The 55812-nt window shown below is 53.3% G+C and carries 59 protein-coding genes and 10 pseudogenes (2 of these 69 running past the window's edge); 30 read left to right on the top strand and 39 right to left on the bottom strand.

Going from position 1 to position 55812, the window contains the following annotated elements; genetic code table 11:
- On the top strand, positions 1-27 hold the final stretch of the coding sequence (locus tag CXB77_RS03635) for an ABC transporter substrate-binding protein (RefSeq protein ID WP_105072822.1). It extends 855 nt beyond the left edge of the window; 27 of the gene's 882 nt are visible here — the last part of the coding sequence; its start codon lies beyond the left edge, outside the window; it ends in the stop codon at positions 25-27.
- 9 nt (positions 28-36) lie between these two features.
- Positions 37-525 carry a peptidylprolyl isomerase gene (locus CXB77_RS03630; RefSeq protein ID WP_105072821.1) on the top strand — a complete coding sequence of 163 codons (489 nt, stop codon included), beginning with the start codon at positions 37-39 and terminating at the stop codon, positions 523-525.
- On the opposite strand, the gene waaA is transcribed toward CXB77_RS03630, so the two are convergent.
- The 4 genes from waaA to CXB77_RS03610 form a co-directional block, all read right to left on the bottom strand.
- Positions 522-1820, bottom strand: a complete 1299-nt coding sequence (gene waaA / locus CXB77_RS03625; protein ID WP_172452511.1) for a lipid IV(A) 3-deoxy-D-manno-octulosonic acid transferase — start codon at positions 1818-1820, stop codon at positions 522-524. The genes CXB77_RS03630 and waaA overlap by 4 nt on opposite strands.
- Positions 1817-2155 carry a CZB domain-containing protein gene (locus tag CXB77_RS03620; protein WP_105072820.1) on the bottom strand — a complete coding sequence of 113 codons (339 nt, stop codon included), beginning with the start codon at positions 2153-2155 and terminating at the stop codon, positions 1817-1819. Before CXB77_RS03620 ends, waaA begins: the two co-directional genes overlap by 4 nt.
- A gap of 109 nt (positions 2156-2264) precedes the next feature.
- Positions 2265-2948 (bottom strand): methyl-accepting chemotaxis protein, encoded by a 684-nt coding sequence (locus CXB77_RS03615; protein ID WP_197710983.1) that lies wholly within the window; start codon positions 2946-2948, stop codon positions 2265-2267.
- Positions 2861-3109 carry a HAMP domain-containing protein gene (locus CXB77_RS03610; RefSeq protein WP_242445442.1) on the bottom strand — a complete coding sequence of 83 codons (249 nt, stop codon included), beginning with the start codon at positions 3107-3109 and terminating at the stop codon, positions 2861-2863. The genes CXB77_RS03615 and CXB77_RS03610 overlap by 88 nt, the downstream gene beginning before the upstream one ends.
- On the opposite strand from CXB77_RS03610, the gene CXB77_RS22840 reads away from it, so the two are divergent.
- Entirely contained in the window at positions 3056-3184 is a 129-nt protein-coding gene (locus tag CXB77_RS22840) for a hypothetical protein (RefSeq protein WP_277949344.1), read from the top strand. The genes CXB77_RS03610 and CXB77_RS22840 overlap by 54 nt on opposite strands.
- Before the next feature lie 88 nt (positions 3185-3272).
- Here the strand turns inward: CXB77_RS22840 and CXB77_RS22835 are convergent, their stop codons facing one another.
- The 3 genes and pseudogenes from CXB77_RS22835 to hldE form a co-directional block, all read right to left on the bottom strand.
- Positions 3273-3404, bottom strand: a complete 132-nt coding sequence (locus tag CXB77_RS22835) for a hypothetical protein (RefSeq protein WP_277949340.1) — start codon at positions 3402-3404, stop codon at positions 3273-3275.
- 50 nt (positions 3405-3454) lie between these two features.
- Positions 3455-3772: a hypothetical protein gene (locus CXB77_RS03605; RefSeq protein WP_105072818.1), complete on the bottom strand. Its 318-nt coding sequence runs from the start codon at positions 3770-3772 to the stop codon at positions 3455-3457.
- A gap of 76 nt (positions 3773-3848) precedes the next feature.
- Positions 3849-5209: pseudogene (gene hldE / locus CXB77_RS03600) on the bottom strand (bifunctional D-glycero-beta-D-manno-heptose-7-phosphate kinase/D-glycero-beta-D-manno-heptose 1-phosphate adenylyltransferase HldE).
- 159 nt (positions 5210-5368) lie between these two features.
- Between hldE and CXB77_RS03595 the strand changes: the two are divergent.
- The 6 genes and pseudogenes from CXB77_RS03595 to dnaG all read left to right on the top strand — a co-directional run bounded on the left by CXB77_RS03595 (position 5369) and on the right by dnaG (position 11131).
- Positions 5369-6478, top strand: a pseudogene (locus tag CXB77_RS03595) (anthranilate phosphoribosyltransferase).
- Between the two features lies 1 nt (position 6479).
- Entirely contained in the window at positions 6480-6806 is a 327-nt protein-coding gene (locus tag CXB77_RS03590; protein ID WP_105072817.1) for a non-heme iron oxygenase ferredoxin subunit, read from the top strand.
- A 117-nt stretch (positions 6807-6923) separates the two neighbouring features.
- Positions 6924-8549 (top strand): methyl-accepting chemotaxis protein, encoded by a 1626-nt coding sequence (locus CXB77_RS03585; RefSeq protein WP_105072816.1) that lies wholly within the window; start codon positions 6924-6926, stop codon positions 8547-8549.
- A 134-nt stretch (positions 8550-8683) separates the two neighbouring features.
- Complete coding sequence (rpsU, locus tag CXB77_RS03580; protein WP_007041206.1) at positions 8684-8899, top strand: 30S ribosomal protein S21; 216 nt, start codon at positions 8684-8686, stop codon at positions 8897-8899.
- Between the two features lie 144 nt (positions 8900-9043).
- Complete coding sequence (locus tag CXB77_RS03575; RefSeq protein WP_105072815.1) at positions 9044-9487, top strand: GatB/YqeY domain-containing protein; 444 nt, start codon at positions 9044-9046, stop codon at positions 9485-9487.
- A 39-nt stretch (positions 9488-9526) separates the two neighbouring features.
- Positions 9527-11131, top strand: a complete 1605-nt coding sequence (dnaG, locus tag CXB77_RS03570; RefSeq protein WP_242445400.1) for a DNA primase — start codon at positions 9527-9529, stop codon at positions 11129-11131.
- A gap of 65 nt (positions 11132-11196) precedes the next feature.
- On the opposite strand, the gene CXB77_RS21010 is transcribed toward dnaG, so the two are convergent.
- From CXB77_RS21010 to CXB77_RS03550, 6 genes and pseudogenes are all read right to left on the bottom strand, one after another.
- Positions 11197-11571 (bottom strand): DNA topoisomerase family protein, encoded by a 375-nt coding sequence (locus tag CXB77_RS21010; RefSeq protein WP_242445399.1) that lies wholly within the window; start codon positions 11569-11571, stop codon positions 11197-11199.
- Complete coding sequence (locus CXB77_RS21005; RefSeq protein ID WP_242445398.1) at positions 11490-11729, bottom strand: topoisomerase DNA-binding C4 zinc finger domain-containing protein; 240 nt, start codon at positions 11727-11729, stop codon at positions 11490-11492. Before CXB77_RS21005 ends, CXB77_RS21010 begins: the two co-directional genes overlap by 82 nt.
- Positions 11630-13498, bottom strand: coding sequence for a type I DNA topoisomerase (gene topA, locus CXB77_RS03565; RefSeq protein WP_242445397.1), 1869 nt, complete (start codon positions 13496-13498; stop codon positions 11630-11632). The genes CXB77_RS21005 and topA overlap by 100 nt, the downstream gene beginning before the upstream one ends.
- 40 nt (positions 13499-13538) lie before the next feature.
- Complete coding sequence (locus tag CXB77_RS03560; protein WP_105072814.1) at positions 13539-14009, bottom strand: DUF494 domain-containing protein; 471 nt, start codon at positions 14007-14009, stop codon at positions 13539-13541.
- A 66-nt stretch (positions 14010-14075) separates the two neighbouring features.
- Positions 14076-15207, bottom strand: a pseudogene (dprA, locus tag CXB77_RS03555) (DNA-processing protein DprA).
- Positions 15207-16157, bottom strand: coding sequence for a LysM domain-containing protein (locus tag CXB77_RS03550; RefSeq protein WP_146108670.1), 951 nt, complete (start codon positions 16155-16157; stop codon positions 15207-15209). Before CXB77_RS03550 ends, dprA begins: the two are co-directional and overlap by 1 nt.
- Positions 16158-16287: 130 nt before the next feature.
- Here CXB77_RS03550 and def point away from each other — a divergent pair, with 130 nt between their 5' ends.
- From def to CXB77_RS03515, 7 genes are all read left to right on the top strand, one after another.
- Positions 16288-16821, top strand: a complete 534-nt coding sequence (gene def / locus CXB77_RS03545; RefSeq protein ID WP_105072812.1) for a peptide deformylase — start codon at positions 16288-16290, stop codon at positions 16819-16821.
- A gap of 2 nt (positions 16822-16823) precedes the next feature.
- The gene (fmt, locus tag CXB77_RS03540; RefSeq protein ID WP_172452523.1) at positions 16824-17780 is read left to right on the top strand and encodes a methionyl-tRNA formyltransferase; all 957 of its coding nucleotides are present in this window, start codon (positions 16824-16826) and stop codon (positions 17778-17780) included.
- Positions 17773-19113: a 16S rRNA (cytosine(967)-C(5))-methyltransferase RsmB gene (gene rsmB, locus CXB77_RS03535; protein WP_105072811.1), complete on the top strand. Its 1341-nt coding sequence runs from the start codon at positions 17773-17775 to the stop codon at positions 19111-19113. The genes fmt and rsmB overlap by 8 nt, the downstream gene beginning before the upstream one ends.
- Positions 19110-19691: a DUF4390 domain-containing protein gene (locus CXB77_RS03530; protein WP_105072810.1), complete on the top strand. Its 582-nt coding sequence runs from the start codon at positions 19110-19112 to the stop codon at positions 19689-19691. Before rsmB ends, CXB77_RS03530 begins: the two co-directional genes overlap by 4 nt.
- The gene (locus CXB77_RS03525; RefSeq protein WP_105072809.1) at positions 19646-21871 is read left to right on the top strand and encodes a sensor histidine kinase; all 2226 of its coding nucleotides are present in this window, start codon (positions 19646-19648) and stop codon (positions 21869-21871) included. The genes CXB77_RS03530 and CXB77_RS03525 overlap by 46 nt, the downstream gene beginning before the upstream one ends.
- A 24-nt stretch (positions 21872-21895) precedes the next feature.
- Positions 21896-23263: a sigma-54-dependent transcriptional regulator gene (locus tag CXB77_RS03520; RefSeq protein ID WP_105072808.1), complete on the top strand. Its 1368-nt coding sequence runs from the start codon at positions 21896-21898 to the stop codon at positions 23261-23263.
- A gap of 299 nt (positions 23264-23562) precedes the next feature.
- Entirely contained in the window at positions 23563-23994 is a 432-nt protein-coding gene (locus CXB77_RS03515) for an FUN14 domain-containing protein (protein WP_105072807.1), read from the top strand.
- 97 nt (positions 23995-24091) lie between these two features.
- On the opposite strand, the gene CXB77_RS03510 is transcribed toward CXB77_RS03515, so the two are convergent.
- The 6 genes and pseudogenes from CXB77_RS03510 to CXB77_RS24375 all read right to left on the bottom strand — a co-directional run bounded on the left by CXB77_RS03510 (position 24092) and on the right by CXB77_RS24375 (position 28120).
- Positions 24092-24511, bottom strand: a complete 420-nt coding sequence (locus CXB77_RS03510) for a hypothetical protein (RefSeq protein ID WP_105072806.1) — start codon at positions 24509-24511, stop codon at positions 24092-24094.
- On the bottom strand, positions 24508-25041 hold the full coding sequence (locus tag CXB77_RS03505; protein ID WP_105072805.1) for a hypothetical protein: 534 nt from the start codon (positions 25039-25041) through the stop codon (positions 24508-24510). The genes CXB77_RS03510 and CXB77_RS03505 overlap by 4 nt, the downstream gene beginning before the upstream one ends.
- Before the next feature lie 3 nt (positions 25042-25044).
- Positions 25045-25500: a hypothetical protein gene (locus tag CXB77_RS03500; RefSeq protein ID WP_105072804.1), complete on the bottom strand. Its 456-nt coding sequence runs from the start codon at positions 25498-25500 to the stop codon at positions 25045-25047.
- Between the two features lie 99 nt (positions 25501-25599).
- Entirely contained in the window at positions 25600-26673 is a 1074-nt protein-coding gene (truD, locus tag CXB77_RS03495) for a tRNA pseudouridine(13) synthase TruD (protein WP_105072803.1), read from the bottom strand.
- Positions 26670-27144 (bottom strand): annotated as a pseudogene (gene ispF, locus CXB77_RS03490) (2-C-methyl-D-erythritol 2,4-cyclodiphosphate synthase). The gene truD and the pseudogene ispF overlap by 4 nt, the downstream one beginning before the upstream one ends.
- Positions 27138-28120: pseudogene (locus tag CXB77_RS24375) on the bottom strand (lysophospholipid acyltransferase family protein). Before CXB77_RS24375 ends, ispF begins: the two co-directional pseudogenes overlap by 7 nt.
- A 94-nt stretch (positions 28121-28214) precedes the next feature.
- On the opposite strand from CXB77_RS24375, the gene CXB77_RS03480 reads away from it, so the two are divergent.
- The gene (locus tag CXB77_RS03480) at positions 28215-28643 is read left to right on the top strand and encodes a rhodanese-like domain-containing protein (RefSeq protein WP_105072802.1); all 429 of its coding nucleotides are present in this window, start codon (positions 28215-28217) and stop codon (positions 28641-28643) included.
- Positions 28644-28649: 6 nt separating this feature from the next.
- Here CXB77_RS03480 and CXB77_RS03475 read toward each other — a convergent pair whose 3' ends face one another.
- From CXB77_RS03475 to CXB77_RS24370, 4 genes and pseudogenes are all read right to left on the bottom strand, one after another.
- Complete coding sequence (locus CXB77_RS03475) at positions 28650-29129, bottom strand: Rrf2 family transcriptional regulator (protein ID WP_105072801.1); 480 nt, start codon at positions 29127-29129, stop codon at positions 28650-28652.
- 175 nt (positions 29130-29304) lie between these two features.
- Entirely contained in the window at positions 29305-29820 is a 516-nt protein-coding gene (locus CXB77_RS21000; RefSeq protein WP_242445396.1) for an RNA-guided endonuclease InsQ/TnpB family protein, read from the bottom strand.
- An 11-nt stretch (positions 29821-29831) separates the two neighbouring features.
- Complete coding sequence (locus CXB77_RS20995; RefSeq protein ID WP_242445395.1) at positions 29832-30407, bottom strand: RNA-guided endonuclease InsQ/TnpB family protein; 576 nt, start codon at positions 30405-30407, stop codon at positions 29832-29834.
- Between the two features lie 48 nt (positions 30408-30455).
- Positions 30456-30619 (bottom strand): annotated as a pseudogene (locus tag CXB77_RS24370) (IS607 family transposase); the annotation flags it as partial.
- Between the two features lie 347 nt (positions 30620-30966).
- Between CXB77_RS24370 and CXB77_RS03465 the strand changes: the two are divergent.
- The 4 genes from CXB77_RS03465 to CXB77_RS03450 all read left to right on the top strand — a co-directional run bounded on the left by CXB77_RS03465 (position 30967) and on the right by CXB77_RS03450 (position 33990).
- Complete coding sequence (locus tag CXB77_RS03465; RefSeq protein WP_105072800.1) at positions 30967-31761, top strand: hypothetical protein; 795 nt, start codon at positions 30967-30969, stop codon at positions 31759-31761.
- 45 nt (positions 31762-31806) lie between these two features.
- Complete coding sequence (locus CXB77_RS03460; protein WP_105072799.1) at positions 31807-32871, top strand: hypothetical protein; 1065 nt, start codon at positions 31807-31809, stop codon at positions 32869-32871.
- A 73-nt stretch (positions 32872-32944) separates the two neighbouring features.
- Complete coding sequence (locus CXB77_RS03455) at positions 32945-33529, top strand: hypothetical protein (RefSeq protein WP_105072798.1); 585 nt, start codon at positions 32945-32947, stop codon at positions 33527-33529.
- Positions 33508-33990 (top strand): hypothetical protein, encoded by a 483-nt coding sequence (locus CXB77_RS03450; RefSeq protein ID WP_146108669.1) that lies wholly within the window; start codon positions 33508-33510, stop codon positions 33988-33990. Before CXB77_RS03455 ends, CXB77_RS03450 begins: the two co-directional genes overlap by 22 nt.
- A 29-nt stretch (positions 33991-34019) precedes the next feature.
- Here CXB77_RS03450 and gloB read toward each other — a convergent pair whose 3' ends face one another.
- Together gloB and CXB77_RS22820 are read right to left on the bottom strand one after the other, a co-directional pair.
- Complete coding sequence (gene gloB / locus CXB77_RS03445) at positions 34020-34796, bottom strand: hydroxyacylglutathione hydrolase (protein ID WP_105072796.1); 777 nt, start codon at positions 34794-34796, stop codon at positions 34020-34022.
- Positions 34797-34831: 35 nt separating this feature from the next.
- On the bottom strand, positions 34832-36097 hold the full coding sequence (locus CXB77_RS22820) for a L,D-transpeptidase (protein WP_105072795.1): 1266 nt from the start codon (positions 36095-36097) through the stop codon (positions 34832-34834).
- A 136-nt stretch (positions 36098-36233) separates the two neighbouring features.
- On the opposite strand from CXB77_RS22820, the gene CXB77_RS03435 reads away from it, so the two are divergent.
- The 6 genes and pseudogenes from CXB77_RS03435 to dcm all read left to right on the top strand — a co-directional run.
- On the top strand, positions 36234-37505 hold the full coding sequence (locus CXB77_RS03435) for a metallophosphoesterase family protein (RefSeq protein WP_105072951.1): 1272 nt from the start codon (positions 36234-36236) through the stop codon (positions 37503-37505).
- Positions 37505-38392 carry an ATP-binding protein gene (locus tag CXB77_RS03430; RefSeq protein ID WP_105072794.1) on the top strand — a complete coding sequence of 296 codons (888 nt, stop codon included), beginning with the start codon at positions 37505-37507 and terminating at the stop codon, positions 38390-38392. Before CXB77_RS03435 ends, CXB77_RS03430 begins: the two co-directional genes overlap by 1 nt.
- Positions 38392-39639: a YhaN family protein gene (locus tag CXB77_RS03425; RefSeq protein WP_105072793.1), complete on the top strand. Its 1248-nt coding sequence runs from the start codon at positions 38392-38394 to the stop codon at positions 39637-39639. Before CXB77_RS03430 ends, CXB77_RS03425 begins: the two co-directional genes overlap by 1 nt.
- 41 nt (positions 39640-39680) lie before the next feature.
- Positions 39681-41486, top strand: a complete 1806-nt coding sequence (locus tag CXB77_RS03420; RefSeq protein ID WP_105072792.1) for a hypothetical protein — start codon at positions 39681-39683, stop codon at positions 41484-41486.
- The gene (locus CXB77_RS19525; protein ID WP_105072791.1) at positions 41393-41956 is read left to right on the top strand and encodes an ATP-binding protein; all 564 of its coding nucleotides are present in this window, start codon (positions 41393-41395) and stop codon (positions 41954-41956) included. Before CXB77_RS03420 ends, CXB77_RS19525 begins: the two co-directional genes overlap by 94 nt.
- A 67-nt stretch (positions 41957-42023) precedes the next feature.
- Positions 42024-43300: pseudogene (dcm, locus tag CXB77_RS03410) on the top strand (DNA (cytosine-5-)-methyltransferase); the annotation flags it as partial.
- A gap of 19 nt (positions 43301-43319) precedes the next feature.
- Here the strand turns inward: dcm and CXB77_RS03405 are convergent.
- The 13 genes and pseudogenes from CXB77_RS03405 to aroQ form a co-directional block, all read right to left on the bottom strand.
- On the bottom strand, positions 43320-43832 hold the full coding sequence (locus CXB77_RS03405) for a hypothetical protein (RefSeq protein WP_146108667.1): 513 nt from the start codon (positions 43830-43832) through the stop codon (positions 43320-43322).
- Positions 43787-44395, bottom strand: a complete 609-nt coding sequence (locus CXB77_RS03400) for an aminotransferase class I/II-fold pyridoxal phosphate-dependent enzyme (RefSeq protein ID WP_242445394.1) — start codon at positions 44393-44395, stop codon at positions 43787-43789. Before CXB77_RS03400 ends, CXB77_RS03405 begins: the two co-directional genes overlap by 46 nt.
- A 175-nt stretch (positions 44396-44570) precedes the next feature.
- Positions 44571-44860 (bottom strand): annotated as a pseudogene (locus CXB77_RS20985) (threonine-phosphate decarboxylase); the annotation flags it as partial.
- 90 nt (positions 44861-44950) lie between these two features.
- Positions 44951-45504 (bottom strand): annotated as a pseudogene (gene scpB / locus CXB77_RS03390) (SMC-Scp complex subunit ScpB).
- Complete coding sequence (locus tag CXB77_RS03385) at positions 45485-46321, bottom strand: segregation and condensation protein A (RefSeq protein ID WP_172452509.1); 837 nt, start codon at positions 46319-46321, stop codon at positions 45485-45487. The pseudogene scpB and the gene CXB77_RS03385 overlap by 20 nt, the downstream one beginning before the upstream one ends.
- Positions 46322-46336: 15 nt before the next feature.
- Complete coding sequence (locus tag CXB77_RS03380) at positions 46337-47554, bottom strand: tryptophan--tRNA ligase (RefSeq protein WP_105072787.1); 1218 nt, start codon at positions 47552-47554, stop codon at positions 46337-46339.
- Positions 47555-47578: 24 nt separating this feature from the next.
- On the bottom strand, positions 47579-48262 hold the full coding sequence (locus tag CXB77_RS03375) for a site-2 protease family protein (RefSeq protein WP_105072786.1): 684 nt from the start codon (positions 48260-48262) through the stop codon (positions 47579-47581).
- Between the two features lie 9 nt (positions 48263-48271).
- Positions 48272-48894, bottom strand: a pseudogene (locus CXB77_RS03370) (L-threonylcarbamoyladenylate synthase).
- A 13-nt stretch (positions 48895-48907) separates the two neighbouring features.
- Positions 48908-49798 carry a PHP domain-containing protein gene (locus CXB77_RS03365; protein WP_105072785.1) on the bottom strand — a complete coding sequence of 297 codons (891 nt, stop codon included), beginning with the start codon at positions 49796-49798 and terminating at the stop codon, positions 48908-48910.
- 171 nt (positions 49799-49969) lie between these two features.
- Complete coding sequence (gene prmA, locus CXB77_RS03360; protein WP_105072784.1) at positions 49970-50848, bottom strand: 50S ribosomal protein L11 methyltransferase; 879 nt, start codon at positions 50846-50848, stop codon at positions 49970-49972.
- Between the two features lie 9 nt (positions 50849-50857).
- Positions 50858-52198: an acetyl-CoA carboxylase biotin carboxylase subunit gene (gene accC, locus CXB77_RS03355; RefSeq protein ID WP_105072950.1), complete on the bottom strand. Its 1341-nt coding sequence runs from the start codon at positions 52196-52198 to the stop codon at positions 50858-50860.
- Between the two features lie 72 nt (positions 52199-52270).
- Positions 52271-52729, bottom strand: a complete 459-nt coding sequence (accB, locus tag CXB77_RS03350) for an acetyl-CoA carboxylase biotin carboxyl carrier protein (protein ID WP_105072783.1) — start codon at positions 52727-52729, stop codon at positions 52271-52273.
- A complete protein-coding gene (aroQ, locus tag CXB77_RS03345) occupies positions 52716-53192 on the bottom strand; it encodes a type II 3-dehydroquinate dehydratase (protein ID WP_105072949.1) in 477 nt (158 codons plus the stop codon). Before aroQ ends, accB begins: the two co-directional genes overlap by 14 nt.
- 129 nt (positions 53193-53321) lie before the next feature.
- Here aroQ and dusA point away from each other — a divergent pair, with 129 nt between their 5' ends.
- The 3 genes from dusA to fliS all read left to right on the top strand — a co-directional run bounded on the left by dusA (position 53322) and on the right by fliS (position 55223).
- The gene (dusA, locus tag CXB77_RS03340) at positions 53322-54311 is read left to right on the top strand and encodes a tRNA dihydrouridine(20/20a) synthase DusA (RefSeq protein WP_277949342.1); all 990 of its coding nucleotides are present in this window, start codon (positions 53322-53324) and stop codon (positions 54309-54311) included.
- 87 nt (positions 54312-54398) lie between these two features.
- Positions 54399-54725 carry a flagellar protein FlaG gene (locus CXB77_RS03335; RefSeq protein WP_105072781.1) on the top strand — a complete coding sequence of 109 codons (327 nt, stop codon included), beginning with the start codon at positions 54399-54401 and terminating at the stop codon, positions 54723-54725.
- Between the two features lie 69 nt (positions 54726-54794).
- Complete coding sequence (gene fliS, locus CXB77_RS03330) at positions 54795-55223, top strand: flagellar export chaperone FliS (protein ID WP_105072780.1); 429 nt, start codon at positions 54795-54797, stop codon at positions 55221-55223.
- On the opposite strand, the gene CXB77_RS03325 is transcribed toward fliS, so the two are convergent.
- A protein-coding gene (locus tag CXB77_RS03325; RefSeq protein WP_105072779.1) for a phosphoserine transaminase crosses the window boundary here: on the bottom strand, positions 55220-55812 show its 3' portion. 499 nt of this gene lie beyond the right edge of the window; the window shows 593 of its 1092 coding nt (coding positions 500-1092); its start codon lies off the right edge, out of view; the stop codon is at positions 55220-55222. The genes fliS and CXB77_RS03325 overlap by 4 nt on opposite strands.

Raw genomic sequence — 55812 nt, 5'->3', positions numbered from 1 at the left:
GCGCCGCTTCTTTTCACCCACAATTGAGATAAACCCATGATTAAACTGACTACCAATTACGGCGACATTGTGATTGAACTCGACACTGAAAAAGCGCCGTTGACCTGCGCCAATTTTGAGCAATACGTCCGCGATGGGCATTACGACGGCACGATTTTTCACCGCGTGATTGACGGTTTCATGGTGCAGGGCGGTGGGATGACGGCGGATTTCACTGAAAAGGCAACGCGCAGCCCAATTCAGAATGAAGCGAAAAATGGGCTGAAAAATCAAACTGGTACGCTGGCGATGGCGCGGACGCCCGACCCGCATTCGGCCAGCTCGCAGTTTTTCATCAACGTGGCGAACAACAGCTTTCTGGATTATCCCGGGCAGGATGGCTGGGGTTATTGCGTGTTTGGGCGCGTGGTTGAAGGCATGGATAACGTCAATACAATCAAAGGTGTGGATACCGGCAGCCGCAAAGGTCATCAGGACGTGCCCAAGCAGGATGTGGTGATTGAGAAAGCGGAAATTCTCGCTTAATTCATCAGGTTCGCGGCGGCGCATGGCGCCGTCACTGCATCCAGCACTTCCACCAACCGCGCCAGCGCCCCACGATGTTCTTCCACCACGCGCTGCCCGCGTTTGCCAATTTCCGCCCGTAACGCTGCATTTGTCAGCCACTGCTGCAACTGTTCCGCCAGCGCCGCAACGTCATTCATTTGCACTGCCGCGCCAGCACCAATCAGCCATTCCGTCATCGCCGCAAAATTAAACGTGTGCGGCCCGACAATCACCGGTACGGCAACCGCTGCAGCTTCCAGCGGATTGTGACCGCCGACTGCAACCAAACTCCCGCCGATAAACGCCACATCTCCCGCCGCCAGCAGTAACGGCAATTCGCCCATGCTGTCACCAAGAAACACCGCCGTTGCCAAATCGCAATTCCGCGCCGCACTCCGCCGCACCAGTGACCAATTCTGGCGGGCAATCAACGCGGCAACCCGTTCAAAACGTTCAGGATGACGCGGAACCAACACCAGCAGCGCGTTTGGCACTTGCGCCCGCAACTGCTGATGCACCGCCAATAACTGCACTTCCTCGCCCTCATGCGTACTCGCTGCCACCCAGACCGGACGCGCCGCGCCGCCCCAACTCTCGCGCACCGCTGCCGCTCGCTGCTGCACATCGGGCGCTGGGCGCTGCTCAAATTTGAGATTGCCCGTGACCGTCACTCGCGCTGGATTCGCGCCCAGCGCAATAAATCGCTCGGCATCGGCAGCAGTTTGCGCGGCAATTGCGGTGAAATGCGCCAGCGTGGAGCGCGTCAACTGCGGCAATCGCGCATAACCTCGCGCCGATTGTGCCGACAACCGTGCATTTGCCAGCACAGTCGGAATGCCGCGCTCGGCGCAAGCAGCGAGCAGATTCGGCCAGATTTCCGTTTCCATCACGATCAAGCATTGCGGCTGCGCCTGCGTGAGAAAACGCCCCACGATGCTCGGTAAATCAAAGGGTAAATAATGTTGCGTCACGTCGTCGCCAAACAGTTCGCGCACCCGATCCGCGCCGGTTGGCGTGGTCGTCGTCACCAAGATGCGCCGCGCTGGAATCCGCGCCAGCAGATGACGCACCAGCGGCGCGGCTGCCTGTACTTCGCCGACCGACACGGCATGAATCCAAATTTCTGCTCGCGGCGCTGGCGCTGATGACCACGCCAGCCGTTCGCCGATGCGGGCGCGATATGCCGGAGTGCGCAGACTGCGCCAATACAAACGCGCCAGCGCGAGCGGCAGCGCCAAGCGCATTAACCAAGTGTAATAACGGTGCACGCTCATCGGTCTAATTGATCCAATAGCACTTGCAACCGATCCGAAGCGTTCACCATCGCGTGATAATGCTGATCGGCTTGACGGTGCTGCTCGGCGTTATGCGCGGTAAGTGCTTGTTTTGCCAGCTCATGCACCTGTTTATGATGAACGTCGATTTCGCGGAATGGGGCGCTATTAGGGAAACATTCCAGTCCTGCGCCGTGATACCACTTGCCAAAATTGCAGGTGTGATGTGTCGGCAGCGCGTTGGGATCGGCGAGCGCAGTGCTGCGCAATTGCTGTTTGATTTTGCGAATAAACACCAGATGCGCAACCTTCGCTTTATGAATGATGCAATTCAAATCATCGTCATTTTTGAATTGACCGAGCGATGCTTGTAATGCTGAAAAGTCTCCATCATCCCGCCCACCGTCGCTTCAGTACGTTTAGATTGATCGCGGGAAACCTGCGTCACTTCACTAATGCGCAGGATGTTATTGGCAACTTCATTATTGTAGCAGCAAGCTGCTCGGCCGCAGTGGCAATTTGATCAATTTCCAAATTAACCACATTGGCGCTGCTCAAAATATCCGCCAGCGCATCGCCAGAGCGTATCGCCTCACTGGAACCCTGCTCGGCTTCAGTAACACTTTTACTCATTGAAATCACTGCTTTAGTGGTTTCCTGCTGAATACCTTGAATCATCTCGCTGATTTCGCGGGTCGCCTGATTGGTGCGTTCAGCAAGCGCCCGCACTTCGGTTGCCACCACCGCAAAACCGCGACCTTGCTCACCAGCGCGGGCAGCTTCAATCGCAGCGTTTAACGCCAACAAATTGGTTTGATTGGCAATTGCTTTAATTGCACCCACGATTGCATCAATTTGATCGGAGCGTGTACCGAGGTCTTGCACAATTTCTGATGCCGATTTCACCATCTGCGTCATGGTTTGCATGGTGGCAATGGTGCGTTGCACCACTTCTGCGCCCTGTTCGGCGAGTTTGCTGGCTTCATGCGCTTGTTCGGCAGCATGACTGCAACTTTGCGCAATGGCATCGGTAGTCGCAGTCATCTGCTCGCTGGCAGTAGCGACTGCCGCCATTTGATCGGCGGCTTGCCCGACATGTTTGAGCGTTTCTTCTGAATCAACTTCCAAATGAAAAGCGCACTCACCGCATGAGAACTGTGATGGTGCATTTGCCCAATTAAGTGCTGAATACTCTGGGTAAAATTATTAAAAACCTGTGCCATTTGCGCCAATTCGTGCCGCCCCGTAATACGCAAGCGTTGACTCAAATTACCCTCGCCTTTACTCAATTCGGTCATGGCTATGATCAATTGATTGAGCGGTTTGGTAATGGATTGCGCAATGGAAAGCAAAATGACACTTAATACAAAAATATACAGCGGAATGCTGAAATTAAGCAGCGTGGTTAAATGATCAAACTGCTGTTTTGCGTGAATAGCGGCAGACTGATAATTAAGCTCGTAAGCCGGTTAACTCGCCAAAATACTTGCGCGATTCCTGCGCTGGCGGCGTCGCATCACGTTCATAGCGTTCAAATAAAGTATGTCGCTCGGCGGCAGGTAATGCCCGCATGTCTTCAACCATTGACAATACAATACTGACAAATTCCAGCGTACTTTTGCGACTTGATTCAGCTAACCGCTGTTCTTCTGCGCTGGTGAGCGCGCAGGCAGCGCATCAAAATTGGTGCGAATGGTAGTTTCCATTGCCCGAATGTCTGCCAGATTTTTCTCAAAATCTCCGCCCAACATGATGTTACGCGACAAGCGACTCACCATATTTAATTCAGCAGTAATCGTTTGCGTGAAAATGTGTGCTTTCGCTTCATGGTCAAATACTCCCATGTTGGTTTGTTCCAATCCGCGCAGTAATAACATTAGCATTAAATAAATTGCTAAACTGGAGACAATGACAATGCCGGTGATTAAATACAGGCGGTGCGAAATTTTCATGTTATTCAGGGATTCATCAACTATTCCTCAATTGGAAACTGCTGGGGCAATGATCATAAACGGCATTGAGAACAATTCAAACGTCACGAATTGTTCCGATGATTTGGCTGGTCGAACATCCCGACACAAAATCAAGAATGCGCACCTCGCCACCCTGTGCTCGTACACAATCCGCGCCAGCAATTTGCGCGATCTGATAATCACCGCCTTTAACCAATACGTCCGGCTTCACGCGACAAATCAATTGTTCTGGCGTGTCTTCACTGAATGCGCAGAGCCAATCTACCGCCGCCAATCCCGCTAATACCGCCATGCGCTGCGCTAAACTGTTGATTGGACGCTCAATTCCTTTAAGACGCCGCACCGACGCATCATCATTGACTGCGACGACGAGCCGCTCCCCAAGCTGACGCGCCTGTTGCAAATAGGCGACATGCCCAGCGTGCAGCAGATCAAAACAACCGTTGGTCATCACCACGCGTTCACCCCGCGCCTGCGCTGCTGCAACTGCCATTTCCAGTGATTCGGCAGTGAGAATGGTTGACCATTCTGTGCTCCCCGCCGCTTGTTTCAACTCCGCTGCGCTGACAGTTGCCGTGCCCAATTTGCCGACTGCCAGCCCGCGGCGTCATTTGCCAGTGCGCAGGCATCAGCGAGCGCCACTCCTGCGGCGAGCGCAGCAGCCAGCGTCGCAATCACAGTGTCACCTGCGCCGGTGACATCGAACACTTCTCGCGCTTGCGTCGGCAGATGCAGTGGCGCTGCATCCTGCGCCAGCAGCAACATTCCGCGTTCGCCGAGCGTCACCAACAGCGCGGTTAAATTCAGTTCTTTGCGTAATCGTTGACTTTTGTCAATCAAAATCGCGTCGTCTCCACAGACACCGACAATGCACTCCAGTTCGTGCAGGTTTGGCGTGAGCAGCGTGGCGCCGCGATAACGGGTGAAATCGCGCCCTTTTGGGTCGATCAATACGGGAATGCTGCGAGCGCGAGCAGCGGCAATCAGCGGTTGTGGATCGGCGAGCGTGCCTTTGGCGTAGTCCGACAACAGCAACAAATCGGCGTCAGCGAGCAGTTGCGTGACCAACGCTGGCAACGGATCATCGCCCACGGGCGCGAGTGATTGCTCAAAATCCAGACGTAACAATTGTTGATGCTGGCTCATCACCCGCAATTTGGTGATGGTGGGCACTTCGGCGCGACGGCAGAATCGAGCAGTGATGCCAGCAGCCGTGAGCAATTCAGCCAGCCGATCTGCTGCATCATCTGCGCCAGTCACGCCGACTACCGTCGTGCGTACACCGAGCGCAGCGAGATTGCGAGCGACATTGGCCGCACCGCCGGGGCGTTCTTCAATCTGCGTGACTTGCACCACGGGCACAGGAGCTTCGGGAGAAATGCGGGTCGTTGCGCCGCTCCAATAACGATCTAGCATTAAATCGCCTGCCACTAAAACGGCAGTGCGGGTGAACTCAGGAAATGGAAACGCAGGAATTGGGCGCAACGGTAAACACTCCAAAAGTAGCTGGGTGAGCGCAAAATGTCGCATGTCGCTCAGGTCATCATTGATCACATCATTTCATCAGGAATCAGCATGAATACCACTCCTAATGCGGCGCAATTACAGATGCGTTCGATTATTCAACGCATTGCGACCGGACCGGAATTGTCAAAAGACATTTCACTGGAAGAAGCTCGCGCCGGAATGCGGGCGATTTTGGATCAACAGGTTGATCCGGTGCAGGCAGGCATTTTCTTGATTGCACTGCGGATGAAGCGCGAAACGGATGAAGAGTTTAAGGGCGTTCTCGACGCGATCCGCGATGTCACCACGCCGGTGATTGCCGCAGTCGATGACGTGGTAGACATTGCCGATCCTTACGATGGTTATAACCGCTGCCTGCCTGCTGCGCCGTTTTTAATGCCGCTGCTCGCCGAATATGGCGTGGCGTCCATCAGTCAGGGCGCAAATGCGATTGGCCCAAAATTTGGTGTCACCCATCGGCATGTGCTGGCTGCTGCGGGTGTGCCGGTGGATTTAACGCCAGCGGAAGCCGCAGCGCGATTGGCTGATCCGGCGCTGGGTTGGAGTTATGTCGATCAACGCACCTTTTGTCCGCCGCTGCATGATTTGGCAGAACTGCGTTCGACTATCGTCAAACGGCAAGCGATCACGACCGCAGAAGTGATGGCGCGTCCGATTCAGGGCGCAAACGCACCCATTTGGTCACAGGTTATGTGCATAAACCGTATTCGCGGATTTATGCGTTGCTGGCGCGTCATGCCGGATTTGATTCGGCGCTGCTGGTGCGCGGGATTGAAGGCGGCGTGATTCCGTCGCTGCGACAAAAGGGCGTTTGCTTTAATTATCAACATCATTCCGAAGAGCAGGCGTTTGACATTGATCCGCTGGATTTGAGTATTGAGCAGCAGTCGCGCCGTACCACTACCGGATGATTTACCGCAAACCACGCGCCCCGGCGATGAAATTGCCGTAGTCGTTGATGTTCATGCCGCTGCACAAGCTGCGGCCGAAGCGGGTTTAGCTGCACTGAATGGCGAAACCGGCGCGATGTATGACAGTTTAGTGTTTGGTGGCGCATTGATTTTGTGGCATCTGGGACGCGAGGCATCGCTGGCCGTCGCCGCAGATCGACTGCGCGATGTACTCGATTCGGGTCGCGCTGCCGAGCGGGTGCGCTGACATGGACGCGCCGTGGATTGCCGTCAGCACGCCGGAAGCGATTGCGCCGGGCAAATTTATTAAGGTGACGCTGGCGCAGCGGGCTTATCTCATTGCCAACGTTAATGGACAGTTTTACGCAGTGGAAGACAATTGCAGCCACGAAGATTATCCGCTGTCTTTTGGCTGTTTAGATGGTGCGCAGATTAAATGCTCGCTCCACGGCAGCCGGTTTAGTTTAGAAACTGGTGCGCCATTAGATGCGCCAGCAGAAATGCCAATTTGCATTTATCCAGTGCGAATTGCGGAAGGTCAAGTGTGGCTTGATCCAACTGCAATGATGCAGTAAAAAAGTTGGTTTGCCGTTGTGCACAAACTGTGGCAACGGCGAATCCATTGCGCCAAAGCAGAGAATATGTTGTCAATATGATTTTGATTTTTCAGATGGCTTTACGGAGCGGTCGTCATGTTTTTTAAGCAATTGAAAGTTGCAACCCGAATTCGGTTATTGATTGGTTTAATGTTGATCGGCGTATTTAGCATTGGTTTTATTGCGCTGTTTCAATTGCAAAACAACATGCTCGATGACCGCAAAGAAAAGACCAAAAACTTGGTTGAAGTGGGAATGAGCGTTCTCAGCTATTATCACCAACTTTATCAAAATGGTCAGCTTTCAGAAGCAGATGCACAGCTGGCAGCGCGAGAAAATTTGCGTCATATTCGCTATGATAAAAACAACTACTATTTTATCTTTGATACCAATTACATTTACATCCTCTATCCATCAAAACCGGAATTTGAAGGACAAAATAAACGTGATTTACAAGACCCCAACGGTAAATTCTTAGTACAAGAATTGGTGAAAGCCGGACAACGCGGTGGTGATTTTGTAGATTATTGGTTTCCGCGTCCCGGGCTAACACAAAATGAACCTAAACTTTCTTATGCCGCATTGTTTACGCCGTGGAATTGGGTGATTGGTACTGGCGTTTATATTGATGATGTAAGTCGAGCATATTGGTCAGCTGCACTATTATTCGGAAGTATTGCCGGCGTGTTATTGGTGGGGCTGATTTTTGCGGGTTGGCTGCTGGGCAATAGTATTTTGGCACAATTGGGTGGTGAGTTAGCGCCAGCGCAATTAACCATGCAGCAGATCGCTAAAGGCAATTTAACCGTCGCATTTGGCGAGCCACCGCCAGATAGTTTGTTGCAGTCATTGCGCACCATGATTGATGCGCTGCGTAATTTAATTTTGTCGATCAATGGCGAAGCGGATTCATTGGTGGATGATGCCGAGGAAATTAAATTGGCATTTAATGAAGTTTCTAGTGCAGCGAATCAGCAGGCGCAGGCGACTGCGGCGATGGCGGCGGCAATTGATCAACTCACCATCAGTTCTAGTCAAATCTCTGAAAATGCCCGCGAAACTGAAAGCAATTCGAGTGATGCGCTGGTGCTGGCGAGTCAAGGACGCGAACGCGCCGATCAAGCCAGTCGTGCTATTCAAAAAATTGCAGTGACCATGACCGATGCGTCGATGCAAATGCGGGCGTTAGAGGAGCGCACCAAGCAAATTTCCAGTATTGCCAATGTCATCAAGGGCATCGCCGGACAAACCAATTTGCTGGCGCTGAACGCAGCGATTGAAGCGGCTCGCGCCGGTGAGCAGGGACGCGGGTTTGCGGTGGTGGCTGATGAAGTGCGCAAATTAGCGAGCAGCACGGCGACTGCGACGACGGAAATTGAGCAAATGATTTTGGGAATTCAACACGATACTGGTGTTGCGGTGGAAGCAATGAATCGGGCGCTGCCGGAATTGGAAATTGGCGTCACGCTCGCCAATTCAGCATCGGAATCGCTGCGGGCAATTGAGGAAAACACCGATCAAACGCTGGCGCGAATTCATGCCGTCGCCGATACCACGCACGAGCAGGCTGGCGCGTCCACCGCCATCGCGCAACACATTGATAAAATTGAGCGCATGGTTTCTGACACTACGTCAACGATTCAGATGGCGGCAGCGACGGCGCAGCGTTTGGAAACGATGGCGCTGAATCTCAAACAACAGATTGGGCGTTTTCGGGTGTGACGGTGTGCTGCGCGAGTGGAGCGATTTGGAGTGCTAAATGATTCAAGTTTTTGCAATTAAAGACTGCTTTCCGTTAAGATCAACGATCTTTTTTACCCCAACTCTCTCATTTGGAGACCTTTTAAGGACTATCTATGCCCAGCGTCCGCGTCAAAGAAAATGAACCATTTGAAGTCGCTATGCGGCGTTTTAAGCGTTCCTGCGAGAAAGCAGGAGTGCTTGCTGAAGTCCGCCGTCGTGAGTTTTATGAAAAGCCCACTTCCGAGCGGAAGCGCAAAAAGGCAGCTGCCGTCAAGCGTCACCAGAAAAAGCTGCAACGCGAGTCCCGGCGCTGGGAACGTCCTTATTGAATGGTCGGCAGGTCAACGTTCGGCACTGCGCCGAATGTGCACCCGGTGATTGAAGTCCAATTGCTGTATTCAAATCCAATCGCCATGACTGACGATTGGATTTTTCATTTGTTCTCCATGCTTTGATTGAGACCTACCGCCAACATGCTCAAACAACAAATTCAAGACGACATGAAAACCGCAATGAAAGCGGGCGACAAAGTTCGACTTGGCGTGATTCGGCTGATTTTGGCGGCGGTCAAACAGCGCGAAGTGGACGAACGCATCGAACTTGATGACGCGCAGGTGCTCGTGGTACTCGATAAGATGTTGAAGCAGCGCCGCGATTCGATTACGCAATACGCCGCTGCTAGGCGCGAAGACCTCGCCGATGTAGAGCGTTTTGAAGTCACAGTGATTCAGCATTATTTGCCGACGGCGTTGACTGAGGCGGAATTAACCGCGTTGCTGGATGCTGCAATTGCCAGCACTGGCGCGACGGCGATGAACGACATGGGCAAGGTGATGGCGATTTTGCGTCCGCAGGTTCAGGGTCGCGCCGACATGGGCGCAGTCAGTACCCTTATTAAACAACGACTTGCCAGTTAATCCTCGCGCCATGTTGCGCCCCCACTGCCTGTTAAACCCATGGCTGGCAGAATCCCTCCAGAATTCATCGACCAACTTCTAGCGCGAACTGACATCGTTGAACTGATTGGTTCGCGCTTGCAGTTGCGTAAAGCGGGCAAGGAATATCAAGCCCGTTGTCCATTTCACGACGAAAAAACCCCTTCGTTTACGGTCAGTCCAGAAAAGCAGTTTTATCACTGCTTCGGTTGCGGTGCGCACGGAACAGCAATTGGTTTTCTCATGGAATACAATCGCCTATCGTTTGTGGAGGCGATTGAGGAACTGGCAACTCGCGCTGGATTGGAGCTGCCGAGTGACGGCGAAACGACACCAGCCTTGCCCGATGTCAATCCGCTGCTGCACCTGCTCGAACGCGCCAATGATGCTTATCGCCAGCAGTTGCGCCAGCATCCTGAAGCGCATCACGCCGTGAGTTATCTCAAACAGCGCGGACTCACCGGCGAGATTGCTGCGCGTTATCAACTGGGTTTTGCGCCGCCAGCGACTGATTTCATTCTCACGCACTTGGGCAGCACTGCGGTTGAGCGCGACCGACTGCGCATTTGCGGTCTGATTGCCGAGCGCGATGGACAACGTTATGACCGGTTTCGCAATCGGATTGTGTTTCCGATCCGCAATCGACGTGGGCGCGTCATCGGTTTTGGTGGACGGGCACTCGGCGATGCCAAACCGAAATATCTCAATTCACCGGAAACGCCGGTGTTTCACAAGGGGCGCGAGCTGTACGGATTGTTTGAAGCGCAGCAGGCGAATCGGCACTTAAACGCGCTGCTGATCGTGGAAGGTTATTTGGATGTTATCGCGCTGGCGCAGTTCGGCATCACCAACGCAGTCGCCACGCTCGGCACTGCGACCACGTCGGAACAACTGCAACTACTGCTGCGCACTGCGCCGGAGCTGATTTTTTGTTTTGACGGCGACCGCGCCGGACGCGCTGCGGCGTGGAAAGCATTAGAAACTGCGTTGCCGCTGCTGACCGGTCAGCAATCGCTGCAATTTCTGTTTTTGCCTGAAGGCGACGATCCCGACACGTTGATTCGCCGCGAGGGCGCAGATGGTTTGACGGCACGATTGGCGCAGGCGCTGCCGTTATCAACGTTTTTATTGACGCAGTTGCAAACGCAGGTGAGGGAAATTGCCAGTGCTGAAGGACGCGCCCGCTTGGCAACACTCGCCCAACCGTTGATTGAAAAAGTGCCAATTGGTGTTTATCGCAACTTGCTGGCGCAGGAATTGGCGGACATCGTGAAATTGCCGCAGCTTGCACCGCCACCACGCCCCCAGCAACGCCGGCAATCCATGCCGCAACCCGGGCGGCTCACGTTAATTGCGCGAACCATCGGGCTGCTGCTTGCCAATCCTGAATTGGCTGCGGTTGCGAAACCGTTAGCGACCGATTGGCAGCGTTCATCAACGCGGGGCGTGGACATCCTGAAGCAATTGCTTAACACCTTGATTGCACACCCAGAATTGACGACGGCGATGCTGTTGGAACGCTGGCGTGAACATCCGCACTTCGGGTATTTGCAGTGGTTGAGTGTGCATCCGTTTTGCGCGATTTGGTGGAGGCGGATGTTGCAGCGGAGTTTCGAGATGGGCTGAATCGGTTGAACGACGAGGTGCGAGAAACGGAGCAATTCAGACCATTTCAAACATAAAATGGTCTGCTAAATCAGTGCGTTATTCGTTTCGACTGTTTCGACCGCCACCCGATAGCCGCATTCCTTTTTGTGGACAGGCTTTAACTGTGCCCTTGGTTTTGGTGGTTTTGAGCGTGAGAATCGGCCAGCCGCACTGCGGCAGGGTTCGGCAACGGGTTCATCCCACACCGCGTAATCGCAAGTTGGATAAGTCGAGCAGGAATAAAACAATTTGCCGCGCCGCGATTTCTTTTTCTGCAACGTGCCTTTGTGACATTGCGGACAAACAACGCCGGTATCTTCCGGTTTTTCCAGCGGTTCTATATGTTTACAGGTCGGATAACTGCTGCAACCGATGAACTTGCCATAGCGCCCGCGTTTGATTTCCAACGCCGATTGCACAGCGGACAGGTGCGCCCTTCAACGAGTTCCGGCGCTTCTGCCTGCGCTTTATCGGCATTCAGATCGCGGGTGTAATCACATTCGGGATAATGGGTGCAACCAATAAACCGCCCGTTGCGCCCCAGCCGAATTGACAACGGATTGCCGCATTTGGGCACAGCTCGTCGAGCTTTTCCTGCGTCACATCGCTGCGTTTGACATGCGCTTGCGTGTGATCAACTAAATCTTTGAATGGTTTCCAAAAATGCTCCAGCAGCGGAACCCATTCCTCCTCGCCGCGTGACACTGCATCCAATTCGTCTTCCAATTTTGCCGTGAAATCGTAATCCACATAAGCGGTGAAATGCTCAGTCAGAAACCGATTGACCACGCGCCCGACATCGGTCGGCGAAAAGCGTTTTTTATCCAACGTGACGTATTCACGATCTTGCAGCGTGGAAATGATCGAGGCGTAAGTCGACGGGCGACCGATGCCGAATTCCTCCAACGCTTTCACCAGCGATGCCTCCGAATAACGCGGCGGCGCTTCGGTGAAATGTTGCTCGGTGCGCAGCGCCAGCAATTTGATCTGCTCGCCGATCTGCATTTCCGGCAGCATTCGCTCCTCGTCATCATCGGCGCTCTGCACGTCATCCCGACCTTCCAGATACACGCGCATAAAGCCCGGTTCGGCAATCACCGCACCATTCGCCCGCAGCAGATGCTCGGTCGTGCCGGCGCTTAAATCCACTGCGACTTGGTTAATCAGCGCGTGTGCCATTTGACAGGCCAGCGTCGTTTCCAAATCAGTTCGTACAACCGGAATTGTTCGGAGCCAAATGCGCTTTGACTGCATTCGGTTCGCGCAGAATCGACGTGGGACGAATGGCTTCATGCGCTTCCTGCGCGTTTTTGGATTTGGTTTTGAATAAGCGCGGCTGTTCCGGCAAATCGGCTGCGCCATAACGATCAACGACATAGGCGCGAATTTCCTCAATCGCCTCCTGCGCCAATTCACCGAATCGGTGCGCATGTAGGTAATCAAGCCCACCGCTTCGCCATCGACATCAACGCCTTCATACAACTGCTGGGCAACGCGCATCGTGCGCAGCGCAGTAAAACCAAGTTTGCGGGCAGCTTCCTGTTGCAGCGTGGACGTGATGAACGGCGGCGCAGGCTGGCGCTTGCGCTGTTTGCGTTCCACCTGCTCGACGCGAAGTGTTCCAGCAGCGGCTTGTTCCAATTGCTGGCGCACAAAGCTGGCGCGATCTGCGTCGATAATGCTGAATTGCTCTAATTTCACGCCATCGAAATGGGTCAATTTGGCGCTGAACGTTTTCGTGTCCTTCGCAGCATCCGCTTCCAGCGTCCAGTATTCCTGCTGCACGAAGGCTTCAATCTCATTCTCGCGCTCGCAAATCAGCCGCAGCGCCGGACTTTGCACCCGCCCAGCGGACAAACCGCGTCGAATCTTTTTCCACAGCAGCGGCGATAAATTGAAGCCGACGAGATAATCCAACGCTCGCCGCGCCTGCTGCGCATTCACCAAGTCATACGACAGCTCGCGGGGATTAGCGACCGCCTCTTGTACTGCGCGTTTGGTGATTTCATTAAAGACGATGCGATGCACCGGACGTTCACCCAATTGGCGACGACCTTTCAATAATTCGTATAGATGCCACGAAATCGCCTCGCCTTCACGATCTGGGTCAGTTGCTAAATACAGGGCGCTGGCGTCCTTGAGCTTTTTCGCAATGGCTTGAACGTGTTTCTCATTGCGTTCGATGATTTGGTATTTCATCGCAAAGCCGTTGTCTGGATCGACCGCTCCTTCTTTCGGCACGAGATCGCGCACATGCCCGTAAGAGGCGATGACTTCAAAATCTGCGCCGAGATATTTCTTAATGGTTTTAGCTTTGGCGGGCGATTCGACAATAACGAGATTCATGGGGCAGCTTCTAATCGGAAAATGCGATTTTTTCAGGGGTTTAGTGCAAATATGCTGGGCGCACGTTGTAGAGCATGTCTTCCATCTGGGTAAACGCATCTTCGCGTCCCGGACGATTCATCAATACCAGCAATACCACCCAGCGCACTTCTTCCAACACTGCCGGATGATCAATGGCCAATAAGCGGTCAATGGCTAATTCGCGGCTGGCGGGGTCGAGAATGGCGTTGTGTTCCAGCGACAGCAGTAAACCTTGTGCTTCTACATCAATTTTGGCGCATTCATCCGCAGTGTAAATGCGCATTGATCCGGCGCTGTGACTATCGGACGACGCATCTGCGCTAATCGCCAAATCATCCAGCCACTGCAACGCCTTATCAATTTCAGCCTTGCTAAAACCGGCTTGTGCCAATTCCGCCTCCAGCTCACCTTGATCGGTGGGCGGTTGATTCTCGCCATCCATGTAATTTTCATACAGGTAGATCAACACATCGACCATATTTTCATCCATTCTCGTTCTCAATCTTGAGGTTACATTGGATTTAGCGTTGCCGTTCCTGCATCAAAATCATGACCGTTAGCGCCCACGAATGCGGCTATAACGACCACCTGGAACTGATGATACATGACCGCTTAATTCCAAGACCAACAAGATAGACGTGACCTGCTGCGCCGGAAAACCGCTGCGTTCAATCAATTCATCGGGCGCAACGGGATCAAATCCCATCGCTTTTAGCACTGCCCGCGATTCGGCATCAAGGTCAATAATCCATCCGCAGCGCCTCATCCGGCGGCGCTGATGCAGCGGTCGCCGTCAGCGCAACCCGCAGCAGCGGGGCTAATTCGCTCAGAATATCGGCGGCAGATTCCACCAATTTTGCGCCGTCGCGCAGCAGCGCATGACAGCCTCGCGCCAGCGGATTGCGAATTGATCCGGGCACAGCAAACACTTCGCGCCCTTGCTCCAGCGCCGTGCGAGCAGTAATCAGCGAGCCGCTTTTCAGAGCTGCTTCTGTCACCAACACGCCCAAACTCAAGCCGCTAATCAAACGGTTGCGCCGGGGAAAATTCTGCGCCAGTGGTTCGCTGCCCGGTGGAAATTCGCTGACCAACGCACCGTTCTCCGCGATCTGCCGCGCCAGCGCCCGATGCGCCGCCGGATACACGCGATCCAAGCCAGTGCCAAACACGGCGATGGTGCGCCCGCTTTCCAGTGCGCCGACATGCGCTGCGCCGTCAATGCCATGCGCCAGCCCGCTGGTAATCACCAAGCCGTAGCTGACCAGTTGCCGGGCAAATTCTTGGGTAATTTCAACGCCGCTCGGCGTGGGATTGCGGCTGCCGACGATGGCAATTTGCGGTTCGGCGAGCAGCCGGACATCGCCGCGCACATACAGCAGCGGCGGTGCATCGTGAATGTCGGCTAATTGCGGCGGATAACGCGGATCGGTCAGCGTGAGCACGTCAGTTCCGGGCTGCTGCAACCAGTTGAGTACCGTTGCCAGCAGCGCTGCGTCAGGGCGCTTGATTGCTGCGATGCTGTCGGCTTTGAGACCAACGGCTGCGAGTTGCGCCGCCGAAGCACCTTGGATCACCGTCGGTTCACCAAACTGCTCGATCAATTTGGCGACAGTGCGCGGACCGATGCCGGGCGCATTCACCAGCGCCAGCCATGCCGCCAGCGCGTCATTCGATAATTGTGGTGTCATCAGGGTGCAGCTGGCGCGATCTGCGCCCCGACCTGAAAAGCGCGTTGTGCATCCAACACCAGCGCAAAACTCACGCGCTCAAAAGTGCGGAACACCATCAACGTCGCAGCGCGTTCTAACGGCCGAATAAATTGCGTATTTTTGCGCTCAAAACGCTGGTGCAGCGGCCATTCATTTTCCTGCCAGCCGCGCTGCTCCATGTCGTGTCCGTACCAGAACTCTGTTTTTGCGGGGCTTTCATCGCGCCAATTGGCATCGCTGCTGCCGTCTCTGATTTGATCGCGTTCACTGTCGCCGCCGATGAACGCATCAAACACATGACCGAGCGCGATGTGCTCGCGGCTGCCGCGATTGAGAATCACCACGTCAAATTGACCGATTTGCGAAACGCCGTTAAACACTGAAATGATCCGTCCAGAGGTTCCCGCTGGCGCAGGATGACGCTCGAAATCGGTTAACGGTTTCTCAGCAGCGCTGGTCGGCAGCACCCGGTCGCCAATCGCCACTTCTCGCGCAGCTTGAATGATGCGCACTCGCGCCGGATCGCCCGAATGCTCCAGCACGGCATTGGCGACAAACTGCGCCTCATAACCGAGAATTTCGCCGGTATCGGGATCGCGGAGTGCTGCGCCGGGGCGCACGATTTGAAACGCAGTCGGCGCGTTGGCGAGGATTTTGCGGACATAAATCTGATCGTTTGACCCAGCAATTAAATGTTCGTCGGGAAATCCAACCACATAAGCGGCGCGTTGCAATTGCTCGGTGTCCGTCACCAGCGGCTGAGTAAGAAAAGGCAAAATGGCGTTAATCGCCACCGTCGGAATGACCTCTGCCAGCGGCGTGGCGCGAACTTGTGGACTGAGTTTGACCGTCTCAATGGCAATGGCAACGGGAATTGATACCAGCAGCAGACTGGTCATGCAGGCGGTGATCACGAGACGGTAAAGCATGAGAAAAGCCCTGAATGTGGGTCGAAACGGAAGTCATCCGCGTCGACACTGGTGTACTATTCTGTGCTGATTATTGATCCTAGCGCACCCAATTTCATTCTTTCCACTTCATTTTCACACCTCCGCACCGATGTCAAAGCTCGCCATTCTGACTTTTCCCGATCCTCGTTTACGCCAAAAAGCGCGTCCCGTGCTGCGTGTTGACGCCGCAATCACGCGCCTTGTCGATGACATGTTAGAGACTATGTACGCCGCACCCGGCATCGGGCTGGCAGCGATTCAGGTCAACGTGCCGCTGCAAGTTTTGGTGATGGACGTTTCTGAAGAACACAACAACCCATTGTGTTTGATTAACCCGCAAATTCTGGCGCTGGAAGGCACCGAGCAGCGCGAAGAGGGTTGCTTATCCGTCCCCGGCTTTTATGAAAAAATTACTCGTGCCGAGCGCGTTAAAGTGCAGGCACTCGACCGTGACGGCGCATTGTTCACGCTCGACGCAGACGGGCTGCTCGCCGTCTGCATTCAGCACGAAATCGACCATCTCGGCGGCAAGCTGTTTGTCGATCACATTTCGATGCTCAAGCGCCAGCGCATTCGTCATAAATTGGAACGCGATCAACGCCAAAGCGTCGATTCAAACGCCACTCGCCGGAGTGCACTGTGAAAATGGCAGCGGCAGTGCGTGAGCAGCGGATTATTTTTGCCGGAACGCCGGAGTTTGCGGCGCACTGCCTCACCGCGCTGATTGACGCTGGCTTAAATGTGGTCGCCGTGTACACCCAGCCGGATCGGCTCGCGGGGCGCGGACAAAAGCTCCAGATGAGTCCGGTCAAGCAATTGGCGCAAACCCACGCGCTGCCGGTATTTCAGCCAGAGAGCTTGAAAAAAGACGCTGCTGCGGTGGCGCAACTGCGCGATTTGAATGCAGATTTGATGATCGTGGTGGCTTACGGGCTGCTGCTGCCGGTGACGGTATTGGAAGCGCCTCGGCTGGGCTGCATCAACGTTCATGCTTCATTGCTCCCACGCTGGCGCGGCGCTGCACCGATTCAACGCGTCGTGCTCGCGGGCGATGCCGAAAGTGGCGTGTGCATCATGCGAATGGAAGCTGGTTTAGACACCGGCCCGGTCTATCACCGCGTCGTCACGCCGCTGCAACCGAATGAAACTGGCGGCAGTCTGCATAATCGGCTGGCGGTGCTCGGGGCGCAGGCGTTGCTGGAGGCGCTGCCCGGCGTGTGTGACGGCTCGCGCCAGCCCGAAATTCAGAATAATGCGCTGGCAACCTACGCGCACAAGTTGACCAAAGACGAAGCGCGGATTGACTGGACACAACCTGCGCCGTTGATTGAGCGCCAGATTCGCGCCTTCAATCCGTGGCCAGTCGCACACACCACGCTTGATGACGCGCCGTTGCGGATTTGGGAAGCAGAAGCGGACGCAGCGTTATTCCCGCTTTCCGTTCCACCCGGAACCGTCATTTCCGCCGATAAAACCGGCATTTGCGTTGCCACTGGCGACGGTGTGCTGCGCATCACGCGCCTGCAACCCTCCGGTAAAAAGCCGATGACTGCTGCCGATTACCGCAACGCCCGTCAGGTAGACGGAGTGCGTTTTGGTTAAATCTTCTGCTGCATCCACCGCACCCGCTGGCGTGATCGCTCGACTTGCCGCAGCGCAGGCGCTGTATCGCGTACGGTCGCAAGGGCAATCGTTGACGCGAGTGCTCGCCCGTCCACATCCGGCACTGCCTGTTAGCGAGCAGGCGCTGGTGCAGGAAATGGTTTACGGCGCATTGCGGGTGTTGCCGCGCTTGGACGCACTGCTGAAACGCCTGCTCAACCGCCCGCTCAAACCGTCCGATCACGATGTAGAAGCCTTGATTTTGATCGGCTTATATCAACTCCTCGCCATGAATACCGCCGCTCATGCTGCCGTTTCAGTGACGGTGGAAGCCTGCCGTTTGCTCGGTAAACCGGCGCTGGCAGCACTGGTCAACGCGCTGTTGCGACGGTTTTTGCGCGAGCGTGAGACGTTGTTGACGGAGATCGAATTGGAGCCGGCGGCGCGATGGTTATTTCCAGACTGGTTGCTGGCGCGAGTGCAAACCGATTGGCCAGCCGATTGGGAACAGATCATCGACGCCAGCAATGCACGACCACCAATGGCGTTGCGGATCAATCGGTTGTGCATCGCGCCAGCGGATTATTTGGCGCAATTGACTGCTGCTGACATCGCCGCGCAGCACATTCCAGACTGTGACGCTGGCGTACTTTTGGAACAGCCGCGCCCCACCCGTGATTTGCCCGGATTTGCCGAGGGCTGGGTTTCGGTACAAGACAGCGGGGCGCAATTGGCCGCGCAGTGGTTGGACGCCCAGCCCGGACACCGAGTGCTGGATGCTTGCGCCGCGCCCGGGGGCAAAACGGCAGCGATGCTGGAACGTGCGGATAATGCGTTGAATTTAATCGCCATTGACAGCGATGCGACGCGGCTGGCGACGGTCAACACGACGCTGGCGCGACTCGGTTTGACCGCGCAGGTGTTGGTTGCGGATGCGGCAGCGCCAGCGGGCGAGTGGTGCGCCCAGCCGTTTGAACGCATTTTGTTGGATGTACCCTGCTCGGGAACTGGCGTGATTCGTCGTCATCCTGACATCAAATGGCTGCGGCGCGAGCGCGATATTCCGGCGCTGTGTGCGACGCAGGCGCAGATGTTGGATGCGATTTGGCCATTGCTGGCGCGGGGCGGACGGCTGCTGTATGCGACCTGCTCGCTGCTTGCGGCGGAAAATCAGCAGCAAATTGCGGCGTTTCTCGCCCGCACCGCCGATGCGCGTGAACTGCCGTTACCGACTGCTGCCGGACACGCGCTGCTGCACGGTCGGCAGTGGTTGCCGACGACCGGTGGCAGCGATGGGTTTTATTACGCTCTGCTGGAACGGGTCGCTCCATGAAAGCGACAGCGCGACGCTGGCCGCTGGCGCTGAGTCTGTTATTGACGCTGCTGTCGTCGAGCTTGGTCTTTACGCCAGCTTGGGCGGATGAAGATTTCATCATCCGCGAGCCGGTGATTCGAGTGGAAAACGGGGCATATTTTCTGGACACCGCAATTGATGCCCATTTCAGTAATGCCGCGCTGGAGGCGCTCGATCACGGCGTCCCGCTGACGATTGTGGCGCATGTTCAGGTGCGCCGCAGCAGCGCGTGGCTGTGGGAAAATGTCTTATTGGATCAGCAGTTACGCACGGTGATTCGCTATAAACCGCTGTCTGATGGCTACGAAGTTTATCGGCTGCCCGGTCATCATGGGCGCAGTTTTGTTACCCGCGATGCGGCGTTGCGGGCGCTGGGTGAAATCAGCAATCTCCAACTTTTACATCAAGATAAGTTGGACGCAAAAGACGATTACGAAGTGCAGATCAAGGTGTTTCTCGACATCGAAGAACTGCCGTTACCGCTGCGTCCGATGGCTTATCTCAAACCATCATGGCAACTTTCCAGCGGGTGGCATTCGTGGCCATTACGCCGCTGAAACGCCTGCGCGAACTGGGTTTGAACGGCATTTTGCCCGTCGCCATTCTCAATATCGCGCTGTTTATCGTGTTGGTGCTGATGCGCAACGCGGTCGAAAATTCCGAAACGCTCAGTCGTGCCTTTGTTCCGCTGCTATTTTTGGTGTTAACCGGATTGGCAGTGCTGGCGCTGCTGGTCGGCGTCAACATCGTGCGCTTGGTGCGGCGTCATCGGCAGCAGGCAGCAGGATCGCGGTTGACGGCGCGGATCGTCATTTTATTCGCACTGATTTCGCTGCTGCCGGTCGCAGTGGTCTATTACTTTTCGCTGGGCTTTCTGCTGCGCGGCATTGATAGCTGGTTTGACGTGAAAATTGGTCGGGCGATGCAGGACGCGCTGCTGCTCAATCAGGCGTCGCTTGATCTCAATCAACGGGTGCTGGGCAAATACACCGAGCAGTTGCTGGCGGGCATTGAAGACCGTTCCGCAACCGCAATTGCATTAAGTCTCAATAGTTTACGCCGTAAAGCTGGCGCGATTGAACTCACCGTTTACGGTCCCGGCGGTGTGGTGCTGGGCACGGCGAATGAAGACCCCACGCAGTTAGTGCCCAATCACGTCGAATACGAAATTCAACAAAATCTCCGCAACGGTGGCACTTACGTCGGATTAGAAAGCGGCGTCAGTGAAGAACTGGTGGTGCGGGCGCTGGTGGAAGACCCTCGCGGTCGTGAAATGCGAATGCAGGCGATTTTTCCGACTTCGGCGCGAATTACTGAACTGTCAACCCAGTTGGAAGACGCCTATAACCGTTACACCGAGCTGGCGTATCTGCGCCAATCGCTCAAACTTAGTTTTTCCCTCACGCTGTCGCTGGTGCTGCTGTTTGGACTGATGGCGGCGCTGATTGCGGCATTTCACACTGCTCGCCGGTTGGTTGCGCCGATTGCCGACATTGCGCGAGGAACCCAAGCTATCGCGGCTGGCGATTACGAGCAGCAGATTCCGCTGTCGCGCCATGATGACGAGTTGACCTTTTTGGTCGCGTCGTTCAACGCGATGTCGCGCCGCATCACCCGCGCCCGCGATGATGCTGCTCGCAGTAAACAAGCCGTTGAAACCCAACGTAATTATTTGGAAACGGTGCTGGGACGCTTGTCGTCAGGCGTCGTCGCTTTCGACGAAGCACAGCAGTTGCGCACTGCTAATCCCGCAGCTCGCACGATTTTGGCGTTGACCTTTGCGGAGGATGGCGGCGTCAGTCTCGCGCAAATGGTGGATCAGCAACCGGAACTGCTGCCGTGGATTGAAACCGTCCGTCACCAGCTCGCAGTCGGAAAAACGTGGCGGGCGGAGGTGGTGTTGCAGCGCAGCGAGGGCAATCAAACGCTGCTGTGTCGCGGTAGTCCGCTGCCAGTGCCCGATTCAGAGCAACGCGGACATGTCGTTGTTTTCGATGATATTACGTCGCTGATTACCGCCCAGCGCAACGCAGCTTGGGGCGAAGTAGCACGGCGGCTGGCGCATGAAATCAAGAATCCGTTGACGCCGATCCAATTGTCTGCCGAGCGGCTGCGCCACAAGTTGCTGGCGAAGGCAGATGAAGCAGATGCGCGAATTATCGACCGCGCCACCAGTACGATCATCGCGCAGGTGGAGGCGATGAAGGCGATGGTGAATGATTTTTCGGATTACGCCAAAACGCCGCGCATTCAGCCGCAGCCGCTGATATTCGACCAACTCACGCAGGAAGTCCTTGATTTATATCGCAGTGCTGGAACGCCGGCGCTGCACATCAGCCTGAATGCGTCCGAGGTGCAGGTGCGCGGCGATCCGCTACGGTTGCGCCAGTTGCTGCATAACCTGATTAAAAATGCGCAGGAGGCACTCGATCAACGCACCGATACGCACATCATCGTCACGACGACAGTGCTCGATGAAATCCCCGTTGGGCAAAGGGGAGAAACGTGGTTGCAGTTGACGGTAGAAGACAATGGCGCAGGTTTTGACGCGCAGTTGTTGGAACGGTTGTTTGAGCCTTACGTCACCACCAAAACCAAAGGTACCGGCTTGGGTCTGGCAATCGTTAAGAAGATTGTCGAGGAACACGGCGGTATGATTACACTTGAAAATACCGGCGCGGGTGCCTTAGTGCGGGTGCAATTCCCGATTTGGCAAGCTGCCGCGCCAGCGGTCTAAAGATTCAGCACAAGACACAAAGACATGAGCGCAACCCATATTTTGGTAGTGGACGATGAGCCGGATATTCGCGGCTTGGTGCAGGAAATTCTCGAAGATGAGGGCTATGTCGTCGCCATTGCGGAAAATGGCGAAACGGCACGTCATGCGCTGCGCGAGCGGCGACCAGACTTGATTTTGCTCGACATTTGGATGCCTGACATCGACGGCATCACGCTGTTGAAAGAGTGGGCGGAAGAGGACGAGCTGCCGTGTCCGGTGATTATGATGTCTGGTCATGGCACGGTGGAGACGGCGGTGGAGGCGACCCGGCTCGGCGCGTATGACTTTTTAGAAAAGCCGCTGTCGATGGCGAAATTGCTGCTGACGGTGGAGCGGGCGCTGGAAGCCGACAAATTGCAGCAGGAAAACATCGGCTTAAAACGCCGCACGCCGCAGGTGCATGAACCCGTTGGGCGCAGCGCCGCGATGCAGCGGCTGCGCGAACAGGTCAAGCGCATCGCCCAGCACGATACTTGGGTGCTGATCATGGGCGAGGCCGGCAGCGGGCGCGAGACTTTCGCCCGTTATCTGCACTCGCAAAGTGCGCGGCGGGATCGTCCGTTTGTGGATTTGAGCGTGTCGGCGTTGAATGGCGACAACGCAGCGCGAGAATTGTTTGGCACTGAAGACGGCGAGCACACCCATTACGGCAGTTTGGAAAAAGCGGCGGGCGGAACCTTGCTGCTGGATGAAGTTGCGGATATGGAATTGGATGCGCAATTAAAACTGCTGGGCGCATTGGATAGCGGCTCATTTTTGCGGGTTGGCGGCAATGAACCGGTGCGGATTGATGTGCGCATTGTGGCGGTGACGCAGCGCAATTTAGAAGATGAAGTCCGCGCTGGGCGTTTTCGTGAAGATTTGTTTTATCATCTCAACGTCGTGCCGTTATCAATTCCGTCATTGCACGAACACGCCGAAGATGTGTCTGATTTGCTGAACTTTTATCTGGATTATTTTTCCACCCACGAAAAGCTGGCGTATCGCCGTTTTAGCGTCGGCGCTCAGAATTTTCTGCGCAATTACGGTTGGCCGGGCAATGTGCGCGAATTAAAAAATCTGGTGCAGCGGGTATTGATTTTGGGAACCGGCGACGAAATCGGTCAGAAAGAAGTGGAAATTGCACTGGGTGCACCGCCGCTGGTGCAAACGCAGGTATTGGAAGGCTTGGTGTCTTTTGATCAACCGCTGCGCGATGCGCGGGAGCAATTTGAGAAAGCTTATCTCGATTATCAACTAGAAAAACATGTCGGGAATGTCAGCAAGATGGCGAAAGAGGCGGGCATGGAACGCACGCATCTGTATCGCAAATTGCGCTCGCTGGGGATTGAAATTAAAGAACGGCGTTGAATTAAATCCCCCAACCCCTTTTTTCAAAGGGGGCTTTTTTGTCCCTTGGTTTCAAACAAAAAAGCCAGCGTGATGCTGGCTTTTTTATTATGTCTGCATGAATTAAAATGCTAGCATTGCTGTTAAGGCGTCATGATTAGTAGAATAGAATTGCTCCAATATGGTTAGTAAGTTTTTTCTTACTAATCGAGTCGTTCCACTCAACATTAAGGAAGAAAGCGAGATTGGCGACCTGACCGTGCTTCGCACGGGGCTCTGCCTCCCCGCCCTGAACGGCAGGGTTTCTCGCAGAAATTTCAATGAAACTTTCCACCACGATCATCCGCACCATTCCGCTGGGACTGTTGACCAGCGCCAGCAGCTTCGCATCGACGCTGTTGCCCGACCACGAAGCAGCGAACCCCGATCTGGCCAGCCGCGCCGGTGAACTGTTTAACACCGGCTTTTTTCTCACGCTCGGCTTCTCGTTTATGGTCGGAATGGCGATGGGCTTTGCGTTAAAAGTCGCGTTCAAAATCGCGCTACTGTTGATGGGATTGATACTGCTCGGCGTTTTTGGTCTGCAATATGCCGGTTTGGTCGAAATCAACTGGGTCAGCATCGAAGGGCATTACGACGGATGGGCGGCGTGGTTGAGCGCCGCTGGCGGCGCTTTTTTAGGCTTTGTTGGCAACAATCTCACCAGCGGCGCGTCATTTCTGGCGGGGCTGGCGCTGGGTTTGAAGTTTTAACTGTCCATTCAAGCAGATGGCAGCGCCGCTGCTGCCGTCTCCTGCCAATCTACCAATTCACGCAACACCGCAGTGGCATACGCGCCAGCCGGCAATGCTATTCACCCGTATTAGCAGTAAGGAATAAGGACTTTTCAAGTGATGCGAAAAAGTCTTGATAGTGCTTCGGGTCTTCGATCGGCGTTACATTAAATTGCGCATTTGCACGAACCAACACGCGGTCAATGCCTTTAGCTCTAACCGAAACTGTGATTTTAATTTGATGCCCATCAAGTTTTGTTCCGCTAACACTTCCTAGCATCAAGTCAGCTCGGTCAATTACAAAACCGAGATCCTGAAGTGTAGAAATGATTGCTCGCAAGACTTTTTCCTTATCTGGCGTTTCAAATATGCGCGACTGATAACTGCGTTTTTGCAGTTGTGTCTCGTCCCCTGAATCCAACACTCGCTGATTTGTAGTGGCGCAACCGCCGATCAGTGAAAGACATACTAAAGTTATAGGAAGCAGGAATTTCATATTTTATGCGCCTCAAGGAAAACTGCTTTTGAAACTCTCTCATAGAAATCTTGGTAGAGCTCTGTTTCGCTTAGAGTTTGAGCAATTACTGTATTGTCTGTTCGCCGCACGAGGCGTTGAAACGTTACACGAACAAAGTGACTATCAGCCATTGACTTACCGTTGCTGTCGTTAACAGGGCGAACTACAAGTGCCACACGAATTGTTTGGTCTTTACTGATTGCCATCGCACCACCGCCTAAAAGGGCGACCATGATTGCTGCTGCAACTTCACCGCCATTGGTGGCATCGCGCTGTTTGCTTGCAGTTAGAACTCCAAGCTTGGTTTCTGAGTTTTCAAGATTAAACCCAAGGTCTTGAAGCACATTTGCACTTGACGTAATTAAATCAGCTTCTTTGATGCCGTCATAGCGACGGGTTTCTAACTGCCTTTGCTGCAATAACTCAGGCGTGACAACGAAAGTGTTCAGCGGAACCGTTACGCATCCTGCAAGGAATAGTGCGCCAACCATAATTGGTAGCTTTTTCATTTTTTAGAACCTTGATGTGTGATAAGCAAAATCACGGACTTTTCCTTCTTTATCAAATTTGATAATGACGGTTAGCGTACGCTGACTTGTTGAAGAAGCACCTGCTGAATAGCTGCCACCAACACCGACGCCACCTGCGGCATCCCCGCCAAAGCCAAGGATTAGAGCATTGATACCGCTGCTATTAGACGAATACGCACGGTCGGTAGCGATCTTATCGTATATCCAGACTTCCCGGCGCTCTTCGTCAGTAGATACGATATTAGGGGAACCAAGTGCTTGGGCAACATCAGCCCCATTCATGCCAACACGTATTTCTTTTTGTACCTTACCAATAGTCATTCGATCCATCGAATTGTCTTGAACGTCTGCCCTATGGAAGGCTGCAGACTGACATCCACTGAGTAAAGCTATGGTCAGTAGTGGCGCTAAAAAATGACTGCTTCGTTTATTGAGCATTTTTGTATCTCATTTTGTAAAAAACAATTGATCAATAGTGTCACAAACCGCAAGGTAAAAAAGCAATGCAATCCTATTGATCAGAGCACTACTGTCCATTCAAGCAGATGGCAGCGCCGCCGCTGCCGTCTCCTGCCAATCCACCAGCTCACGCAACACGGCTGTGGCATACGCGCCAGCCGGCAATTCAAACCGCAGCGTCAGCGTTTCCGCTGCCAATTCCCCGCTTAATTCCGCCACCCGAACCCGCAATGCTCGCCGCTCCTGCACTAAATCGTGCGCAGCCAAACCGCTCAACCAACTCGGAAATTCAGCGGCGATCTGTTCTTCCAACGTCCGCACTGCGCCGCGAGTCGGCAACACGCCCACGCCCCACAACGGCCCAGTCGGATGCACATCCATTTGTGCGCATCGCGCCAGCAGCGTTGCGTCTATTTCGTCGATGCTGAAATGCGAATGCGTGCCCGCGAGTTGCAAACAGTCGCCGGGCTGCACTTGATCCCAATCATCGCGGCGCACTCGTTCCGCCAGCACCGCGTTGAAAATCTGCGATCGCGCCGCAGAAAGCCACAGACTGCGCTGATGCCGGGACACGCGCCCGGCAGTTCCTTCAAACAGCGCGTGGGCGCGGCGCAGATTGCCGTCCGCGTGACCAAAGCGTTGTTCACCAAAATAATTCGGAATGCCGCGTTGCCGAATCGCGTCAAGTCGCAGCGCCAGCGCCGCTGCATCCGCCGTGCACTCACGCAGCACAATCTGAAAACGGTTGCCAGACAACGCGCCGCGTCGGAGTTTGCGACGATGGCGATGCACGGCGAGCACTTCGATTCCATCCGCTGCCAGCAACGTCCAATCGGGCTGCGCCTCACGCGGACGCGGCACGGAAAACCACTGAGTCGTCACCGCGTGACGATCTTTCAGCCCGGCATAACCAATCGCCGAAACCGGCGCACCGACCAACGTCGCCAGCCGCCGTGCGACCCATTCGGTATTGGTAGCGGTTTTGCGCACCCACAGCAGCAGATGCTCGCCGTCGTCATCCGGCACAAAACCCAGTTGCTCTTCCACTTGAAAATCAGCCGGTTGCACTCGCAACGTGCCTCGCCCCAGCGGTGCGCCGTGACTGCGCGGCAAATCAGCAACCGACGTCCAATGCGGTAGCAGTGCGCTCATGCCGATTCCGTCAACAGCACGACTGCAGATGCAGCAATGCCTTCGCCGCGCCCAGTGAAACCCATGTGCTCCATCGTGGTTGCTTTGACATTCACCCGCGCCAGCGCACAGCCAAGATCGGTGGCGAGGATTTCGCACATCGCCGAAATGTGCGGTGCGAGCTTGGGCTGCTGGGCGATGATCGTCATGTCGGCGTTGTGTACGGCGAGTCCGCGCTCGCGCAAACTCCATCACGCGCTGCAGCAAAATCCGGCTGTCAATGCCGGCAAATGCTTGATCGGTATCAGGAAAATGATGACCGATGTCACCCAGCCCCGCCGCGCCGAGTAGCGCATCGCACAGCGCGTGAATCAGCACATCGCCATCAGAATGGGCAATGAGCCCCTGCTCATGCGGAATATCCAATCCGCCCAGAATCAACCGGCGTCCCGGCGCAAAACGATGGGCATCAAAGCCCTGTCCAATCAACATGATGCAATCTCCAAAGCAATCAAAAAATCGTTAAAGACGAACATTTCCCCCCTTAGCAAAAGGGGGTTAGGGATTTTGGTATAAATCTTCGCTGCGCCCGCCGGACGCCGCCGAAAGCGTTTGTATGGCCACAGATATTGTTCGGGACAGGTCATCACGCATTGCTCAATTCCGCGATTGAGCGCAGCGGCAGCTTCAATATCATCGGCGCTATCAATGCCCGCCGGCGCAGGTAAACAGTGCAACCGAAAACCGCTGTCATTTGCCAGCCGTTCGGCAAACAGAAAAATCACCGGCGCTCCGGTGCGGCGAGCGAGGCGATTCACCAGCAACATCGTGAACGCGGGAATCCCAAAAAACGGCGCAAATACCGCACCTTTATCGGCTTTCGGCTCTTGATCCGGCAGGATGCCGACCGCCTCGCCGCGCTCCAACGCCTGCACCAAAACCCGAATTCCTTTCGCAGTGATCGGCGCTAATTCAGCGCCGCTGCGCCCGCGTGCTTCACGATCATCGCGTCAAGATAGTGTTGCGGTTTATAAAAAATCGCGGTCGGCCCCTGCGCTGCCAGATATAACCCCGCCAATTCCCACGCGCCCAAATGCGGCGAAAGCACGATCAAGCCTTGACCGGGCTGGCGCTGCAACCATTCTGCGCCGCGCACTTCGCGCACCAGCGCCAGCACTTGATCGAGCGGGCGTCGCCACAGATATGCAATCTCAAAGTAGGTTTTACCGAACTCGCGCAGATTGCGATTGCGCAGTTCAAGCTGCTGCTGACGGCTGAGATGCGGCAAACATAATGCGATGTTAATCAACGCATTGCGGCGCTGGCGGTTTGGCCACCATTGCACCAGCAACCCGACTGCTGCGCCGAGCCGATGCAGCAGCGCCAGCGGCAGTCGCGCCAGCAACCGGACAAGCTGTTGCGCCAGCCGCTCTTTAATGACCGCTGTGAACGAACGTTTAGCGTTCAGCGATGGTTTTGCCACGACAAATTCCTCAACACAATTGCGATGACCACGACTGAATCCTAAGATCAAACGCCCATCTCTTTCAGGATTATCTCAAATGAACGCTGACCTTCCGCACAGCCTGACGCCACACGCAGCATGGGAAATGCTCAACTCCAATCCGCAAGCGATTTTGGTCGATATTCGTTCATCAATGGAATTTCTGTTCGTCGGTCATCCACAAGGCGCGATTCATGTTGCGTGGATTGACGAACCGGATTGGACGATTAACCCGAATTTTGTGACTGAAATCAGGCAGTTGATTCTCGGCGGCGTGTCCTCCGCTGAAGGCGTTAGCAGCACGCCAATTATCCTCATTTGTCGCAGCGGCAAGCGTTCGCTCGATGCTGGGCAGGCGCTGCTCCGCGACGGGCTGCGGATGGTGTATCACATTGATGAAGGATTTGAAGGAGAGCGCGATGAGCAGCATCACCGCAGCAGTGTCGGCGGCTGGCGCTTTCATGGATTGCCATGGGAACAATGCTGAGGCGGTTTAACGTCTCGTGCGCGGCGTAAAACCCAATTGCACATTAACAGTGGTGCAAGGCGTCAGCGGAGGTGCTTTATCTTGTTCGTGCTGATCGATCAACTGCTGCAGGCTGATGGCGCTGAGATAAACCGCGATGTGATTGCTCAACTCATGCCACAAACGATGAGTCAAGCACGGACCGTCATGTTGGCAATCGCAAGCACCGCCGCAGCGCGTGGTGTCGAGATTTTCATCAACGGCAAAAATCACTTCAGCAACCGAAATCTCCGCTGCTGCGCGGGCGAGGCGATAACCACCACCGGGACCGCGCACACTGCTTACCAACGCGCTGCGGCGTAATTTGGCAAACAACTGTTCCAAATAAGACAGCGATAATCCTTGGCGCTGGGCGATGTCAGCCAAGGCAATTGATCCCTGTTGTTGATGGGTCGCCAAATCCAGCATGGCAGTCACGGCGTAGCGACCTTTAGTCGTTAATCTCATGTGAATTTTTAACCCAGTTCATCCATCAAGTGGCGGGAAAGTGTAACAGTATCAAACCGCTACTAAATATCTAACAAAATCTATACAAAAGGGTACAAATCTAGATTTGATATATTCACACCGTCAACGCAAAAGCCATGATGAAACGATGGTCTAACTTTGCTCTGGTGTGCATTTAAGGTCTGGCTGTAAGCGTGTCCAGACCGTATTGATTTAGATTGAGCGCGGCGTTCAAATCTCTATCCGCGCTAAATCCACACGCGCAGTTAAAAATTCTATCTACCAGCGTTAAATCTGTTTTGATTTTTCCACAACAGGAACATGTTTTACTGCTGGGAAAAAATCGATTTGCGATAACAATGACACAATTTCTCAATTTAGCCTTGTATTCAATCATCTGCCGTAAATAACCAAAACCAGCATCGCTGATAGCGCGACTGAGTTTTCGATTTTTTAACATGCCTTTAACGTTTAAATCTTCAATCGTAATCACGTCAAAGTTTTTAGTCAGATAATCCGACAATTCATGCAACAAGGCTTGTCGTTGTCGTGCAATACGAAAATGAAGTTTTACAATTGCCAGCTTGGCTTTCGCTCGACGGTTTGAATTCTTCACTTTCTTGGTTAAATTGCGTTGAAGTTTTGCCAACTTTTTCAAACTGGCTTTCAACTTTTGATTGGCAAAAAACACTTTACCTGTGCTTAAAACGGCAAGTGATTTGATACCAAAATCAACCCAACTGAGTGTTGGCGATCAACATCGTGGGGATTGTAGTCTTCTGTTTCAACTAAAATTGCAGCAAAATACTTTCCAGCGCGTTTAGAAATCGTGACTTGTTTTGCGATGCCTTGAAAACGTAACGGTTGACGCAGTTCAATTTTAGTTTTGAGTTTTTCAATCCGCAATTCACAACCGATAACATCAAATTTAGCCGATTCACGCAACGCAAAACTATCACGCAAATCTTTCTTTTTGAAGCGTGGAAAACCTGCTTTTTGTTTGGCTTTGACGCGCCTAAAAAAGTGCTTAAAGGCGGTATCTAAGTCATCAATTGCATTGCGGGTAACACGGCTTGAAACTTCGTTGTACCAGTCAAATTCTTTACGAAGTACGTTAATGTAATGCTGATATGCTTCGTTTTTTGACCACTTATTTTCTGGTTTTGAAAAATGCGCCAATAATTGATTATAGCAATGGCGTTTGGAGCCACAGGCTTTATCCAAATACACCATCTGTTCAGGTGTGGGGCGCAATTCAATTTTGTGTGCCAGTAACATGGTTTCTAATCTCAATCAACACATCTAAAATTTATTCAACGTAGCCTGCAAATCTTCTTTTTGGTCGTAACTTAAAACGCGAGCGTAACACACCGTATTTCACCTACGTTCATCAATTCAGCAACGCTGTAGTAACGTGTTCCACTTGGCGTTTTTCGCGTTGGGACTCATTCGCCCGACGCTTCCCATCGACGCAATGTATTTACACACATTTCCAAAATTTTTGCCGCTTCACCTATCTTTACTAATTTTTTCCATAAGTATAGATTTTATTAGATATGTATAGATTATTGCAAGCTGTTACTTACCTCAATTTTCTTGATTAACGGCTTAGAGACCACTGATCTCAGCCGTTTTTTTGTAGTCGATTGCGATTTGTCAATGCAGAATGGTCAGAATGCTGGATTAGCCTTGGGGGGAATAATTAGCCCGCGTTAACTCGCAACAAACAATCATTTTGCATGAATGATTAGGAGCAGAGTATGTCAGTTCACCAACAGGAACTTAGCGCCCAACTCATTGATTTTTGGCAGCGACGTGCTCGTCTTAACGAAGCAGAATGGAACAACTTTTATCACCTTATTTTTCACGTACTGCGTGGAAATGTTTACAAATAATCAACACTTTGCCTAATGAAAGCGATGATTATATCAATGATTTTATTTTTGATAAGGTTTACATCACTGCGAATAGTTACAGCCAGATTTATCACACAGGAGCATTAGTTAGTTTTTACCGTAATTATCTGATTGACAAGCAACGTGCTTTGAAAAATGTGTTTGATCCAATTTATTTTAGTGATCAAGATGGCAATGAAACCGATCAAGCACAGCAATACCAAGATCAAAAATCGTTTGATGATTTCATTGCTAATCATGATGAAAAAGATCAAGAATTGCTCTTAAATCTGCTAGAATTAGAAGTGAAAACCGGGCGCATTGCCCCAGATTTAGTACAAGCATTTCATAAAAATTTGGCGATTGATTTAGACCAGATTACCATTGCGGCTCAGGATTTTCTGCAAGCAAAGAAGCAGTGGAAAAAACTCAATAAACATCTGTGGTGGATTCATTTGTATCTCACTAAACATTTCTGCGCAACTGGCGATGACTATTCATCTTTATTTGAATTATCAAAATGTTATCCCATGCCTTCATATTATTCTCGCATCGTCAATTTTGGTCTCCACGTTCCCAAACATAATGATGCAGCAATGCGCAGTTTTCATTCTAGTTATTGCGGTGAATGGTTAACGAGCTTGGGAATCACTATTGATGCAGAACATCGTTTTGAAATTAGAATTGCATTGAAAATTCTCTGTCTAGTCGCGTTACATCAGCAGGCGATGGTTTAACTTTGATCGCCTCAACGCTTATCATCGTTTCGCACGGAGAGCCTCATGCCGCAATTCTTTTCTCAATTGAGTATTATTCAATCGAATATCTTTCCAGAACCGTTTAGTGACGCGCCTGAAGTTGATGCGACATTTAACGATGACAATGACGACGATGTGTTGCCAATGCCGGTATTTCTTGCTGAAGCGATTGCCGCTCGCATTTCCGCCGCTGCGCAGCATGGCAATTTAACGCCACGCCCCGGATTGATTGTGCGCATGGATTCGCCAGTGCACGGCAATGCGCAACCGCTGGCGGTGTTGCTCACAGAGCCAATTAAATCAAAATGTTGGCGCGGTTATCTGTGCGCTCATGAAACTGATTACGCCAGCGCCGCCGATCTGGTGCTGGAGCTGTGCGACGCGCCCTGCGATCCGTTGGTCGCCATGGTGCAGTGTTGGAATCCAGCGCAATGTGATCCGCACGAAGCACAGGCAGCGTTGGGCGAACTCGCACCGCAGCGATTGGTGGCAGTGCACGATCTTGCAGCGGAATACTGCGCGGGCGAATCGCTCGACATTGCGCCGAAACCCGGCAGTTTGGTGCAGCGCGTCACGCACAGCGGTCAACTCGTGCTCACTGGCACACCGTTCGGCAGCGATAACGACCTGCGCTATCAATATCAAGCGATCTATCGAAACGCAGCGGCGGTGCGCTTATCCGCAGCACAATTGGTAATAACGCCCGCAATGTCATCGTGGTTGGAACGAATGGGTGACGGTTTACGCGCCGCAGCGCAACAATGGCATCTGCAATTAGAACCCGTGCTACAGCCGATACGCGACGGTGCTGCGCTGGAACCCGTAACGCAGTGGCAAATAGGCAACTGGTTGAATTTGCAAATTATTCCTATTCCCAGTGGCGATGCGCTGCAACTTCATGCCGTTTGGCAAATCGTGACGCCGATCGTATTGGAATTAATCGTTGCGAATGGTCTGGTGCGCCAGCGTTATCAACTTAATGCACAATGCCCAATCGTGAATGTATTTATTAGCATGAAAGAACAACTTACATTACGGATTTATGCTGTAACCGAGCATCTATTATTTGAAGCACCATTTCCTGAATAATTGTCAGCAATTCATCCGTGTTAGCACGGATTAATTGCGATTAGAATGACCTTTTACCGAATGAGATTGACACATGAACCAACGCAGTTGTGCGCTTGATTACACCGTTTGGCATGATGATTTTTTCCCTCCATCAACTTTCAAGCGCAGTGTAGTGCGAGCAGCAGGAATGCTGGCACTATTTCTGATTTGGGTCGCGTTAAGTGTATTGATTGCCGTAGGTTTAATGCACTTGAATTTTAGTCTGGAAACGGCAGGTTTTTTAGCAGTGATGATACCGCCCGGAATCGTGGTAATGCTCAATATCGTTGGCGCATTTAATCGCCCGCGTGGACAAACTAACAATTTGAAAAAATTTCGGAAATGGATTTTAAGTGCCGCCGGACAACGTCACGGATTGCAGCTTATACATTTAGCAGAAATGCAAGTGCCAGACAATTGCCATTTACGCATCATTGTTTCCAGTGAATGGCTGCGTCAATCACCAGAAAAACAATTGGCAGATATTAATTATTGGTATGTGTTATGGAATTGGTGTCGCGATGAAGGCGGTATTCACAGCGAATTAGAATTAACGGTGATAGATGCTGTTGAGCAATGCGTTGGTGCGGCGCATTCGCGTGACGGTGGAATGCGATGGATAGCAATACAGCCATGACATGGCGAATGGCAGTGCTGAAATGGAGTGGCGGGATTTTACTATTTTTCGTGCTCTCGATGAGCGGAATGGCGATATTGATGTTTTGGGATGGTTATCAATTGGAGCGTGAGCTACAGCGGCTTGCTGCTTCATTCACCGCAAATGGTTCGCCATTTACGATTCCATTGCCCGCAGATCGTATCGTTCTGCTCACTTCTCATAAAACGAATTCCAATGTGATTTGTGCGGCAATTCACATCAAGCAAGGCGTGGTGCGATCAGCACAAATTGGCGGAATAAAACAAGCGGTCGTATTTCATCAAGGCGTTGATCTCAATCAGGCAGCAGAAGCCCTTACTGTTTGTAATCAATGGCGGATAACGCTGATGGCGAATTGGAGTTTTTTGAAAGGCGAAATCACGATCAATTATGCAGGAACGCAGATTACAGAAATTGGTGTGCCGCGCCTGTGGGATTGAATTAACAGGATAAAGCAAGGTTTTTTAATTCAATCATATTCACGATCTTTCCACTGGCGCAAGGCAGTAAAGACTTCAACTGCGGTATTTAATTTTTGTCCGGCAGCACGTTCTGCCGCAGCAATGACTTCCGGTTCATTGATGCGCAAAAATGGATTGGTGGCTAATTCCAGCGCCAGCGATGAAGGTATTGTTGGCACATTCATCTCGCGCCGCGCTTGCTCGGTAATCAATCGTTCCGCAATTGCTGCGCTATTCGGTTCAACCCATTGCGCAAAGCCGAGATTATCTAAGGTGTATTCATGGGCGCAATAACACATTGTGTCCTTGGGCAATGCCGCCAATTGCGCCAGCGACGCTGCCAATTGCGCATGAGTACCATCAAACACGCGCCCACAACCCGCTGCGAATAACGTATCTCCGCAAAACAGCCGACCTTCGCCCAAATACGCCAGATGCGTTGACGTGTGACCGGGCACGGCGAGCACTTCAAAATGCGCTTCTAAACCAGCCAGTTGCAGGTGATCACCACCGTTTACGCGCTCCGTGACCTGCGGAATGCGTCGATCATCTGCGCCATACACCCGCACCGCCGGAAATGCTGCCTGTAACTGGTCAACGCCGCCGAGGTGATCGCGGTGATGATGCGTGAGCACAATCGCCGTCAAAATCAGCTGCGCGGCAGCCAGCGCAGTGAGCACTGGCTCCGCCGCGCCCGGATCGACCACCGCAGCATGGGCGCTGCCGTCGGTTAGCAACCAAATGTAGTTGTCGGTAAACGCAGGCAGCGGGCGAATGTGCAGCATGATCTTGATCTTAATGGCAATTCAGCGAATACGCATTATTGCGCTGGCGCTGCTGGAGTTGGCGGCGTTTCCGGCGCTGGTGCTGGCGCAGGTTCCGGTTTGGGCGCTGGCGCAGGAGCTGGTGGCGCGACCGGAGCTGGTGCTGCAACAGGTGCAACTGGCGCCGGTTCCGGTTTTGGAGTTGGCGCAGGAGCGGCGGGCGGTGGTGTCGGATTTACGGGTGCAGCAGGAGCAGGCGCTGGTTTCACTGGCGTTGCAACGTCAGAAATTACCGCTGGTGTTGCTGCAACTGGCGGAGTTGGCTGCTGCGGGGCAACGCTCGGAGTTGGCGGCGTGGGCGCAACGGCATTTGGTGTTTGGTTATTTACTGCGACGGCTGCGTCACTGGATGCAGCTGGGACATCCACTTTGGCGATTGTGGCAGGTTTATTCGCTTTCGCAGCAGCGATGCGCCGTGCTCTGGCTTCACGCGCCGCAGCCGCAGCTTTGGCTTTATTTGCTTCGATGCGCCGCCGTTCATTGGCTTGTGCCGTTTGTTGTGCGACCTGCTGCGCATTCGCAGCGCGTTGTTTCGCCGCGTAATTACCGTAACTTGGTCCGCCGCCAGTGATCGATACTGACGTGCCGATGGACACGTGATTGAACAACACCGGCGCAAGTTGGCTAGGCATCCGAATACAGCCATGCGACGCAGGTTGTCCCGGATTGGGAATCGGTCCAGCGTGAAGACCGACGCCATCGCCAGTTAAGCGCATGAAAAATGGCATGTGCGCTCCTTCAAAGCGCGAACCTTCTGGAATCCGATCGCGTCCCATCTTGGCGTTGGTGCGCACCACTGAACCGCCTCGACCAACCACTTTGCCGTACAGATTGGAACGTTTGTTTTCAACCTTTTCCAATACATTGAATTGACCAGTCGGCGTGGGGTAATTGGACACCCCAGTCGCCACCATGCTCCAACCGATTTCAGTCTCACCGGCATAAAACCGCGCTTTCTGTTTATCGGTATCGACCACGATGCGCGACACATGCCGCCCATTACCATTCCATTCAAATAGCGCACTCGGTTTGAGTTTGATCTCTTTGATCGGCTCTTCTGGCGGTGGCGTTTTTTGATCACCAGTGACCGTCTCCGGCGTAGTTGGCGGCTGCTCCGCCACCACCGGCTCCACTTTTTGGAGCTCAGGTCTGACCATTTGCGACAAACCATTGCAGGCGATCAAGCTCGGAATGAGTGCCAAGCCACAGACCAAGCGGAATTGGCGCGAATAAAAAAAAGCGGGGGGAGTGATCTCAGTCATCGTTTGTTCTGCGCAACAGCGCGAATACCATTGTGATTTTTCAATGCGGCAAGGATAACGCGGGAATGCGTTGCTGACACTATCATGTCAACATGCTCAATGTTTTCAACAGACAGCGAATGATGAGGAAGCGGCGTTGAAATTGATTCATGCAGCAGACGTGCATCTCGATAGCCCATTACGCGGCCTTGAACGTTACGACGGCGCACCGCTTGAAGAATTGCGGGGTGCGACCCGACGAGCGTTTGAGAATCTCATTGCGCTGGCGCTGACTGAAGCCGTCGATGTCGTGCTGTTGGCTGGCGATCTTTACGATGGCGATTGGAAGGATTATCGCACCGGTTTATTTTTCGCTACGCAGATGGCGCGGTTACACGAAGCCGGAATTATCGTGTTCATCATCGCTGGCAATCACGACGCCGCCAGTCAAATCACCCGCATTCTGCGGCTGCCACCAAATGTACACATCTTTTCCACGCAACGACCGGAAACGCGCATTGTTGAAGCACACGGGCTAGCGGTGCACGGTCAGGGGTTTGCGACTCGCGCTGTCACTGACGATTTAACCCGCAATTACCCGCTGGCGCAGTCGGGATTATTCAACATCGGTTTATTGCACACCTCGCTGGATGGTCGCCCCGGTCACGAAACCTACGCCCCGTGCAGTCTGAACGGACTGCGCTCGCGGGGTTACGACTACTGGGCGCTCGGTCATGTGCACCGCCGCGAAATTCTCACGCAAGACCCGTGGATCGTATTTCCCGGCAATTTACAGGGTCGCCATGCCCGCGAAACCGGCGCGAAAGGCGCAATGCTGGTGCAAGTGACGGACGGAACGGTCGATAGCGTTACCTTTCATCCGCTGGACGTGGTGCGCTGGGCGCAATGCCCGATTGATCTCACGGACGCAACCACGTTTGAAGAACTTGATCAGCGGCTGGAATCTGGACTGCGCAGCGCACTTAATCACGCGGACGGTCGCCTGCTCGCAGTGCGAGTGCAATTCACTGGACGTTCCGAGCTGCATCCGCAATTGCAAACGCGCCAGCAGCAACTCATCAATAACGCCCGCGTATTAGCGAGCAGCATTCACTCCAGCGATCTGTGGCTGGAACGACTGGTGCTTGACACCACCAGCACTGCGCCGCCTCCAGCGTTGGGACGCAATGACGCGCTTGGCGGACTGGTGCAAGCGATTCGTGATCTGGAACTTGATCAAGAGCGACTCGCGGAACTCGCCAAAGAAGTGACCGAACTCAGTGATTCTCTGCCTGCGGAATTGCGCAGCGGCGACGATGCCTTTGATCCCATTCAACCGCAGGTACTACACGCCTGTTTGGAAGACGTGAAGGCGCTGTTATTTGAACGGCTGCTCGAACAAGACCGTGATTGCGGAGTGGATGACTGATGAAAATTCTTGAGCTTTATCTACGCGCCTTTGGTCCGTTTACTGATGGTCATCTTGATCTCAGCGGCGGCGAGCACGGTTTACACATCATCTTCGGTGCCAATGAAGCCGGCAAAAGCTCCGCACTCCGCGCTCTCCGCGCTCTGCTGTTTGGCATTCCCGAACGCTGTCAAGACAACTTCCGTCACACCAATCCCAACCTGCGCATCGGCGGACGTTTTCGCAGCGCCAGCGGTCAAGAATTGCACTGCTTCCGTAAAAAAGGACGCAAACAAACGCTGCGTGATGCACACGACACGCCACTTCCTGATGACGCGCTGGCGCAGCTGCTCGGCGGCGTGGATGAACGGATGTTTGAACGGCTGTTTGGCATTGATCACGACAATCTCATCAGTGGCGGGCTGGCGCTGCTCGCCGAGCGCGGACGCGAAGCTGAAGCACTGTTTGGCGCAGGCTTGGGTGGCGGCAATTTGCACGCCGTGCTCAAACGTCTCGATCAAGATGCTGTTGAACTCTTTTCGGCGCGGCGTGGTTCCAGCAGCCGCTTGATTAACCAGCAATTGAATCAGTTTGCCGAATTAGAACGCCGCCAGCGTGAACTTGCGCTGTCGGCGCGACAGTGGGATGACATCCGCAAAGCGGTTGAGCTGGCGCGAACGCGAGTGCTGGAACTGGACGCTGCGTTAACTGAAGCCTCGCGCCAGCGCAGTCGTTTGGAACGCATTCGGCGCACCTTGCCCAATCTCGCTCGCCGCGAGCAATTGCTGGCGCAACTGGCGGAATTGGGCGATCTGCCGCAGCTCTCCGCAGATTTTGGACAGCGCCGAGAAGCAGCGTTATTTGAACGGCTGCTCGAACAAGACCGTGATTGCGGAGTGGATGACTGATGAAAATTCTTGAGCTTTATCTACGCGCCTTTGGTCCGTTTACTGATGGTCATCTTGATCTCAGCGGCGGCGAGCACGGTTTACACATCATCTTCGGTGCCAATGAAGCCGGCAAAAGCTCCGCACTCCGCGCTCTCCGCGCTCTGCTGTTTGGCATTCCCGAACGCTGTCAAGACAACTTCCGTCACACCAATCCCAACCTGCGCATCGGCGGACGTTTTCGCAGCGCCAGCGGTCAAGAATTGCACTGCTTCCGTAAAAAAGGACGCAAACAAACGCTGCGTGATGCACACGACACGCCACTTCCTGATGACGCGCTGGCGCAGCTGCTCGGCGGCGTGGATGAACGGATGTTTGAACGGCTGTTTGGCATTGATCACGACAATCTCATCAGTGGCGGGCTGGCGCTGCTCGCCGAGCGCGGACGCGAAGCTGAAGCACTGTTTGGCGCAGGCTTGGGTGGCGGCAATTTGCACGCCGTGCTCAAACGTCTCGATCAAGATGCTGTTGAACTCTTTTCGGCGCGGCGTGGTTCCAGCAGCCGCTTGATTAACCAGCAATTGAATCAGTTTGCCGAATTAGAACGCCGCCAGCGTGAACTTGCGCTGTCGGCGCGACAGTGGGATGACATCCGCAAAGCGGTTGAGCTGGCGCGAACGCGAGTGCTGGAACTGGACGCTGCGTTAACTGAAGCCTCGCGCCAGCGCAGTCGTTTGGAACGCATTCGGCGCACCTTGCCCAATCTCGCTCGCCGCGAGCAATTGCTGGCGCAACTGGCGGAATTGGGCGATCTGCCGCAGCTCTCCGCAGATTTTGGACAGCGCCGAGAAGCAGCGTGGTCGCAACGTGCCACCGCATTTGCCAGCCAAGCCAGTGCGCGGGAACGCGATCAAGTGTTGCAACAAAAAATCGTTGCCGTGACCGTGCACGAGGATTTACTCGCTGAAGCGGAGTTGATTGACAGCCTGTTGGAACGGCTCGGCAGTCATCGCAAAGCCGCCTTGGACCGCACTCGACTGGTCGCAGATCGCAACGGATTTAATGCACAAGCCGCTGCGCTGCTGGCACAAACCCATCCCGCGTTGACTTTGGCTGACGCGCCCAGCCTGCGTCCGTTACTCAATCGCCGCCGTCGTGTGAGCGAACTCGGTGATCAGCGGGGCGCACTCGCTGCCGCAGTCGCGCAAGCGCAGCATCAATTCACACGCACCACGCAGCAGCGAACGGCTGCGCACTGCGTTAACTGAATTGCCGATCAGTCAACCGTTGGACGGGTTGCGTCACGCGCTTGACGCTGCTCGCGGCGCTGGTGATTTGGATCGCGCCATCGCGCAGGCGCAGGCACAACAACAGCGCGGATGATGAATGCCAACGCGAATTGGCGGCACTGGGTTTGTGGACGGCTGATCTTGACGCGCTGCGGCGAGCGCCGTTGCCCAATGCGCCCACAATTGAACGGTTTATCAAACAATTTCAGGAGCTTGATGATGCACAACGCAGCGCGGAAACCACGCATTCGGAGCTGCGTTCCCAACTCCGGCAGATTGAGGAAACGTTACGGGCGTTGCAGCTCGTCGGCGCAGTGCCGTCAGAAATGGAGCTGGCGCAGGCGCGTCATCAGCGCGATCAACTGTTGCAGCAGTTGAAAACGCTGCTGTTTGCCAGCGAACCGCGCTCGCGGTCGGCAGTCGCTAAACCAGCGGAATTCAGTTTGAGTCAAGCGCCCGCGCCGGCGCTCGCTGCTGCGACGAAAGCCGAGAAAACTGCGTTGGCGAAGCAGGTGGAATTGGCGGTGGCGGAAGTCGATCAGATTGCCGATCGGTTGCGCCGCGAAGCCCAGCGCGTCCACGACCAAGCGACCGCTCAGGCACGACGCGAATCCTGTACGCAGCAACTGCGCGATCTCGCGCAAACGTTGGCGCTGCAACAGGAACAACGCGAGTTGTTGGCGCAATCATGGCTGGCGCTGTGGTTGCCCTGCGGCGTGGAGCAGCCGCTGCCGCCGCGTGAGATGCAGTCATGGTTGCATCGCGCCAATCGGTTGCGCGAGCAGGCAGCACAAGCCGATGAACAACGTGCGGCGTTAACCGAATCAGAAAACCTGTCACGCGGTCATGTGCGGGCGTTGGCGGCAGCGTTGGAAGCCGTGGACGCGCCAGCAACCTTTTGTACTTTTGGGGAAATTGTGGCGCAAGCCGAAATGCAGTTGACCGCTCGGACGGAAACCGAACGGCGGCGAGCGCAGTTGGAACGTGAATTAGTGACGCTGCAAGATGCGCAGCAACGGCTGGCGCTGGAAGTGGAACGCACTCAAGCCGCTCGGAATGCGTGGGCGAGCGAGTGGTCAGCATTGATGATCGAGCTGGGTTTGCCCGCCGATGCCAGCCCGGGCGATGCGTCCGATCATTTGAAAACGTTAAACGATTGTTTGCATCAACTACAGCAAGCTGAGGGGTTAACAGGCAGGATCACTGGCATTGATCACGATGCGGCGGCATTTCAAGGCGAAGCCAACGCGCTATTAACGCGATTAGCACGGGATTTGTTGGCGCGTCCGCTGGCTGACGGAGTCATGCAGTTGCATCAGCGGTTGGGCAAACAGCGCGAAGATCGCAGTCGTGTCGATGAATTGTTGCGGCAATCGCACAGCACGCAAACGGAAATTCAGCAGGCAGCAGCGACGATTCAGGCAGCGGACGCAGTGCTGGCGGAGTTGTGCCGCGAGGCGCGTTGTGCTGATCCAACGGCGCTGCTCGTGGTGGAACAACAGGTGTTGACGCAGCGCAATGTGCAGAAGCAGCTTCAGGATGTGGAAGAAGCGTTGATGGCTGCCGGTGACGGATTGGGCATTGACGCGCTGCGCCATGAAGCAGCGAAGGTGGAGCGCGACACCGTGCTGGCGGAATTGACAGCGCTGGAATTGCGAATTAACAACGACTTGCGTCCGCAGCAGTTGCGTTGCTGGAGGCAAAAGTCAATGCCGAACGACAGTTTGCGGAAATGGAAGGCAACAATGTTGCAGCGCTGGCTGCCGAAGAAATGCAGGCGGTGCTGGCAACTTTGCGGGTGCAAGCGGAGCGTTATGTGCAATTGAAATTAGCAGCAAAAATTCTCCGCGATGAAATTGAACGCTTTCGGCGCACACACCGCGATCCAATTCTAGCCTGTGCCAGTAGTTATTTTGCGCAATTAACCTGCAATGCGTTTCATGCAGTTGAAAGCGGTTTTGATGATGCAGAACAACCGATTTTAGTCGGGCAACGCGCTAATGGAGAGCGATTACACGTTGAAGGCATGAGTACCGGAACCCGCGATCAATTGTATTTGGCGCTGCGCTTGGCAAATTTAGAACATCATTTGCAAGGAACCGAGCCGTTGCCATTTGTAGATGACATTTTAATTCAGTTTGATGATGCGCGAGCGCGGGCAACAGTCGATGCGCTAATGACTTTTTCAGCAAAAACGCAGGTCATTTTATTTACGCATCATCAACAAGTGATCGCACAGGCGCAAGTGCTTGATCCAAGTGGTCAAAAAGTGTGGTGCATACGCTGTGATGTTTGATTACAGTCGTGTGGCGACTGATTTAATCACATAAAAATAAATCACATGATTAGAATTTGTAGATTTATTTGCGGGCATTGGCGGAATGCGCAAGGGATTTGAATTAGCGTTAACTAAACACAACATAAAAAGCCGTTGTGTACTTTCCAGCGAAATAGACCAAAATTCGCAGGAAACCTATTCGCTCAATTTCAATGAAACGCCCAACGGTGATATTCGCTTAATCGAAGCACTTCCCGAACATGATGTGCTTTTAGCTGGTTTTCCCTGTCAAGCATTTTCTTATGCAGGTAAACAGAAAGGTTTTGCGGATACCAGAGGCACACTTTTTTTTGAAATTGAAAGATTGATTGCTGCCTCTGAACACAAACCCAAACTAATCTATTGGAAAATGTCAGAGGTTTTACAACGCACGATAACGGGAGAACTTATGCAACAGTTATTTCTAAATTAGAATCTTTGGGATATGGCATCAAATCTTTGTTGCTAAATAGCTCCAACTTTAATGTGCCACAAAACAGAATTAGAATCTATTTAATCTGTTCTTTAGGAGGTGAACCTATTCTTTCCATTGAATCCGATTTAGGTGCTACTGATTCTCATGCTTTCAAAAGAAAATCATTTCAATCAGATTTGTTTTCTACACCAAAGAAATGCAAATGCGTTAAGGATATTTTAGAGCCAACAGTAGAAGCTAAATATCATTGTTCAGAAACATTTTGTAATCAGTTATCTAATGTCTTGAATGACCAATCATACGACAAACTGCACGGAGTAAGATTGATTGATCATCGCGGTGGAAACTCGCTCCATTCGTGGGATTTAGGAATAAAAGGTGAGTGCACAGATGATGAACGTGCTCTAATGCAGGCGATCATCAGTAATAGAAGAAAAAAGCATTTTGGAATGGCGCAAGATGGAAAAGAACTCACGCATGATCAAATTAGCACATTTTGGAATCAATTAAATCTTAATGCTCTGTTATCATCTTTAGTTGCAAAGGGTTATCTTCGTTTAATCAATGGAAAATACAATCCTACTTGCGGCAATATGTCTTTTGAAGTATTTAAGTTTTTAGACCCAGAAAGCGTTTCTATCACTATCGTAGCGAGTGATGCGCATCGTTTGGGTATTGTGCAGAATGGAATGCCGCGAAGAATTACGCCGCGTGAATGCGCAAGGCTCCAAGGATTTCCTGATGATTTTATATTGCACCCAATTGATTCATGGGCGTATCGGCAGCTTGGTAATTCGGTATCAGTTCCAGTCATCACTGCCATCATTGAAAATTTAATTGATAACGCGCACCAATTATTTGCTGCAACTCCGCGTATTCGCAGTTGAATCAACTGGAGTAATTGCGTTATTGTTGCAATTGAGTCGCAATATCGCGCACCAGCGCAGCAGATGTTCCATGTATGCGAATTGCAATACCCAATTGGGCGCTGGCGATGGTCATTCCGACGAGTGCTGCCAGTTCAAAATTGCCGTGATGAAGTTGATGATAAACATCGCCGCTGAAGCAATCACCATGCGCCAGCGGTTTTTTTATTGTTGAGTTGGAAAAAGTGCCAGTAATTAAAATGTTACGCTGCGCTAATTTGGCACGTTCCACTGCATGACGACCAACGCTGAGAGCAACATCAATGCGGTGTTTATCGCAGTGCTGCGTATTAAAATGATGATGAATTAATTCAACATCGCAATCCAGATAATCGTGCTGCCATTGAGTGACTGCCGATTCTAATTCACTGCAAAAGGCAATGATGCGTGCACGCGGTGCTGTAGTGACCACTGCGGGCGCAGCAGGCACGTTCAACCAATCCGGTTTCACTCGTGCACAAGCGCCGCCAGCGCCAAACTCAATCGCTGCCACTCGCTGGCATCACCCGGCAACCCAAAGCGCAAACTTGCCGATTCCGCAAAATGGCGCACCAAAACTCCCTGTTGCGCCAACGCAACGTAAATCCGCGCTGCATCTGCGCGTTGCACCCATTGAAACAGCGCCGTTCCGCCAGTCGGCATCAGTCGGTGATAACTGAGCAATTTCGCCAAACGCGCTGAGGCATGAGGCAGCGCGTCGCGGGTGGTAACTTGCCAAATTGCATCGGTCAGCGCGTGACGGGCAATCCATCGCGCTGCGTGGCACAGCGTCCACGGACCGAGCTGCATCTGCGCCTGCGTTTGTAACTCCTCGTCAGCACACAGAAATCCCACTCGTGCACCCGCCAGTCCAAAAAATTTGCCCAGCGAACGCAACACGATTAAACCGGGGCGAGGGAGATACGGCAGCAGGCTGTCATCCGGCGTGGCATCCATAAACGCTTCATCCACAATCAGCCAGCCGCCATGCGCTGCCAACCGTTGATGCCAATCGAGCAGGGTTGCCACTGACCACTGGTGTCCGGTGGGATTATTGGGATTGATGACGACGAGCACATCCAACTGCTCGATAAATCCCCCAACCCCCCTTTGCTAAAGGGGGGCTTTGCGATGCAAAGGGATGTCTCTTGGATTGGTCAAATTTCGCTCAGTTCAAGCACCTGATGATGCCATTCTCCCCCCTTAGAAAAAGGGGGGCAGGGGGGGATTGGTCAAATAAATCGGCATCGCTCAGTTCAAGCACCTGATGACCCGCTCGCCGCCATGCGTGGGCGTGTTCTTGATAACCAATCGCAGGAACACCAACGCGACTGCGTGGGCGCAGCGTGGGTAAAACTTGAATCTGCCTGCGAACCGGCTAACGGCAGAGGATTTTCTGCGATGCTGTAATAACGCGCCGCAGCGATTTCCAATCCGTCGTCATCTTCTGGCAAGCGTTGCCAGACTGCTAACGGCAGCGCGGAACCGGCCAACTGTGCGGATTGATCCAGTCGAAAGATCAAGCCAGCTCGTCAACGGAATGCCAAATTGTTCAGCAGCTTGACGCAACCGTCCGCCGTGTTCGGGCGGTGCGATGCTGGAAATACGTGGTTGGTCGATCATGGCGTTATTTCAAAGTGGCGGAATCAGGGTGAGCGGCAACGGTGCGCTGGGTTCAGCTAATTTCGGTAAATCGTTGAGCGAGCGCAGCCCGAAGTATTCCAAAAAAGTGCGGTGGTGGCGTAGAGCGCCGGATGTCCGGGCGTGTCACGATGCCCGATGACGCGCACCCATTCCCGTTCAATGAGCGTTTGCATCATGCTGGTGCTCACCGTCACGCCGCGCATGTCCTCAATTTCGCCCCGCGTGATCGGCTGGCGATAAGCAATCAGCGCCAGCGTTTCCAATAAAGCGCGGGAATAACGCGGCGCACGTTCATCCCACAGCCGAGCGATCCACGGCGCAATTTCAGTGCGTACCTGAATCCGAAATCCTCCCGCAATTTCCGCGATTTCAATGCTGCGCGTTTGATAATCCGCCGCGAGTTCGGCGATGACGGCACGGATTTCATCAGGTTGCGGACGTTCATCGTCAGCAAACAGCGCCCGAATTTGCGCCAGCGTGAGTGCACCGCCGCTGGCAAATAATGCAGCTTCGACGATGTGTTTAAGCGGAGGCGTGGTCATCGGCAATGATTGGAGTGGGCAATGAAGCAATACGCAATTGCACCTGAATTGGTGCAAATGGCGCAGTTTGTCGCAATTCTAGCAGGTTGGATTTCAGCAATTCGAGCAGCGCCAAAAAGGTGACAACGACGCCAGCGCGTCCTTCACGGTAATCAAATAACGCATTGAAATGATGCGTCATTCCGTCGCTCAGTTGATTGAGCACTTCAGCCATCCGTTCGCGCAGTGACAACGATTCTCGCGTGATGCGGTGTTGCGTCAGATGATCGACTCGCGTCCACACCTCGTGCAGTGCAGCGACCAAATCCTGCAAATCAACATTCGGCAATTTTCGTTGCACTGCGCCGGGCGGTGGTGCGGCGTGAACCGTAAACAGATCGCGCTCCAGTCGTGGACGCGCATCGAGTTCAATCGCGGCCTGTTTAAAACGGGCGTAATCCTGCAACCGAGCGATCAAGCTGGCGCGGAGATCATCTGCGCTGGGTTCGTCAACGGTGCTGGCGCGAGGCAGCAGCAGCCGCGATTTGATTTCGGCCAGCGTGGCGGCCATCACCAAATAATCCGCTGCCAATTCCCAGCGCAGCGCCGTCATCAGCTCCATGTAGGCGAGATATTGCGCGGTGATGTCGGTGATTGAAATGTCCAAAATATCCAGATTTTGGCGTTTGATGAGATACAGCAGCAGGTCGAGCGGCCCTTCAAACGTTTCGAGAAAAACCGAAAGCGCGTCCGGCGGAATGTACAAATCCTGCGGCAGCGCCAGCAGTGGCACACCCGCAATCTGCGCCAACGCCGGTGATGCAGCAGACGTGTTCAAAATCTCAACCGGGCGTTACGCCATGACCAATGACATCGCGTGACGCACTTCGTCCAGCGTCTCGCGGGCTACTTCACGCGCCCGTTCACAACCTTCGTTAAGCACGCTGCGCACCAATTCCGGCTGCGCTTCATATTCCACCGCTCGCGCTTGCATCGGCAGCAATTCTGCCAACACGCCGTCGATAATCGGCTGTTTACATTCGAGGCAGCCAATGCCCGCCGAGCGGCAACCGGTTTGCACCCAGTCGCGCACCGCGTCGTTGGAATACACCTGATGAAATTGCCAGACCGGACATTTTTGCGGATCGCCAGCATCAGTGCGCCGCACTCGCGCCGGATCAGTTGGCATGGTGCGCAACGCTTTTTCCACAACGGCTGGCGAATCGCGCAGCGCGATGGTGTTGTTGTACGACTTTGACATCTTCTGTCCATCCAAACCGGGCATCCGCGAGGCTTTGGTCAACAACGGCTGCGGCTCCGGCAAAATCACGCGCCCGCCACCTTCCAGATAACCGAGCAGCCGTTCACGGTCAGCAACCGTGAGATTGCCCTGTCCTTCGACCAGCGCCCGCGCTATTTCCAACGCTTCACCGTCGCCCTGTTCCTGATAACGCCGTTTGTGGGTATCAAATAACTTAGCGTTTTTCTTACCCATTTTGCGCTTGGCATCTTCAGCGCGTTCCTCAAAACCGGGTTCGCGTCCGTACAAATGATTGAAGCGCCGCGCTACTTCGCGGGTCAGTTCAACATGCGCAACCTGATCTTCACCGACCGGCACTTGCCCGGCTTTATAAACAAGAATGTCGGCGCTTTGCAGCAGCGGATAACCGAGAAAACCGTAGGTCGCTAGATCGCGTTCTTTCAATCGTTCCTGCTGATCTTTGTACGTCGGCACGCGCTCCAGCCAGCCCAGCGGCGTCATCATCGACAGCAGCAGATGCAGCTCGGCATGTTCGGGAACCCGCGATTGCACGAAAATCGTCGCCGAACCGGGATTCAAACCTGCTGCCAGCCAATCAATCACCATTTCGCGGGTGCTGTTGGGAATGCCAGTGGGATCGTCGTAATGCGTGGTCAGCGCGTGCCAATCGGCGACGAAAAAGAAGCATTCGTATTCGTGCTGCAATTCGAGCCAATTTTTGAGCACGCCGTGATAGTGACCGAGATGCAGTCGCCCGGTCGGACGCATTCCCGAAAGTACTCGCGCATGTTGTGCAGAAACAGAGGACATAAGCTGAACTTTTCTCGCGTTAACTCAATGAAAAAACAGCGCGTTTACAATTTCAGCGCCCGGCAGCAGATTGACGATGCCCGTCACCACTGGCATCAGCACCGAACCCAGCAATCCCGTCATCAATAACATCAGCAAAATGATCAAGCCGAACGGTTCGGCGCGATAAAACCAACCCGCTGCGCGTGGCGGCAAAATTCCGGTCATCACGCGCCCGCCGTCGAGCGGCAGTAGCGGCACCAGATTTAACGCCATCAAAAATAGGTTCACCACCACGCCAGCCGCGCTCATGTGCGCCAGCGTGGTTGCCAATCCATTGCTCACCAGCGCCAGCATTGGCGCAGTGATTATCAGCAGCGACCACGCCAGCGCCATCAGCAAATTCACTGCCGGACCGGCCAGCGCCACCAATGCCATATCGCGGCGCGGCTGGCGCAGGCGATGCGGAGTCACCGGCACGGGTTTTGCCCAGCCAAAGAGCAGCCCGTGCAAAAACACGAAAGTCAGCGCCGGAACGACAACCGTGCCAACTAAATCAACGTGTTTAATCGGATTAAAGGTGACGCGCCCCAACTGCTGCGCCGTCGGATCGCCCAAACGGTTGGCAACCCAGCCGTGCGCTGCTTCGTGGACGGTAATCGCCAGCAACACCGGAATCGCCAACACCGCTGCAAACTGTAAATAATTGATAATCTGTGCAAATTCCATAAGTTCTCGTTATTCCTCAAAAAGTGTGGCATCGCCTTTGCCACGACGGATTAGCAGCGGCGGCTCGGCGGTCATATCGACCACGGTGGTTGGTTCCAACCCGCAAAAACCGCCGTCGATAATTAAATCACATGTTTATCCAGCAGTTCGCGCATTTCATACGGATCAGTCAGCGGCTGCTCGGCGTTCGGCATAATCAGCGTGGTACTCAAAATCGGCTGATTCAGTTCACCCAGCAATGCGCGACAGATCGTGTGATCGGGAACGCGAATGCCAATGGCTTTGCGTTTGGGATGCAGCAACCGGCGCGGCACCTGTTTGGTTGCTTCATAAACAAAGGTGTAGGGACCGGGCGTGAGTGATTTCAACAGTCGAAAGGCTTGGTTGTCGATGCGGGCATAAGTCGTGATTTCCGACAAATCGCGGCAAATCAACGTGAAATTGTGTTTGTCATCGAGCTGGCGCAGTCGACGAATGCGCTCCATCGCGGCTTTTTCGCCGATTTGACAACCGAGCGCGTAAGAAGAATCAGTGGGATAAACCACCACGCCACCTTCCAGCAGAATTTCCACGGCACGACGAATGAGTCGGGTTTGCGGATTATCGGGGTGAATTTGAAAAAATTGCGCCATCTCGTTGTTATCTCTAGGATTCTGTGTTCATCCGTGCGGGCGCAACTGGAAGTGAAGCAGCGTCACTCAGTGACCACGTCTGCCAAATGGGCGTGCAATCGTTCGGTAACGGCGGCAAGCGTCCGAGTTGTAACCAAGTATGTTCTGGACTGTGAAAATCGGAACCGACGGAAGCGAGAAGCTGCTGGGTTTGCGCGTGAACAGCGAAATTCAGCACTTCATCGCGGCTGTGCGTGCTGGTGACAACTTCAATGCCAGTACCGCCGTGTTCTCGAAATTCACCAATTAATTTCAATAGTTGGGTACGAGTGAGGCGATAACGTGCAGGATGCGCAATCACTGCTTGACCGCCAGCAGCATGAATCCAACCGACTGCGGTTTCCAGCGTCGCCCATTGCCCAGCCACATGTCCGGGCTTGCCATGCACGAGAAATCGCCTAAAAACTTCACTGTTATCAAGAGCCAAACCGCGTTTCACCAACAGGCGGGCAAAATGGGTGCGACCGATCAGTGTGCCATTGGAAAATTCTCGTGCTCCTTCATAGGCATCTGCGATGCCATGTTTTGCCAAACGTGCACCAATTTCTTCAGCACGCCATGCGCGAAATGTGCGCAATTCCGCCAAACCGGTTTGTAACAACGGTTGCTTGATGTCAACGCGCAATCCGACGATGTGCACGGTGCGCGAATTCCACGTCACCGAAATTTCAACGCCGGGAATCAAGGTGATTCCTTCTGTCTGCGCAGCGACGACCGCTTCAGCAATGCCTGCGGTGGTGTCGTGATCGGTGAGTGCCAACACGGTCACGCCTGCGGCAGCGGCGCGGGTGACCAACGCCGTTGGCGTCAAAGTGCCGTCGGAAGCAATTGAATGGGTATGGAGATCGTAGATTTGCTCGCTCATTGCGCTAGTTTACCTGTTTTGCGCAAAAGAGCCGTCAGTGAAAATGGTTTATCAGTGCACGGCGCTGGCAGTAACGCCACGAGCTGGCGCTTTTCCGAATGATTGTAGGAGTTACGCAGTCATGGATGCAAATTATTGATTTAGTTGATTAAAACGGCTTTAGGCATCTCACTATTTTTTCTGCCCATAAATCAACGCCCATTCCTCGCGCAAGCGCGTTGACGCAAGTTCAATCTGCTGGGCATAAGCGGCACGGACACCGTCCACTTGGTCAGCAAGAACACCAGACAACACTAAATCGCCAGCCGGTCGTAACAGTCCGATCAAACGCGGCGCCAATGTAATTAACGGTCCAGCGAGAATGTTCGCCAGCACCGTATCCACCAACTCCGCTGGCAATTCCTCCGGCGCGTAAATCTCCAACCGCTCCGCAACACCATTGGCTGCCGCGTTATCGTGGGTTGCCGTCAACGCTTGCGGATCGTGATCGACCGCAATTGCCCGCGCTGCGCCCAGTTTCAATGCCGCAATCGCCAAAATTCCCGAACCGCAGCCAAAATCAAGCACCGTTTTTCCGCCCAGCGCCGCGCCGTCAAGCCATTCCAAACAGAGCGCAGTCGTGGCGTGATGACCCGTGCCAAACGCTAATCCGGGATCCAACGCCACAATTACGGCATTTGGATCATTCGGCACTTGCCCGTGCGGACACACCCACAGCCGCTGCCCGAACCGCGTCGGTTTGAAAGTGTCAAGCCACACGCGCTCCCAAACTTGATCTTCAATCCGCTCGATTTTGGGCGTAGCGCCAAGTTGCGCGGTGAGATGCAGCGCTAGCCGCTCAACCACTGCCTGCGTTTCTGCATCGCTATCAAACAGCGCCGTCACTGTCACCACCGACCACAGCGGCGTTTCGCCCGGCGCAGGTTCCAATTGCGGCTCATCGCCAGCGTCGCCGAGCGTGACCGACAACGCCCCCGCTAATTCCAAATTGAGCGCAAAGGTTTCCGCCTGTTCACGGGCGACATCGAATGAAAGTTGTAACCAAGGCATGAGTTGAAATTACATTCCCAATTTCTTTTCGAGGTAATGAATGTTGGCACCACCAGCAAGGAAGGTTCCATCACGCAAAATCGCGCGTTGGAGCTTGATATTGGTATTGATTCCTTCAATCACGGTTTCGCGCAGCGCATTACACATTCGCGCAATGGCTGCTTCCCTATCTTCGCCATGCGTAATTAACTTTCCAATCATCGAATCGTAATAACGCGGCACGGTGTAGCCAGAATAAATATGCGTTTCTAAACGCACTCCGGGACCGCCTGGCGCATGAAAATCGGTAATCTTACCGGGGCACGGCATAAAGGTTTCCGAATCCTCTGCGTTAATTCGACATTCAATTGCATGACCACGCATCACAATATCGCTCTGGCGATAGCGCAGCGGTTCTCCAGCAGCAATTAAAATCTGCTCTTTGACAATATCAACGCCCGTCACCATTTCCGTTACCGGATGCTCAACTTGCACCCGCGTATTCATTTCGATGAAATAAAACTGCCCGTTTTCATACAAGAATTCAAAGGTTCCCGCGCCGCGATAACCAATAGTGCGACACGCAGCTGCGCAGCGTTCGCCGATTTCACGGCGCTGGGTTTCAGTGAGGCCGGGCGCAGGCGCTTCTTCCACCACTTTTTGATGACGGCGCTGCATTGAACAATCGCGTTCACCGAGATGAATCGCGTTGCCCATTTGATCGGCAAGAATTTGAAATTCAATATGGCGCGGGTTTTCCAAATACTTTTCCATGTACACCATATCGTTATTAAACGTAGCCGCTGCCTCAGCTTTAGTCAATGAAATCGAATTGAGCAGCGTTGCTTCTGAATGCACCACGCGCATTCCACGTCCGCCACCGCCACCAGATGCTTTAATAATGATTGGATAGCCAATCTCGCGGGCGAGTTCAATGGTGCGTTTTTTATTCTCATCCACCGGACCATCAGAGCCGGGAACACAGGGTACTCCGGCAGTTTTCATTGCCGCAATTGCCGATACTTTATCGCCCATTAAACGAATAGTTTCTGGGCGAGGACCAATGAAAATAAATCCTGACCGCTCCACGCGCTCGGCAAAATCAGCGTTTTCCGATAGGAAACCATAGCCAGGATGAATGGCGACCGTATCAGTCACTTCAGCGGCGCTAATAATGGCTGGCACATTCAAATAACTTTGCAGTGAAGCAGCGGGACCGATACACACGGATTCATCTGCCAATAACACATGTTTTAAATCGCGGTCAGCTTCGGAATGAACGGCGACAGTTTTAATGCCGAGTTCGCGGCAGGCACGCAAAATGCGCAGCGCAATTTCGCCACGATTGGCGATTAGAATCTTCTCAATCATTGCAGCCATGAGCAGGTATCTTTGAATTAGGAGATGACCCGTTTACTGTGAGTAAACGGGCAGAAAAGCCATTTATTCAACAACAAACAGCGGCTGGTTGTATTCGACCGGCTGACCATTTTCAACCAAAATGCGCTTGACCGTGCCCGGCTGCTCGCATTCAATTTGATTGAGAATTTTCATCGCTTCAATAATGCACAGCGTGTCACCAGATTTAACGATTTGCCCTTCTTCAATAAAGGGTTTTGCACCTGGCGAAGGAGCGCGATAAAAGGTGCCAACCATCGGCGAATGCACGATATTTAATCCGGCTAATGGATCTTCATCTGGCGCAGCAGGTGTGTTCAACGCGGCGGGCATATTCATTGGCATCTGCGGCGACATCTGCATTTGCGGCATGTAATAAGGCATGGCGGGTGCGCTACCGTGACGGCTGATGCGCACCGATTCTTCGCCTTCGTGGATTTCAATCTCCGCCACGTCGGATTGCTCCAACAGCTCGATCAGTTTTTTAACCTTACGGATGTCCATGATTATCGTTCTCATTCATGTGGTTTTGCGCCAAGCGCGAGAGCGCAGCGCGTAATGCCAGCGCATAACCTTCAGCTCCGAGTCCGCTGATAACGCCCACTGCAATATCGGAAAAATACGAGTGAGCGCGGAATGACTCGCGGGCGTGCACATTGGATAAATGCACTTCAATGAAGGGTAATGCGACAGCAAGCAAAGCATCGCGCAGCGCGACGCTGGTGTGGGTGAAAGCGGCGGGATTGAACAGAATAAAGCGCACTCCTTCCAATGGAGCGCGATGAATCGCGTCAATCAATACGTATTCGGCGTTGCTTTGTAGAAAATCCAGTCGATAACCCGCAGTCTGCGCCGTTTGTTCCAAATCGCGTTGGATGTCAATCAGCGTGGTTTGACCATAATGTCCCGGTTCGCGGGTGCCGAGTAAATTCAAATTCGGTCCATTCAACACCAAGATCGCGGTCATCGCAGTTTTCGCCTGAACAAGCAATAGTGAAAGGTTGGCGCCAGTTCGCAGCGAACGGCGACAAATCGCGGCAAATTGTGCGCATATTACGGAATGTTGTCTAGTGATCGAAACCTAACCGCCAGCATGATGGATCATTCAATGCACAACTTTTCTCGCCGTTTATCCGTTGCCCCAATGTTGGATTGGACGGATCGCCATTATCGGTATTTCGTTCGCCTCATCACGCGACACACGCTGTTGTATACCGAAATGGTCACGACTGCCGCATTGCTGCATGGCGACCGCAATCGTTTACTGCGCTTTGATCCTGCGGAACATCCGCTGGCGTTACAGCTCGCCGGTTCCAGTCCGGCGGCGCTGGCGCAATGTGCGCGAATTGGCGCGATTTGGGGTTATGACGAAATCAATCTTAACGTCGGTTGTCCGTCAGATCGGGTGCAAAGCGGACGTTTTGGCGCCTGTTTAATGGCAGAACCGCAGTTGGTTGCCGAGTGCGTCGCCGCGATGAAAAATGCAGTCACGCTGCCGGTGACGGTGAAAACGCGCATCGGGATTGATGACCGCGACAGTTACGGTGAATTGCTGGATTTTGTGGGAGCGCAGGTTGATGCTGGTTGTGATGCGCTGATTGTGCACGCCCGCAAAGCGTGGCTTAAAGGCTTGAGTCCAAAAGAAAATCGTGATGTGCCGCCGCTGCGTTACGACGTGGTGCGCCAGCTCAAAACCGATTTTCCCGCGCTGTCGATCACCATTAACGGCGGCATCACCACGCTGGCGGCAGCGGCGGATTTTTTGACCACGCTCGACGGCGTGATGATTGGGCGCGAGGCCTATCACCATCCTTGGCTGCTCGCCGATGCCGATCGACTGATTTTTGGCGCAATTTCACCGCCAATCACCCGCGAAAACGTGCTGGAGCAGTTTTTACCCTACGCCGCCAAGCAGTTGGCACAAGGCGTTCCGTTGAGTGCGATGAGTCGCCATCTGCTCGGTTTATTTCAGGGACAGCCGGGCGCCCGCGCTTGGCGGCGGCAGATTAGCGACAACGCTCATCGCCCAAATGCTGGTTTGGCAGTGCTGGCGCTTCATCGACAACTCACTGATTCAAAGGAATAAGTAAGCAAAGACATCAGGAATTTAAGAAACTGCGCCCTTGGCCGTTAGTCTTAACCAAGCGTGGTTAGCCCGATTGAGGGGTTTCAAATGAACGATGCAATCTCAATTCTGACCGTATTTAAAACCGTATCTCTTGAACATCGGGCGATAACAAATGCTGCGCTGTTTAATGCGTCCCATTCGTTTACAGAAGCGGAAACCACGCCGGTGACAATCAATAGCACATTCGGGCAGTCATTCGGTATGCAACAAGCCATCAAATCCATTCAAGGGTTATTGCAGAATCATCAGCGCGAATTGGTTTTACGCCTGAATGAAGATGTTGGGTTGATCACGATTACCGTAGTGGATCAAGAGCGCCAGCAAATCATTCGGGAAATTCCGTCAGAACAAGCGTTAAAGCTCATTGCATAACCGTCTTTTAACCATTGAAAATATTTTCGTTTTATTCCTTTTAACCGCTCATTTGGAGTGATAAACATCATGTACGCGATGCGCAAAGAACTCAATCAATATCGCCAAACAGGTCATTTGGCAGAGGTGACGGTTGCCGATCCTCATCGGTTAATTCAAATGCTGTTTGAGGGTGTTTTAGAACGCATCGCAGTAGCGCGAGGCGCAATGGAACACGGCAACATTCGCTTGAAAGGTGAAAAAATTAGTCAGGCGATTACTATTCTTAATGGGCTGCGTTCAATGCTCGATCACGATCAAAATCGTGAATTGGCGAGTAATCTGGATGCGCTGTACGAATACATGGCATTGCGTTTAGTACAGGGCAATGCGCGGAATGATGCGAGTGCATTGGATGAAGTCATTCGTCTGCTGCGCGAGATTAAAGCCGGTTGGGATGGCATTCCCGAAATGTTGCGCCGCACTGCTGCGCCGCAGCAGGTTGCCGTTGCGGGTTAAATACGGCGTGCAAAATCCACCATGAATTGACACAGTGCGGCGACTGCTTCATTGGTCATCGCGTTGTAAATTGAGGCGCGAATACCGCCGAGTGAACGATGTCCTTTCAAGCCGCTAAAACCATATTCAGCGGCTTGCTGTAAAAAATCCCGCTCTAATTCAAATGTCGGCAGCGTGAATACAACGTTCATTAACGAACGGTGTTCTCGCGCTGCATGACCGCAATACATTTCTGCATGTTCATCAATGACTGCGTAAAGCATCGCAGCTTTAATGCGATTGAGCGCATCCATTTGCGCCAACCCACCAATATCATGCAGCAGCCAGCGCGTGACCAATAACGTTACATAAATCGCCAACACCGGCGGCGTGTTATAAATCGAATGCGCTGCAAGATGAGCGCGATAATCCAGCATTTCAGGTAAATTATTTGGCGCTTGTTCGAGCAGCTCACGGCGAATAATGACTAATGTCACACCAGCCGGACCGAGATTCTTTTGCGCGTGCGCATAAATCAATGCGAAACGGCTGGCATCAAATGGACGTGACAGCATATCGGATGACATATCGCACACACGCGCTACTGCAT

The organism is Chromatium okenii (assembly GCF_002958735.1).
GTDB lineage: Bacteria > Pseudomonadota > Gammaproteobacteria > Chromatiales > Chromatiaceae > Chromatium > Chromatium okenii_A.
Note: the sequence above shows the minus strand (reverse complement) of the source record. Positions and strands in the feature narration are given on the sequence as shown.

Excerpts from the sequence above, each read along its gene's own strand:
- CXB77_RS03630 (WP_105072821.1), top strand. The coding sequence starts at position 37 with ATGATTAAACTGACTACCAATTACGGCGACATTGTGATTGAACTCGAC.
- waaA (WP_172452511.1), bottom strand. The coding sequence starts at position 1,820 with ATGAGCGTGCACCGTTATTACACTTGGTTAATGCGCTTGGCGCTGCCG.
- CXB77_RS22835 (WP_277949340.1), bottom strand. The coding sequence starts at position 3,404 with ATGGTTGAAGACATGCGGGCATTACCTGCCGCCGAGCGACATACTTTA.
- CXB77_RS03605 (WP_105072818.1), bottom strand. The coding sequence starts at position 3,772 with ATGAAAATTTCGCACCGCCTGTATTTAATCACCGGCATTGTCATTGTC.
- CXB77_RS03590 (WP_105072817.1), top strand. The coding sequence starts at position 6,480 with ATGGACGCGCCGTGGATTGCCGTCAGCACGCCGGAAGCGATTGCGCCG.
- CXB77_RS03585 (WP_105072816.1), top strand. The coding sequence starts at position 6,924 with ATGTTTTTTAAGCAATTGAAAGTTGCAACCCGAATTCGGTTATTGATT.
- rpsU (WP_007041206.1), top strand. The coding sequence starts at position 8,684 with ATGCCCAGCGTCCGCGTCAAAGAAAATGAACCATTTGAAGTCGCTATG.
- CXB77_RS03575 (WP_105072815.1), top strand. The coding sequence starts at position 9,044 with ATGCTCAAACAACAAATTCAAGACGACATGAAAACCGCAATGAAAGCG.
- dnaG (WP_242445400.1), top strand. The coding sequence starts at position 9,527 with ATGGCTGGCAGAATCCCTCCAGAATTCATCGACCAACTTCTAGCGCGA.
- topA (WP_242445397.1), bottom strand. The coding sequence starts at position 13,498 with ATGAATCTCGTTATTGTCGAATCGCCCGCCAAAGCTAAAACCATTAAG.
- CXB77_RS03560 (WP_105072814.1), bottom strand. The coding sequence starts at position 14,009 with ATGGATGAAAATATGGTCGATGTGTTGATCTACCTGTATGAAAATTAC.
- CXB77_RS03550 (WP_146108670.1), bottom strand. The coding sequence starts at position 16,157 with ATGCTTTACCGTCTCGTGATCACCGCCTGCATGACCAGTCTGCTGCTG.
- def (WP_105072812.1), top strand. The coding sequence starts at position 16,288 with ATGTCAAAGCTCGCCATTCTGACTTTTCCCGATCCTCGTTTACGCCAA.
- fmt (WP_172452523.1), top strand. The coding sequence starts at position 16,824 with ATGGCAGCGGCAGTGCGTGAGCAGCGGATTATTTTTGCCGGAACGCCG.
- CXB77_RS03530 (WP_105072810.1), top strand. The coding sequence starts at position 19,110 with ATGAAAGCGACAGCGCGACGCTGGCCGCTGGCGCTGAGTCTGTTATTG.
- CXB77_RS03525 (WP_105072809.1), top strand. The coding sequence starts at position 19,646 with ATGGCAACTTTCCAGCGGGTGGCATTCGTGGCCATTACGCCGCTGAAA.
- CXB77_RS03520 (WP_105072808.1), top strand. The coding sequence starts at position 21,896 with ATGAGCGCAACCCATATTTTGGTAGTGGACGATGAGCCGGATATTCGC.
- CXB77_RS03515 (WP_105072807.1), top strand. The coding sequence starts at position 23,563 with ATGAAACTTTCCACCACGATCATCCGCACCATTCCGCTGGGACTGTTG.
- CXB77_RS03510 (WP_105072806.1), bottom strand. The coding sequence starts at position 24,511 with ATGAAATTCCTGCTTCCTATAACTTTAGTATGTCTTTCACTGATCGGC.
- CXB77_RS03505 (WP_105072805.1), bottom strand. The coding sequence starts at position 25,041 with ATGAAAAAGCTACCAATTATGGTTGGCGCACTATTCCTTGCAGGATGC.
- CXB77_RS03500 (WP_105072804.1), bottom strand. The coding sequence starts at position 25,500 with ATGCTCAATAAACGAAGCAGTCATTTTTTAGCGCCACTACTGACCATA.
- truD (WP_105072803.1), bottom strand. The coding sequence starts at position 26,673 with ATGAGCGCACTGCTACCGCATTGGACGTCGGTTGCTGATTTGCCGCGC.
- CXB77_RS03480 (WP_105072802.1), top strand. The coding sequence starts at position 28,215 with ATGAACGCTGACCTTCCGCACAGCCTGACGCCACACGCAGCATGGGAA.
- CXB77_RS03475 (WP_105072801.1), bottom strand. The coding sequence starts at position 29,129 with ATGAGATTAACGACTAAAGGTCGCTACGCCGTGACTGCCATGCTGGAT.
- CXB77_RS20995 (WP_242445395.1), bottom strand. The coding sequence starts at position 30,407 with ATGTTACTGGCACACAAAATTGAATTGCGCCCCACACCTGAACAGATG.
- CXB77_RS03465 (WP_105072800.1), top strand. The coding sequence starts at position 30,967 with ATGGAACAACTTTTATCACCTTATTTTTCACGTACTGCGTGGAAATGT.
- CXB77_RS03460 (WP_105072799.1), top strand. The coding sequence starts at position 31,807 with ATGCCGCAATTCTTTTCTCAATTGAGTATTATTCAATCGAATATCTTT.
- CXB77_RS03455 (WP_105072798.1), top strand. The coding sequence starts at position 32,945 with ATGAACCAACGCAGTTGTGCGCTTGATTACACCGTTTGGCATGATGAT.
- CXB77_RS03450 (WP_146108669.1), top strand. The coding sequence starts at position 33,508 with ATGGATAGCAATACAGCCATGACATGGCGAATGGCAGTGCTGAAATGG.
- gloB (WP_105072796.1), bottom strand. The coding sequence starts at position 34,796 with ATGCTGCACATTCGCCCGCTGCCTGCGTTTACCGACAACTACATTTGG.
- CXB77_RS22820 (WP_105072795.1), bottom strand. The coding sequence starts at position 36,097 with ATGACTGAGATCACTCCCCCCGCTTTTTTTTATTCGCGCCAATTCCGC.
- CXB77_RS03430 (WP_105072794.1), top strand. The coding sequence starts at position 37,505 with ATGAAAATTCTTGAGCTTTATCTACGCGCCTTTGGTCCGTTTACTGAT.
- CXB77_RS03425 (WP_105072793.1), top strand. The coding sequence starts at position 38,392 with ATGAAAATTCTTGAGCTTTATCTACGCGCCTTTGGTCCGTTTACTGAT.
- CXB77_RS19525 (WP_105072791.1), top strand. The coding sequence starts at position 41,393 with ATGGAAGGCAACAATGTTGCAGCGCTGGCTGCCGAAGAAATGCAGGCG.
- CXB77_RS03380 (WP_105072787.1), bottom strand. The coding sequence starts at position 47,554 with ATGTCCTCTGTTTCTGCACAACATGCGCGAGTACTTTCGGGAATGCGT.
- CXB77_RS03375 (WP_105072786.1), bottom strand. The coding sequence starts at position 48,262 with ATGGAATTTGCACAGATTATCAATTATTTACAGTTTGCAGCGGTGTTG.
- CXB77_RS03365 (WP_105072785.1), bottom strand. The coding sequence starts at position 49,798 with ATGAGCGAGCAAATCTACGATCTCCATACCCATTCAATTGCTTCCGAC.
- prmA (WP_105072784.1), bottom strand. The coding sequence starts at position 50,848 with ATGCCTTGGTTACAACTTTCATTCGATGTCGCCCGTGAACAGGCGGAA.
- accC (WP_105072950.1), bottom strand. The coding sequence starts at position 52,198 with ATGATTGAGAAGATTCTAATCGCCAATCGTGGCGAAATTGCGCTGCGC.
- accB (WP_105072783.1), bottom strand. The coding sequence starts at position 52,729 with ATGGACATCCGTAAGGTTAAAAAACTGATCGAGCTGTTGGAGCAATCC.
- aroQ (WP_105072949.1), bottom strand. The coding sequence starts at position 53,192 with ATGACCGCGATCTTGGTGTTGAATGGACCGAATTTGAATTTACTCGGC.
- dusA (WP_277949342.1), top strand. The coding sequence starts at position 53,322 with ATGGATCATTCAATGCACAACTTTTCTCGCCGTTTATCCGTTGCCCCA.
- CXB77_RS03335 (WP_105072781.1), top strand. The coding sequence starts at position 54,399 with ATGAACGATGCAATCTCAATTCTGACCGTATTTAAAACCGTATCTCTT.
- fliS (WP_105072780.1), top strand. The coding sequence starts at position 54,795 with ATGTACGCGATGCGCAAAGAACTCAATCAATATCGCCAAACAGGTCAT.